We start from the raw sequence: 55,733 nt of genomic DNA, 5'->3' as shown, positions 1-55,733 counted from the left end.
GTGGGTCTTCCCTGGGCATGGCTCTCTATGGCGTTCACCCACGGCGGGCCCAGGATTCCCCCGGTGCTCGCCTGCCTCCTGACATCCGCCGCGCTGGCGCTGACCTGGTACGGCCGTCGTCGCTCGCGCCCCATCCTGACCTGGGTGGGCATCGGCTGCTACCTGCTCGCCGTTGCCCTCTGCGTGCTGCTGGCAAAGGTTCTTTGACGCGCTACCCGGAAATCCGGAGCCGGTCGTACAGCGCCCGCAGCGGCCGCGGCGCCCACCAATGCGCCTTTCCGGCGAGCCGGATGAACACCGGTACCAGCACCGCCCGGATCAGCGTGGCGTCGAGGAGATTCACCACCACCGTGCCGATGCCCAGCCTCTTCAGAAGGACGATTCCGGAGGAGGCACAGGTGGCGAACGAGGCCGCGAGAATGACCGTCGCCTTCAGGCGCTCCACGAGCGGCTGCTGCTCCAGGACCCGCAGCTGATGACGGTCCCGACGCTCCGCCGGGACGAGGGACCGATGGGCGCTCGCCTGCTCACCTGAAGGTAAGTACGCACTTATTAGTGCGTACTTGTCCGCCCCCGGGCTTCCGCAAAGACTGGCGACGCAAGCAGCAGACGTAATGCGGAATGCGGAACGTGCATGCGGAACGTGGAAAGCGGAAAGCGGGAAGCGGGACCAATGGCGGTATCGAAGAATATTGCGGCGAATGACGCAGTGAATGTCGCAGTGAATGACGCGCCGAATGGTGCAGTGAATGTCGCGGTGCTCGGGCTCGGGGCCATGGGTACGGCCCTCGCGGACGCCCTGCTGGCGGCCGGCCACCGGGTGACCGTGTGGAACCGTACGGCCGCCAGGGCGGACGGGTTGGTCGGGCGGGGTGCGCGGCGGGCCGGATCCGTGGCGGAGGCGGTCGCCGAGGGGGACGTGGTGATCGTCTGCATCCTGGATTACGCGGATGTCGGGGTGTTGCTGGAGGAACAGGCCGGCGGCGGCGAGGCGCTGCGGGGCCGGGTCGTGGTGAATGTGACCAATGGGTCGCCCGAGGAGGCCCGGGCGATGGCGAAGCGGGTGGCGGGGCTCGGCGGCGCGTATCTGGACGGCGGGATCATGGCCGTGCCCGAGATGATCGGCCGGCCCGAGGCGTTCGTGCTCTACAGCGGGTCGCGGGCGGCGTTCGCGACGTACCAGGGGGTGCTGGACGCGTTCGCCCGCAGCGTCTACCTGGGGGAGGACCCGGGGGCGGCACCGCTGAACGACCTGGCGCTGCTGAGCGGGATGTACGGCATGTTCGGCGGCTTTGCGCATGCGGCGGCGCTGGTGCGCTCGGCGGGCGGCCCGGTCGAGGAGTTCACGACGGGGCTGCTGGTGCCGTGGCTGCGGGCGATGTGCGGCGCGCTGCCCGCGATGGCGGCGGAGATCGACTCCGGGGACTACGGCGCCACCGGCTCGAACCTCGCCATGCAGGTCTCGCACGACAGCATCGGTGCGGTGAGCCACGCGCAGGGCGTCAGCGACGAACTGTTCGCCCCGGTCTTCGCGCTGATGCGGCGGCGGGTGGCGGGCGGCCACGGGGACGAGGGCTTCGCGGGCGTGGTGGAGGAGCTGTTGCGGGCGCCGTAGCGAAACACGACGGTGGCCGGTCCCTCCGCAGAGGGACCGGCCACCGTCAGAGCCGTTCGGTACCGGAGCGCGCCGGGCGGCGCCGGTCGGCGGTCAGGCCGCGCTGCCCGCCTGCCACTCCGACCACGACAGGTTCCAGCCGTTGAGGCCGTTGTCCGGCTTGACCGTCTGGTCGTGGGAGTTCTTCACGATGACGACATCGCCGACCAGCGACTCGTTGAAGAACCACTTGCCCGGGGTGTCGCCACCGCCGCCCTTCTGGTCGCGCAGACCGACGCAGCCGTGGCTGGTGCCGGAGTTGCCGAAGACGGACGAGGCGCCCCAGTAGTTGCCGTGGATGAAGGTGCCGGAGGACGACAGGCGCATGGCGTGCGGGACGTCCTTGATGTCGTACTCGCCGCCGAAGCCGACCGTCGAGCCGTCCATCCGGGTCTGCTCGAACTTCTCCGAGATCACCATCTGCCCGTTGTAGGTCGGGTGATCGGGGCTGCCGCCGGAGATCGGGATGGTCTTGTACGTCTTGCCGTCCCGCTTGACCGTCATCATCTGGGTGTTCATGTCGACGGTGGAGACCTGCGAGCGGCCGATGGTGAAGGAGACCGTCTTCGACTGGACACCGGTGATGCCCTGGCCGCCCTTCACCCCGTCCAGGTCGATCTTCATGGTGATCTTGGAGCCGGCCTGCCAGTAGTCCTCCGGCCGGAAGTCCAGGCGCTGGGCGCCGAACCAGTGGCCGACGACCTGCTGGCCGCTGCTGGAGGTCACCTTGATGTGGGACTGGACGTCCTTCTTGTTGGTGATCACCTTGTCGAAGTTGAAGGACACCGGCATGCCGACGCCGACGGTCTTGCCGTCGTCGGGGGTGTAGCTGCCGATGAAGCTGTTGGCCGAGGAGACGGTGGTGAACGTCGCGTTCTCGGTGGCCGAACGGCCCTTGGCGTCCTTGGCATTCGCGGTGATCTTGTACTTGGTGCCGCGCTCCAGCTGGACGCCGGGCTTCCAGGAGGCCTTGTCGGCCGATATGGCGCCGGCGACGGGGGCGCCCGAGTCGGCCACGGTGAGCTTCACGTCGGTCAACTTGCCGCCGGTGACCGTCACCCCGGTGTCGTTGATGCTGGCGTCGGTGGCGCCGTCCTTCGACGACACCTTGATCTTGGCGTCCGAGGCGTCCTTGGCGGCCGCGGCATCCGCGCCGGCCTGGCCGTTCTTGGCGTCATGGTCGCCCGCCTCGGCGTCGCCGCCGCAGGCCGACAGGGCCAGCGCACCCGCCGCGAACAGCGCGGTCACGGCCAGCGTGCGGCGGGCCCGGCGGGCGCGGCGCGACGCGCCCGGGGCGGGCTGCTCTGCCTGCTGGAGCGGCCGGTGCGGGGTGCGGGACCAGGCGGGCGCGGGGTTGTCCGGCGATGTCACGAGCTGCTCCATACAGGGGTGTTGTGATTCCGTGCTGGTAAACAGCACCTACGGGCGGATTTGGTTGCGGGTGCGGCGATGTTGTGACGAAGGTCACACCCGTGGGGGGAGGGGTCGGTCGGCGGGCCCCGACAACCAGGTTCGCAGCGGGGTGCCGTGTTCGTCCAGGCGGGGTGGCGCCGAAGGTTGGGTGACCGGGGTGCCCGAGAGGCGCAGGGGGCTGGTGACTTGGGGGAGGCGGCCCTCGCCGACGGGGGTGACCGGATCGAGCCCCAGCCGCGCCGCCAGGTCCAGCGCCTCGGAGAGCGTATTGACCGGCCCGCACGGCACGGACGCGGCGCTCAGCCGCTCGGTCCAGCCCTGCGGGGTGTCCGCCGCCAGCCGCTCCTCCAAAGAGGCGACGAGATCCGTGCGGTTGTGCACCCGGTCCTGGTTCCGCGCGAACCGCACGTCCTCCGCCAGTTCCGGCGCGCCCAGCGCCCGCGCCAGCGCCCGGAACTGCCGGTCGTTGCCCACCGCCACCGCGAGCAGCCCGCCCCGGCAGGCCAGCGTCTCGTACGGAGCGATGCTCGGGTGACGATTGCCCATCGGCCCCGGATCGCGCCCGGTGGCCAGATAGCCGGACGCCTGGTTGACCAGCGAGCCGAGCAGCGAGGACAGCAGATTGACCTCCACCAGCTGACCCCGGCCGGTGCGGTCGCGGTGCCGCAGCGCCGCGAGGATGCCGGTGGTGGCGTCCTTGGCGGTCAGTACGTCCACCAGCGCGACCCCCGCCTTCAGGGGCGTACCGCCCGCCTCCCCGGTGATGCCCATCAGCCCGCCGACGGCCTGCACCACGAAGTCGTAGCCCGGCAGATGGGCGCCTTCGCCGGAGCCGAAGCCGGTGATGGTGCAGTGCACCAGGCCGGGGTTGGCCGCCCGGGTCGCCGCGTGGTCCAGGCCGTACTTGGCGAGCGAGCCGGGACGGAAGTTCTCGATCAGCACGTCGGCCCGGCGCGCCAGTTCGCGGGCGGCGGCCGCGTCGTCCGGATCGCCCAGGTCCAGGGCCAGGCCGCGCTTGGAGCGGTTGGCGGCATCGAAGTACGCGGCGGTCCCGTCGGCGGCGAACGGCGGGCCCCAGGCGCGGGTGTCGTCGCCGGTGCCCGGCCGCTCCACCTTGATCACCTCGGCGCCCAGGTCGGCGAGCGTCGCGGCGGCCAGCGGCCCGGCCAGCACCCGGCTGAAGTCGGCGACCACGATGCCTTCGAGGGCGGTGGGGGAGGGCGACCGGGTCGGCGGCGGGGGCTGCTGCGGCACGTGCGTACTCCTGACGTCGCGGACACGGTGCGGCCATGGTCGGGGCGGTGCTCGCCGGGCGGAAGCCTCCGCGGTGTCCAAGGGGAAGGGACACACCCTGCCGCGCCGGAAGGTGGCGGCGGCACGCCCCGGACCGGCCACTGGAAAAGGGCTGAAATGTCATAGGAGATACGTCACCTGGGCAATTACGGCGCCGGATCCCCTGTCGAAAGCCCTCGGCCGTGGTGTCCAATGGAACGGGCCGGTCCAGTTCTGCCCGTTCCGGCCCGGTTCCGCCCAGCGCCCGCCCGTCCTGGAGGTCCGTATGCTCCCCTCCGTCTCGATTCTGCAGCACGTCATCCTCGCCGTGCTGCTCGTCGCGACCGTCGCCTGGTTCGTCGCGCTGGCCAGACTGGTGCGACGGGCCCGCACCCAGCCCGCGGCCGGGCGCGGCCGGCCGCGGCGGCTCAACGCGGTGCCGCGGCAGACGGGGCCCGCCGGGCCGCCGTCGGAGTGCGTGGAGCTGAGCGCCGCGGAGCGGGAGGCGTTCGCGGTCCTCGTACGGCAGTTGACCGGCCGCGGCTAGGGCGCTCAGTCTCCCGCCGTCGAGCCGGGCGGGAGTCCCCGGAGAGGTCCTAACGGACCGGGCCCAGCCGCAGCAGCGCCAGCGCGGCCAGCATCTGCACCGACACCGTGGCCGCCGACTTCAGCGTCGGCAGATGGTGCTGACCTCTTATCAGCAGTACCGCGAGGACATAGCCGAAGCCCCAGGTCGCATAGGTCGCGGCCTGGATGAAGGTGGCATCGGTCGGCAGCCAGGCCACGATGGCCAGCCGCGGCAGATCCGTCACCCAGAACAGGACGATGAACAGGCTCGCGGTCGGCGCGAAGCGGCCGTTGCCGCCGAGCGTGCGGGCGATGGCGTGGGTGACCGATCCCAGCGCGAGGCTGGCCACCAGGACCCCCGCCTCGGCCAGCCCGACCAGTTGCAGGGCCATGGTCCGGCTCGCCGACCACTGCTGCCGGAAGGCATCCACCGACAGTATCCCGATACCGCCGCTGAGCAGCGACAACAACACTGCCGCACCCCACGCGCTGCGGTCCCGCGCCTCGTCCAGGATCTCCACCGGCCGGTACCAGAGCCCGAAAATCAGCCGGTGCCACCAAAGGCGGCGGCGTGGCGCGGGCGGACGGGGCTCCGGCCGGACGAGCGTGGGGGGAGGCGTGGGGGGAGGTGGCGATGCGGACATACGGCCGTTTCTACCACCGGCGATTTCGCGGCGCTGCGGCGGCGCCGGACGGCGGCGCCACGATGGGGGGACCTCCCGGTCGAGCGGTAGCCGGGACCGGGGGAGGATGAGACGCTCGGCCGGTGAGCCCTCAGACATCCGAGCACGACGAGGCGCACGGCGGCGGACTCGCCGGCCGGCTCAACTGGCTGCGGGCCGCGGTCCTCGGCGCCAACGACGGCATCGTCTCCACCGCCGGGCTCGTCGTCGGCGTGGCCGGCGCCACCGACGACCGCGCCGCCCTGCTGACCGCGGGCCTGGCCGGACTGCTGGCCGGATCGATGTCGATGGCCGCCGGCGAATACGTCTCGGTCTCCACCCAGCGCGACTCCGAAAAGGCCGCCCTGGCCCTGGAGAAGCGCGAGCTGGCCACCGAACCGCAGGCCGAGCTCGTCGAACTGACGGAGCTGCTGGAGGGCAAGGGGCTCAGCGCGGAGCTGGCCGCGGAGGTCGCCGAGCAGCTCACCGAGCACGATGCGCTGCGCGCCCACGCCGAGGTCGAGCTGGGCATCGACCCCGACGAGCTGACCAACCCCTGGCACGCGGCCGGCGCCAGCTTCCTCGCCTTCACCGCCGGCGCGCTGCTGCCGCTGCTGGCGATCGTGCTGCCGCCCGCCGCGCTGCGGCTGCCCGTCACCGTGGTCGCGGTGCTGGCCGCGCTCGCGCTGTGCGGCTGGAGCAGCGCCAGGATGGGCGCTCCGGCCGGATTTCGAGGTTCGTCCGCGGACAGCAACCACCAACGGCTCCTGCCTCGGATCATCAGGCGGCTGGGCGCCGCGCCGGCGACCCGCGCGGTGTTGCGCAATGCCGGTGGCGGCGCGCTGGCGATGGCGGTGACCTACGGCGCGGGGACGCTGCTCGGGGCCGCGGGGGTGTGACCCGGCCCGGCGGGGGTGTGACTGCGGCCCGCGGGTACCGCCCCGTCAGGCCCCGTACAGGTCCCGGTACGACGGGAACAGGCCCCCGGGGCCGTCCACCGTCTCCGCCGCCAACGCCGCCTTGACCACGGCCCGCATCAGCACATCGGCCCCGGCGGCGAGGATCTCGTTCAGCGCCCCGACCTGCGCACTCACCCCGACCGCCGGGTCGTTGAGGGCCTTTTCCGGCGCGAGCGGGCGGACGGCGGTGGACAGCGCGAAGACCGTGTCACCGTCGGAGAGGAGATGAGCGGGGCGGATCGCGCGGGCCAGGCCGTCGTGGGCGTTGCCGGCGAGCTTGTGGGCCTGGGCGCGGGTGAGGACGGCGTCGGTGGCGACCACCGCGAGCGTGGTGTTGAGCGGTGGGCGGACCGAGGCGACGGCGCGGGCCTGCGCGATGTCCCGGGCCTCGGCGAGCCGGCGCTGGGCGGCGGCGTGGATGTCGGGGGAGGGGAAGGCGGCCGGGCCGCCCGCCAGCCGCCCGTAGAGCGCGCCGGTGTCCGGGTCGGCGAAGCTGCCCGATGCGTTGACGGCGGCCAGCGCGGCGACGGTGACGCCCGAGGGCAGCACCACGCTCGCGGTGCCGATGCCGCCCTTGAGGCCGCCGGCCACCGCACCCGTTCCGGCGCCCGTATTGCCCTGCGCCACCGGCGAGCGCGGGTCCGTACCCGCCGCGGCCTCGGCCGCCGCCCGCCCCAGCGCGGCATCCGGCCGGGCCCGCCAGTCGCCGCCGCGCCCCAGGTCGAACAGGGCGGCGGCCGGGACCACCGGGACGACCTGCGCGGGATCGGGGCCGACACGGAAGCCGCGGCCCCGCTCCTCCAGCCAAGCCACCACACCGGACGCCGCGTCCAGCCCGAAGACGCTGCCGCCGGTCAGCACCACCGCCTCCACCCGCTGCACGAGATTGCGCGGATCCAGCGCATCGGTCTCGTGGGTGCCGGGCCCGCCGCCCCGTACATCGACGGCCGCGACCGCGCCGCCGTCCGGGGCGAGCACCACGGTGGTGCCGGTCAGATGTCCCTCGCCGGTCCGCTCGGCGTGGCCCACCCGCAGTCCGGTGACATCGGTCAGCGCGTCGTGCGGGCCCGGCAGATGCGGTACGTCCCGTCCCTGCTGTGCGTCAGCCATGCGTCATGGGTACCACGCCGACGGGCGCCCGGGCGGGAGTGTCAGCGAGCCGCCGGGCCCATCACGACAACCGGGTGCTGGCCGGGGTCCAGGGTGCGCAGCAGTTCCCGCATCACGTCCGGCTTGAGGCTCACGCATCCCTGGGTGGGGCCGTCGTGGTCGACATGCAGCCAGACGCCGCCGCCCTTGTACGCCCCGTCCGGCCGCTGCTGGTCCAGCGGGGAAGTGCCCGCGACGCGGTTGTAATTGATGGCGATGACGTAATCGAAGGCGCCGGCCAGCGGCTCGCCCTCGACGCCGGTGCCGTTGGCGACGAAGCTGCGGTTGTGGTCGTAGGGGAGCTTGGTGCCGTCGGGCGCGGGGAGGCGGCCGCCCGCGTCGGTGAGGCTGTAGACGCCCTGCGGCGAGCGGAGGTCGCCGTAGCGGTGGTCGTCGGTCCAGCCGTGGGCGGCGTTGTGCGCGGTCCAGGCGCGGCCGGGCCGCCAGTCGTCGGAGCCCTTGGCGCGGGTGTAGAGGACGACCCGGGACTCGTAGGAGTCGCTGTCCCTGCCGGTGACGACCAGCACCTGACGGGTCTCGGACGGTATCTGCTTGCGGACGGCGTCGCTCAGGCCGGGGATCAGCCGGGGGGCGGCGGGTGCCATGTTCGGCACGGTCCTGGGGGCGGGCCGGTCCCCGGCCGTGTCCGGGCCGGCGGCCGTCTTCGCCGCGCCGTTCTTGCCGTCGGCGAGGCTGTCGTGATCGTCGCCGGAGGCGGGCCAGGCCCACAGGGCGGTGCCGACCAGGGTGGTGAGGGCCAGACCGCCAACGGCCTTGCTGCGCCGGGACAGGCTCATGCGCGCGCGGTTCTGTGCGTGGCGGGCCATCGCTGGCGTCTCCTCGGGTGCGGGCGGGCGGACGGGTGCCGACGGGCGGACGGGCCTGCGGAACACCGGTACCGGACTGCCGATACGGAGAACCCCAGGCATAAAAAGGGCAATCTGCACCCTACCGCGTTCGTGTCGGGCCCCCGTCCCCCACCCCCGGCGGAGGGCGGCGCGCACGAGGGCGACGGCAGGGGAAGTGGGGGTCGTTCGCGGCGAATTGACGGGGTTCTGCGGAGGCGAGAGGCGGGGCCGGGGGAAGCGCGGAACGAACCGGCGTCCGCGGCCGAAGATGGCCGGATCCGGCACCAACCGGGCACGGAATCGGGCGAGTTGAATGCGCCCGCCCGGCGCCCGTACGGCATTCGCCCGACCGGTGCCCGCGTACGGCCGTTCGGCACCTTTACGGGCGAAGCGGCGCCCGGGACCGTAACCGGCCCGCCGGGTCGCCGAGGCGCCCGGCTACGCCTCCAGCGCGGCACCTTGCCGCGCCGTCAAGACGACCCCCACCGCCACCGCGGCCGACGCCACCACACCGGCCGCCAGCACCGCGAACTGCCCCGCGAACGCGCAGAACAGCACCAGCACGGACGACACCGGCAGCACCAGCTGCTGCGCCGGGCCGCGCTTTTGGTGACGGGAATGGATCAGCCACACGGTCAGCATGAACAGCGCGGCGGGCACCGTGACACACGCCGACGCCGCCAACAGCGACAGATGCGCCGCGCCCACCGACTCCTCCACCGCGATCTCGATGCCCGCGCCGATCGCCGCCGCCGAGCCGTACACCAGGTAGTGCCCGTAGCCCCACAGGAATGCGTGCCTGTTGGCGCGCAGATGCAGATGGATGGGGACCGCGAAATAGATCCAGTACGCGGCGAAGACCAGCAGCAGGCCGCCGCCCGCGATCGGCAGCAGGGTGCCCAGCTCGTCGTTCTCGTCGAGCGCGGACTGTACGGCGACGGTGGCCGCCGCGATCGTCTCGCCGAGCACGATGATCGTGAACAGGCCGTAGCGCTCCGCGATGTGATGCGGATGCCAGGTCGTCTCCCGCTCCCGCTCCGCGACCGCCGGCACCGACAGCTCCAGCGGAGCCATCACCACGAACACCCAGGGCGCGGCGCCCGCCGGTACGAGCAGCAGCGCGCACCAGCCGATCTGGCACCCGGTCACGCCCCGCGCATAGCGCAGCGCCGTGCGCCGCTCGGCGCCCTGGCTGCCGTGCGCGGCCCGCAGCCACTGGGAGACCATCGCCAGCCGCATCACCACATACCCGAACCACACCACCCCGAAGTCACCGGCGGCGAAGGCGCGCGGCACCCCCGCCGCCAGGATCAGCACGCCGGTGATCTGCACCAGGGTCATCACCAGGAAGAGCGCATCGTCCGTGTCGTACGCCGACGAGAACCAGCTGAAGTTGATCCACGCCCACCAGATCGCGAAGAACACCATCAGATAGCCGAGGATGCCGTGCCCCGGATGGCCCTCGGCCAGCGCGTGCACCAGCTGGCGGCCGGCCTGCGCGACGGCCACCACGAAGCACAGGTCGAACAGGAGCTCCAGCGGGGTGGCGGCGCGGTGCGCCTCGTCGCGGCTGCGCGCCCGCATGGGGACCGTCACGGGGACCGTCGCCTCGCCCCGCGGTCAGCCGGTGATCCGCATCAGCGCGATGCGGTCACCCTCGACGGTGAAGGCGAAGTCGGAGGGGCCGGTGTAGCCGTTGCCGCCGACCTGGAGGCTGACCGTGGTGGTGCTGCCCTGCGTCCGTACGGCCGTCACCTCCAGGGTGACCTGCCGGCCGATGAACTCCTGGTCGCTCCAGCCGCGGATCTCCTCCTCGCCCCGGAACTCGCGGCCCCAGTCGTTGACCGCCCCGTCGTCGGCGAAGGCGGCGAGGAAACCGTCGATGTCACCGCCGTTGGCGGCGCGCAGGGCACGGTCGACGGGCGCAGGCAGGGGCGGGGTGGGCATGGTGGCTCCTTGGCTCCGTGCGCGGGTTCCGGCCCCGCGCCGGGGGCGCGGGATGGCATCAGTACAACCCGGCCGGGGCGTGGCACCGGCGAGGGGCGCGGGGGCGCGGCGTGTCGTGTCGCGGGAGCCGGGGCGGCCGCGCCCCGGTGAGCCGGCCGGCCGGGGCTCGCCCCGGGGCCGTCCGGTGGATCGGGGCCGGACCGGCCCTAATCCGCCACCGCCTCCACGATCGACGGGAACGCCGCCGTCGGCAGCACCCGCGTCAGCCGGAAGCCTCCGGCCGAAAGCAGCGTCGCGAACTCCTCCGCGGTGCGCTCCTGCCCGTCCAGCAGCGCCATCATCGCCACATCCATCGTCTTGCCGAAGTGCGGCGCATTGCCCGGCGCCAGGACGCAGTCGACGATCAGCAGCCGGCTGCCGCGGACCATCGCGCCACGGCAGGTGCGCAGAATGCGCCGGCAGTCCTCGTCGGGCCAGTCGTGCAGCACATGCTTGAGCACATAGACGTCCCCGCCCTCCGGCACGGACGCGAAGAAGTCGCCCTCCTCGGTGCGCCAGCGGCCCTTGAGCTCGTCACCGTCCAGCAGATGGTGGGCCAGCGGCGGCGGCTGGTCGAAGAGCACGCCGGTCAGCTGCGGATGGCGGCGCAGCGCGGCGCGCAGCAGACCGCCGCGGCCGCCGCCGACGTCCACGACCGTGCCGGTCTCCGGGAATGGATACGCGGCGACCACCGCCTCGTCCACCGGCCCGGACAGCGCCGACATCCCGCTGTCGAAGAGCTGCCGCCGGTCCGGATCCGACCCCAGATGTGCGAAGAACGGCGTCCCGAAGACCCGCTCGAAGGCCGCGCCGCCCTCCCGCACCGTCTCCGGCATCAGCGCCGAGGTCCGCAGCAGCAGCTCATCGGTGATCAGCATGACGGCGGGGTGCAGCGAGTCGGGGACGTCGGTGCGCAGCGGTCTGGCCGCCGGGGTCAGCTGATAGGCGCCCGAGGCGTCCTCGCGGAAGATGCCGCGGGCGGCCAGGTAGCGCAGCACCCGGCGCAGATGCGGGGCGTGGGTGTCGGTGGCGACGGCCAGCTGCTCGGCGGTGCGCGGGCCCTCGGCCAGGTGGTCGGCGATGCGGTAGTGGGCCGCGGTGCGCAGCGCGGCGGAGAAGAGGTGGCCCATGGCCTGGTCCATCAGGTGGGCCGCGAGGTCGTTGGGCGCGCCGTGCGGCGGGGTGGATGCGGTCGTCAATGTCAGCCTCCGGTCAACGGCTCGGGTGGGCGGGCGGGTAAACGGTCGCAGTCGGGGGCGCGGGTGTCACGGGGCGGCCGCGGCCGACCCACGAAGTCCGGCCAGCCCGGGCGCGTACGGACCCGTGCCGTCCGGTACGTCCACCAGGGGGTGCGGGCACACCCGTTCATGGTCGAATGCCCGTATGAGCGACAGTGACCACCTCCGCCTTGTCAGTGACGCCTCCGGTTCCGTCGACGTTGCCCCCGGCCCCGACGGTGACCGGCCCAGCCCGGCAGGCGTCACCCCCCGCCCCGTTATCGACTCCGTCCTGGCCCCGCTCGACGGCCGCCTCGCCGACCTGGTGGCGCTCTACGAGGACCTGCACCGCCACCCCGAACTCGGCTTCCAGGAAACCCGTACGGCCGCCGAGGCCGCCCGCCGGCTGACCTCGTACGGCTATGACGTCACCACCGGCATCGGCGGCACCGGCGTCACCGGCGTACTGCGCAACGGCCCCGGCCCGGTGGTCCTGCTGCGCGCCGACATGGACGCCTTGCCCGTCACCGAACGCTCCGGCCTCGACTACGCCTCCACCACGCCCGGCCGGATGCACGCCTGCGGCCACGACGTGCACGTCACCTGCCTGCTGGGCGCCGCCGACCTGCTCGCGGCGGCGCGCGACCACTGGTCCGGCACCCTGATCGCGCTGTTCCAGCCCGCCGAGGAGGTCGGCAACGGCGCCCAGGCCATGCTGGACGACGGCCTCTACAGCAAGGGCCTGGTGCCCGTCCCCGATGTGGTGCTGGCCCAGCATGTCGCCCCGTTCGGCGCCGGGTTGATCGCGTACTGCCCCGGTGCCTGCATGGCCGCCGCCGACACCCTGGAGATCACCTTCCACGGCATCGGCGGACACGGCTCCCGCCCGGAGACCACCGTCGACCCCATCCTGATGGCGGCCTCGTTCGTCCAGCGGGTGCAGTCCGTCGTGGCCCGCGAGGTCGCCCCCAAGGACCAGGCCGTCGTCAGCATCGGCTCCTTCCACGCCGGGGACACCGCGAACGTCATCCCCGACCAGGCCGTCGTACGGCTCAGCGTCCGCACCTTCGACGAGACGGTGCGGGCCCGGGTCCTGGCCGCCATCGACCGCATCGCCGGCGCCGAGGCGACCGCCTCCGGCGCCGACCGCGCCCCGCAGACGAAGATCCTCGACTCCTTCCCCGTCACCGTCAACGACTCCCGGACCCTGCGCAAGGTCAACGAGGAATTCACCCAACTCTTCGGCCCGCAACGGCTGTTCGCCTACGACCCGGCGTCGGGCAGCGAGGACGCCGGAGTCCTGGCGACCGCCGCCGAGGCGCCGCTGTACTACTGGTGGCTGGGCGGCTGGGACCCGGAGGAATTCCGTACGGCCCTGGCGGCGGGGCGGCTGGCGCAGGACATCCCGTCCAACCACTCGCCGTACTTCGCGCCGGTGGCGCGGCCGACGCTGACGATGGGCGTACAGGCGCTGACGGCCGCGGCGATGAACCGGCTGGAGGCGGCCGGCAACTGACCACGGACCGGCCCGGCGCCGGCGCCGCCGCCTCCGGCGCCGACCGCGCCCCGCCCGTTGACCTTGCCCTTGGGGAAAGGCCCAGCATCGGCCGTACCGGGCGAAGGACCCGGTACGAGGAGGGCGGACAGGTGGACGGGAACGGCGGCACGGCCGACGGCCTGCTGACCATCGGGGCGTTCGCCCGGGCCTGCCGGCTCTCACCCAAGGCGCTGCGCCTGTACGACGACCTCGGCCTGCTCACCCCGGACCGTGTCGACCCGTACAACGGCTACCGCCGCTACGCCCCGGCCCAGCTGGAGCGCGCGCGGCTGGTCGCCCTGCTGCGGCGGCTCGGCATGCCGCTGGCCCGCATCCGCGAGGTGTGCGAGCTGGCGCCCGGCCCGGCGGCCGAGGCGGTCGCCGCGTACTGGGCGCAGGTCGAGGCCGACACCGCCGCCCGCCGGGACCTGGCCGCCTTCCTCGTCGACCAGCTGACCAGGAAGGACCACACCGTCATGACGACATCAGGCACCCCCGTACCCCCTCCCCTTCCCCTGACGATGCGCTGCGCCGCCGGGACCGACCGGGGGCTGGTCCGCCCGGCCAACCAGGACGCGGCGTATGCCGGCCCGCGGCTGCTCGCCGTGGCCGACGGCTGCGGCGAGCAGGGCGGCCCGGCCGCGGCCGCCGCGATCGACGCGCTGAAGCCCCTGGAGGACACCGATCCGGCCATCGGGGACCCGCTGACCGCCCTGGAGGAGGCGGCCCGCCGCGCCGACCGGGCGGCCCCGGCCGCGGACGGGGCGACGGGCTGCACCCTGACCGCGCTGCTCCGCTCCGGCTCGCGGCTGGGGCTGCTGCACGTGGGGGACTCGCGCGCGTACGTCCTGCGCGACTCCGGCCTCTTCCGCATCACCCACGACCACAGCGTGGTGCAGTCCCTGATCGACGAGGGCCGGCTCACCCCGGAGGAGGCGCCGTCGCACCCCGACCGCGCGCTGCTGCTGCGTGCCCTCGGCGGAGGCACCGAATTCGCCCCCGATCTCCAGCTCCTGGAGGCCCGGCCCGGCGAGCGGTACCTGCTGTGCACCGACGGGCTCTGGGGGGTGGTGCCGGCCGACGCGATGCGGGACGTCCTCACCGCGGCACCCGGCCCCGAGGACGCCGTACGGCACCTGATCGCCCTGGCCCACGAGGCGGGCGCACCGGACAACGTGGGGTGCGCGGTGGGGGAGGTGAGGGTGGCGCGGGGGGACGGCTCCGGAGACTAAGGCCCGCCGTCCGGGCCGGATGGTCTTGCGCGGACCGGGTCGTAAGGGAAGGGGCGCAGCTGCACGCGCTGCGCCCCACCCCTCATACGCGGCGATCGCCGGCATCGGTCACCGCGTACGCATCCGCCGGGTCAGCCGAGGGTCTTGGACACCCAGTCCTTGAAGGAGTGGATCTCGGTGTAGACGTCCGGCGATTCGCCGCAGACGTGACCCACGCCGCGGCTGTCGACGCCGACGATCTGCCAGCGGCCGGCGACCTTCTTCAGCAGCGGGGAGCCGGAGTCGCCGCCGCACGGGCCGAACTTCCCGGTGGGGTTGTCGGTGCACACATCGCCCTTGTGGATGCCCCAGGAGTCGTCACCGTCCGGGCCCTTCACACACCTGGGCGTGTCGGCCGGGATGGTCTTGGTGTCGAGCTGCTGGAGGGCCTTCGGGAGCTTGTCCTGGCCCTTGTCCGTCGGGTTGGTGTAGCCCCAGCCGATCTCCCGGACCGCGACACCGGCGGGCGTCGCCGAGGACGCCATCGCGACCGGCGCCTGCGACACCTTCTTGCTCAGGTGCAGCAGCGCGAGGTCGTTGCCGATGTTGCGGTCGTCCGACGCGACATAGTCCGGGTGCACTGTGACGCTCTTGACGCCCACGACGGTGCCGCCGGTGGTCCGGTCGTTGGAGCCGATGCGTACCGTGAACTCCTTGGCCGGGACGACCTCGGTCTTCCCGTCCGCGCCCGGCTTGGAGACGCAGTGCGCCGCGGTGACCACCCAGTCGCCGCGGATCAGCCCGCCGCCGCAGGTGAAGGCCTCCGGCTTGCCCCAGCCGCCGTGGATCGCGGCCATGAACGAGTAGGCGGGCGCCGCGCCGCCGCCGATGATCTTCGGTGAGTTGTCACCGGGCCCGGGGTCGGAAGCCGCTCCGGCCGTTCCCGCCATCGCCCCGACGAGCATGGTCGCGGCGACCGCGACCGGCGCGTAACGCGCCCGCTTGACGGCGCTCTTCAACTTCGTACCGCGTGTCACGTATGAAGTGCCCTTTCGAACGTAAGTTCAACTTCGGTACCTCGTCGGCCACTTGGGTCGTTCCGTGCAGTCGGAGGATGAGTGGCTCAGCAGTCCCGGAAGTAACAGGAGTCACAACAGTCGCAGGGGGCGCATGAGCTGCGGTATCCGTTGTCGTACTCAGGTGGCGGGCGGTGAACTAGGTATCTGTGGACGGGAGTTGAGGTGTCCGACGTCAACCTGTGCGGCCGTTTCGGCGTCTGTCCGTCCTATGCCAGGCCCTTGAGCATCCCCTTGAAATACAGCTGGGGCAGTCCGTAGCGCTTGAGGAACCACATGTCCGTGCGCTCCCGGGTGGTGTCCAGGAAGGGCAAGGAGGGGGCGGGCCGCAGGTCGTAGTCGAACTCGGCGAGGAGCATCTTGTGGCGGGCGGTGACCAAGGGGCAGGAGGTGTAGCCGTCGTAGCGGGCGGCGGCGGGGCGGCCCCGCAGGCCGGAGAGCAGGTTGGCGACGACGACCGGGGCCTGCTTGCGGATGGCCGCGCCCGTCTTCGACGTGGGGAGATTGGCCACGTCGCCCAGCGCGAACACCTCGGGGAAATCAGGGTGCTGGAGGGTTTCCCGGTCCGCCTTGACGTACCCGTAGGGGGAGTCGGGGTCGGCGAGCGGGCCGTCCGAAAGCCACTCGGGGGCGCGCTGCGGCGGCACGGCGTGGAGGAGGTCGTAACGGATCGTCTCGGTGGCCCCGGTGGCGTGGTCGGTGATCACGGCCTCGCGGGCGGCGCCGTCCAGGGCCGTCATCTCCGACCGCAACCGCACCTCGATGCCGTAGCGCCGGACCGTCTCCTCCAGTGCACGGGAGAACACCGGCACCTTGAACATCGCGGACTCCGGCAGCACGAGGATCGTACGGATCGCGCCCAGGACGCCGCGCTTGCGCCAGTGGTCGGCCGCCAGATACGCGATCTTCTGCGGGGCGCCGCCGCACTTCACCGGGCCGGACGGCATGGTGAACACCGCCGTTCCCCGCCGCATCCGGCGTATCAACTCCCAGGTGTGCGGGGCGAGGTCGGGCCGGTAGTTGCTGCTGACGCCGCCGTGGCCGAGGGCCGTGGCGAGACCGGGTACGCCGTCCCAGTCGAGCTGCAGCCCCGGCGCGAGGACCAGGCGCCCGTACGTGAGGGTCCGGCCGGATGCCGTGGTGACCGTACGCGTGGCCGGATCGACGGCCGCCGCGCGCTCGCGCAGCCAGCGCACGCCGGGCGGCATCACCTCCGCCTCGGTGCGCAGCGCGGCACGCAGCGGCGCCTGGCCGCCGCCGACCAGCGTCCACAGCGGCTGGTACCAGTGCGTTTCCGAGGGCTCCAGCAGCGCGATGTCCCGTACACCGGCGCGGCGTAACCGGGCGGCGACGGTGATGCCCGCGGTGCCTCCGCCGACGATCACGATCTGGTGGTGGGGGGTGGCAGGGGGCGTCATGGGGTTCCTCCAGTAGGGGTGTGCTGTTGCGGACCGCGCCGCCACAGGCGGGGCGGGGCCGTCACAGGCGGGGTATGGCGGTGGCCGCCACGGCGACCGCGAGGACGGTGACGAGAGAGGCGAAAGCCCTGGTCAGGGCCGATGCGGGCAGGCGGGCGGCGAGACGGTTGCCAAGGTAGCTGCCCACCGCCGTACAGGCCGCGAAACCGGCCAGCAGGGGCCAGTCCAGGGCGCCGGTACCGGCCCTGGTGGCCAGCGCCGTGGCCGCGTTGATGAGAATGACGAGAAGCGACGTCCCGATGGCGACCGGCATCTCCAGGCCCAGTACGAGCGTGAGCGCCGGTACGACGACGAAGCCGCCGCCGACGCCGAAGAAGCCGGTGAGCAGGCCGACGGCGGAGGCGGTGAGGGCGATGTGGGCGGGGTGACGGCGGGCGCTCGCCGGCTGCCGGTCCTGCTGCTCCTGGCTCTCCCGCCGCTCTCGGTTCCCTCGCCGCTCCCGTAACAGCAGCGCCGCCGCCACCGCCAGCATCAGCCCCGCGAACGCCGCCATCAGCACCGTCGGATCCAGCGCCGCGCTCCACCGCGTGCCGAGAAAGCTGCCCGCCGTGCCCAGCGCGCCGAAGGCCGCCCCCGCCGCCCAGCGGATCCGCCCCGCGCGGGCATGGCAGACCAGGCCCGTCACCGCGCCGACCGCGACGACGATCAACGCGCCCGCAGTGGCCTCGTGCGGAGACTGGCCGAGCAGATAGACCAGCGCCGGAACGGCCAGGATCGAACCACCGCCGCCGAGCGCACCCAGCAGCACCCCGATCAGCAACCCGCACGGCAGCGCCGTAACGGCTAAGACGACGGACACGCTACGCGGACGGAAACGCGACCGAGGACGGAGCCGCGGCCCGCGGCGCCAGCGCGACGGCCCCGCTCGCGTCGGACCACTCCGCGACGAAAGCGAACCGGTCGCCGCGGACCACCGTCTCGCGCCACTCCACCGGCCGCTCCCCGGCCCGCCCCAGCCGCTCGATCGCGAACGCCGCCTCCCGGTCGGCCAGCCCCAGCAGCCACGCCTGCCGGATGTCCGGCAGGAACGGCTGGATCCGCTCGCGGCCACCGGTGACCTTCACCCCGCAGCGCCGCGACAGTTCGCCGTAGAGCGAGGTGTGCCCGAAGCCGGCCGACAGCAGCGGCTCGGCGATCTCGGCGGGCAGATACGCGGTGTCGTGGGCGAGCGGCTCGCCGTCCGCCAGCCGCAGCCGCTCCAGCACGATCAGCGGCGCGTCCGGGACCAGCCCCAGCTGCCCCGCGACCGTCCCGTCCACCGTCCGCTCCAGCCGCAGCACCTCGCTGCGCTGCTCCACGCCCTGGCCCTCCAGCTCGCGGAAGAGGCTGTAGAGCGAGCCGAGCGGCTGCTGTATGCGGCGGGTGTCCAGGCGGCTGGCGCGGCCGCGTTCGGCGATCACCAGGCCGTCGGCGCGCAGCGTGCGCAGCGCCTCGCGGACGGTGTGCCGGCTGACCTCGTACTCGCTGGTGAGCCGGTGCTCCGCCGGGAACTCCTGGGCGAACGCGCCGGCTTCCATCCGCCGCCGCAGGTCGGCGGAGAGCTGGGCCCACAGGGGGAGCGGCGAGCGCCGGTCCAGGGGGCGCGGGCCGGGATCGGGGGAGTCCGGCTGGCGGGTCGTCATGGATTCCTCCGCGGGCGGGCGTACGGGGATGTGTGCGGCGGGGGTGGACTTGTTGCCGCCCACCGCGCTGCTTAATGTACGTACATCCGTGCATCCGCACAACGGACCGTGCCCGAGCGGGCCTTGGGCACACCCCCCTGGAGGCCACCGTGCACTTCGCGCAGTACTACCTCGACTGCCTCTCCCAGGCGTCGTACCTCATCGGCGACCGGACCACCGGACGCGCCGTCCTCGTCGACCCCCGCCGCGACATCGACGACTACCTGCGCGACGCGGACGAGGTCGGCCTGCGCATCGAACTCGTCATTGAGACGCACATTCACGCAGACTTCCTCTCCGGCCATCTCGAACTGGCACGCGCGACCGGCGCCACCATCGCCTTCGGCGAGGCCGCCGCGACCGGGTTCCCCATCCGGCGGTTACGGGACGGCGAACGGATCTCGCTGGGGGCCTCCGACGACGAGGGCGTCACCCTCACCGTCCTCGCCACCCCCGGCCACACCCTTGAGTCCCTCTGCCTGGTCATCCATGAACACCCGGACGACGCCGTGCCGTTCGGCGTACTGACCGGCGACACCCTCTTCGTCGGCGACGTCGGCCGCCCCGACCTGCTCTCTGCCGCCGGGCACTCCCCGGAAGAAATGGCCGTACGGCTGCACCACTCCCTGCACACCAAACTCATGGTTCTCCCGGATGCGACCCGGGTCTTTCCCGCACACGGCGCCGGCTCGGCCTGCGGCCGCAACCTCTCCACCGAGACCAGCTCCACCATCGGCGACCAGCGGCGCCTCAACTACGCCCTGCAATCCATGCCGGCCAGCGAATTCGTCCGGCTGATCACCGCGAGCCAGCCCGCCACGCCCGGCTACTTCGCGCACGATGCCGCCCTCAACCGGGACGGACACCCCCTCCTGGACGCCGCCCCCCTGGCGGCCCTCACCCTGGAAGAGGCCCGCACCGCCCGCGACGAGCACGGCGCCGCCCTCCTGGACTGCCGCCCCCTCGCCGCCTACACGCACGCCCACCTCACCGGCTCCCTGCACGCCGGCCTCGACACCCGGTTCGCCGAGTACGCCGGCAGCGTGGTGGCACCCGGTACCCCCATCGTCCTGCTCGCCGACCCCGGTACGGAGGCCGAGGCCCGCCTCCGCCTCGCCCGTATCGGCTACGACCGCGTCCTGGGGTATGTCCCCGATCCGGCGGCCGCCCTGGCCCTCCGGCCCGCACTGACCACCCGCAGCCGCCGGATCGGCGCCGACCAACTCCCCACCGGCCGATCTGCCGCCGACCGGCACCAGTTGATCGACGTCCGAAATGCGGCCGAATTCGAGGCCGGTGCGCTTCCCGGAGCCCGCAACATCCCCCTGGCCAGCCTCCCCGACCAGACCGCTCACCTGGACCGCGACCGGCCGGTGGTCGTGTACTGCCGCAGCGGGAACCGGTCGGTGATCGCGGCGGCACTGCTGGAGGCGCGGGGCTTCGGGGACGTGCGGGATGTGGTGGGGGGCTATCAGGCGGTGGCGGGGGAGGGGGCGGCACAGGTGGGGTGAAAGGGCGGTCGTCGGGGTGGGCGGGGGCGTCCGGGTGGGGTGAGGGGCGCCGGTGCCGAGGGGCTCGGACGACGGGGTGCCTTTCGCCCGTACGGAAGACATGCGGGAAACGCCGGGGGCGAGAGGGGATTGGAGGCACCGGAAGCGGGGCAGAAAGGCCCGGGTGCCCGCAGGAAGGCGGCGACGGGTGCGCGAAGGCCGACGCGGGCGCGGCACGCGACCGCATGGCATCGAACATCCATACACCGGACGTTCAGCGATCGTTGATCGCTCATGTTCATGCTGAACTGCATGTTGCACCGTGTGACGACAGAGCATGCAGATGACGCCCGGGACGATCAAGAGCCGCAGGCGTCGCGGATCGCCCTCACCTGGACCGGGGAGCCGGGCCGGATGGAGGAGCTGACGCATGGCATGCTCCTCGACCAGGCCGACCGCGCCGCCGCGGCGCTCAAGCGGCTCGGGGTGCGGGCCGGTGACCGGGTGGCGGTGCATCTGCCGCTGGTGCCCGAATCGGTGATCGCCACCCTCGCCTGCGGGCGCCTGGACGCGATCCGTACCACGCTGCCCGTCTCGCTCACGGTGCCCGAACTGGTCGCGCGGACCCGGGAGTCGGACGCCCGGGTGCTGATCACCGCGGACGCGGCGTTCTGGGACGGTGCCATCCGGCCCGTGAAGGCCGTGCTCGACCATGCGCTGGCGCGGGGCGGGGCCGCGGACCGCGGGGAGGGCCGTACCGTCCTGGTGGTGAACCGGTGTGCGCGGCCGGTCTCCTGGACGCCGGGGCGCGACCGGTGGTGGCACGAGGCGCTCGACGACGCATGAGCCGCGGGCCGGCGCCCCGGCGTGACGGTGCCGTCCCGTGCGCGACCCGCTCCGGCGCACGCATCACCGCCCGCCTGCGCCGCCGACTCGAGCAACGTCACCCGGACTTCACGACCTCGCCGACACCGCCACCAACCCCAGGTGACGCATCGGCCTCCCGAACCTCCCCGCCCTCCCTGTCGCTCCCTTCGTTTCCCTCGCCGCCGTCCGGGCTCCTGTTGCGGCGCACCACGTTCAGGTACTCGGCCACCGCATCCCGGTTCCGGATCAGGCACTCGATGCGCTCCGTCATGCGGTTGCGCTCGAGCTGCAACGTGGCGAGCATCTCCGGTGTCGCATCGGCGAAATGAATGATCCGCGGCTTGTCCAGGCAAGGGAGGATCTGCTTGATGATCCTGGTGGGCAGTCCGGCATCGAGCAGCCCTCTGATCTGCATGACCCGGTCCACGAAGCGCTCGTCGTAGTCGCGATACCCGTTCGCGGACCGACCGGCGGCGATCAGGCCCTGTTCCTCGTAATACCGCAGCAGCCGACGGGACGTACCCGTCCGCTCCGAGAGCTCTCCGATACGCATGCGCGCGCCTCACCCCTCTTGGCAGCAACGAACCCTCACATCAATGTGATGGCTCAACGTTACACAGCGCGCCCCCGCAGCACAGCCGGCTCGGCCCCACCACGCCCGGTCCCCCGCGCGCCCCACCCCCGTACCCTGAAGAGGTGAGCACCACCCGCGAACCCGAACCCGACCCCGCACCGGCCCCGGTCGGTAAGACGCCTGCCGCTCGGCCCGCCGCGAGCGAGGAGCCCGAGGCGGCCCGGCCCGCCGTGCGGCCCGCTGCGCTGATCTTCGACGATCCGCTGGACCAGCAGTCCTCGGACGACACCGACCGCGGCTGGGGTGAGCGCCCCACGGGCTCCGGCAGTGCGGCCGACCTCGCCCGCTTCCTCGACGAAAAGCCGCCCCACCACCTCTGAGCGAGGCGATGGGGCGGCGGTGCCGGTCCCGGGTGCCCGCTCCTACTGCTGCGTCTTCTGCGCGATGACGGTGGCCGTCGCGGCGGACGCCGGGACCGAGCCGTTGCGCTGGGCGATGAGGGCGTCGCGGATCTCGATGAGCAGCTCGACCTCGGTCGGGTCGGCGGGGGCGTCGTCGACCGGCTTCTTCGCGTCCTGGCGGGCCTTCCACTTGTTCATCGGAAGGATCATGAGGAAGTAGACGACCGCGGCGGTGATCAGGAAGGTCAGCGCGGCGCTGAGCACCGAGCCCCACAGGATGTAGATGCCGTCGGTGAATGCGCCGGTCTTCCGGTCCGGGTGGCAGCTGGCGCTGAGGCAGCTCTTGTAGTTGTCGAGGTTCTGCGAGCCGAAGGCGCCGATGATCGGGTTGATCACGCCCTTGACCACGGCATTGACGATGTTGGTGAACGCCGCACCGACGACGACCGCGACCGCGAGCTCGATGACGTTTCCGCGCATCAGGAATTCCTTGAATCCCTGCAGGACGCCCTTGTTCTCGCTCACCTGACAGCCTCTTTCCACGCTCGGTACGGACGGTGCAGCAACAATCAGCACCGCAACTTACGGCAGGGCAGGGCGGCGGTGTCCAGTCGCGCAACACGAACCGGCGATCGACCGGAGCGTCAGTGCGGATCCGGCGGATTGGCCTTCCCCAGGCTCCCGAGAGAGGCAGGGGGCACCTCCACCCCGGAGAAGCTTTGCGTGCGAGCGGAACGGATGCCACTCGATCTTGGGGCACGACTACCGCCCTCCGGAGAGCGCCGCCGCCGGGCAGCCCGCCGCCGGAGCCGTTCGTACGGCACCATACGAAACGCCGGTGGCCAGTGCTGCGGCGGCCATCGCCAGTGCGGCCGAGAGCAGGCGCCGTCGTGTCACCCGCCGCCATCGGCATCGGCCGCCGACGGCCCGTACCGGCGCGAAGTGGGGCACTTCACACGTCGGGGGAGTCGGGAGCGGCGGGTCGGGGAGCGGGGGCAGGGGGAGCCTTGAATCGGCCGAGGGAAGGTCGAGGGAGGGACGGAGCATCGTGGTCACCGCCTGTTGCGTGAGTGCGGAATCCGGGCCGGTGATCACCGGCGATCACCACCGTGCCGGAATTTCTCGCAGCCCGCTTCGGGCTGTGGAGGAACCCGTGTCTGTGGACAACTCGGTCACCCTCAGGCGCCTCCTGCGCCTCCTGCGCCCCCGAGTTCCCCGATGCCCCTGACGATTCCCCCGCGGCGCCCCTACGGCAGCTCGATGCCCAGATCCCAGCCCTCGAGGGAGGTAGGACAGGGGCAGTCGCGGGCCGCGGCGTCGGGGAGGGCGGCCACCGCGTCGAAGAGGACCTCGCGCAGCCGGCCGACGTTCTGGCCGAAGACCTTGAGGACCTCTTCGTGGGAGACGCCGTCGCCGGTCTCGGTGCCCGCGTCCAGGTCGGTGACCAGGGTCAACGAGGTGTAGCAGAGGCCGAGTTCCCGGGCGAGTACGGCCTCGGGGTGGCCGGTCATGCCGACCACCGACCAGCCCTGCGCGGCGTGCCAGCGGGACTCGGCGCGGGTGGAGAAACGGGGGCCTTCGATGACGACGAGGGTGCCGCCGTCGACCGGTTCCCAGTTGCGGCCGCGGGCGGCCGTCACCGCGCTCCGGCGTCCGGTGGGGCAGTACGGGTCGGCGAACGAGACATGGACGATGTTCGGGATGTCGCCGCCCGGCAGCGGCTCGCCGTCGAAATAGGACTGGGAGCGGGACTTGGTGCGGTCGACGAGCTGGTCGGGGACGAGCAGCGTGCCGGGGCCGAATTCGGGGCGCAGGCCGCCGACGGCGCACGGGCCGAGAACCTGCCGTACGCCGACCGAACGCAGCGCCCACAGGTTGGCGCGGTAGTTGATGCGGTGCGGGGCGAGGTGGTGCCCCCGACCGTGCCGAGGGAGGAACGCGACCCGGCGGCCGGCCACTTCGCCCAGGAAGAGGGAGTCGCTGGGCGGCCCATAGGGGGTGTCTACTGTGATCTCGGTCACGTCGTCGAGGAAGGAGTAGAGCCCCGAGCCGCCGATAACGCCAATCTCCGCGTCAGACATGCCGGTCACACTATCGGGGCAGCCGGACCCGCCGCGGCGGGGGACCCCCGCCCCTTGAGGGCCCGGGGCAGGCCAAAAAAGCCGCGGACCCCGCCGTCGGCGACGGCGGGGTCCGGAGAAGTGCTGGTCAGGCGGCGGAGCTGCTGCTCGTGGACGACGAAGACGACGCCGTCGAGGACGAGGAGGACGCCGAGGACGACGAGGTCGTCGACTTGGAGTCCGAGCTGCCGGACGAGTCCGAGGAGGACGAGCCGCTCGTGCTGGAGGCGCTCTTCGCCGGGCTGCTGCTGGACGACGAGCCGCGGCTGTCGTTGCGGTAGAACCCGGAGCCCTTGAAGACGATGCCGACCGCGGAGAACACCTTCTTGAGGCGTCCGTCGCAGCTGGGGCACTCGGTCAGCGCGTCGTCGGTGAACTTCTGCACGGCCTCAAGGCCCTCGCCGCACGCGGTGCACTGGTACTGGTAGGTCGGCACTTGACTTCCTCCTGGCACTCTCACTCATTGAGTGCTAACGACGATCCATAGTGCAGTATTCCCGCCCGTCAGTCCACTGTGACCGGCGTACGGTGACCGACTCCACGTTCGGCCGGGCGGCCGCCCCGCGTCCGGTCAGGCGCTCGCCAGCTCCAGCTCCCGGTCCTCGGCGGCGGCGGTGGTCCGGTCGTCCGCGTCCTCCGCGACGCTGCCGGTGACCACGGTCGACGAACGCGGCAGCAGGTGCGCGCGCAGCGTCAGCAGCACCGCCAGCGCCAGCGCCGTACCGGCCAGCGGCACCAGGAACCCGGCACTCGGGCCGAAGCGGTCCGCCAGCTGGCCGGCCGAGGAGGCCGCGGCCGCCTGGCCCAGCGCCACCGCGCCGGTCAGCCATGTGAAGGCCTCCGTGCGGGCGGCGGCCGGCACCAGCGTCTCGACCAGGGTGTACCCGGAGATCAGGGCCGGGGCGATGCACAGGCCGATGATCAGGCCGACGGCGGCCAGCAGCGGCACCGCGGTCACCGCCCACAGCGGGGTGGTGGCCAGCGCCAGCAGCCCGTAGGCCACCAGGAGGCGGCGCCGCGGGCCGACCTTCCAGCTGATGGCGCCGCAGGCGATGCCCGCCATCATGTTGCCGGCCGCGAAGATCCCGTAGAGGACGCCGTTGATGCCAGGGTGTCCGATGTGCTCGGTGAAGGCGGTCAGCGAGACCTGCATGCCGCCGAAGACGGTGCCGATGCCGAGGAACGCCACGATCAGTACGCGTACGCCGGGCACCGAGAGCGCCGAGACGCGCGGCCGGTCGTTGTCCTGCGCCCGGTGGACGGGCGGCTGGGTGCGCCGCTGGGAGGCGAACAGCAGCCCGCCGGCCAGGGTGAGGGCGGCCTCGGTGATCAGGCCGGCGGCCGGGTGGATGCCGGTGCACAGCGCGGTGGCCAGCACCGGGCCGACGACGAAGGTGAACTCGTCGGTCACCGACTCGAACGCGGCGGCCGTCGGCATCAGTGGGCTGCCGCCCAGCGTCGCCGCCCAGCGGGCCCGGACCATCGGGCCGACCTGCGGTGTCGAGGCGCCGGTGGGGACGGCCACCGCGAGCAGCGCCCACAGGGGGGCGTGCGCGAGGGCGAGGACGATCAGGGCCACGACGCCGGCGACATGCACCGCGACGCCGGGGAGCAGCACCGCGCGCTGGCCGAAGCGGTCGGCGAGCTTGCCGCTCTGCGGGGCGAACAGCGCCATCGAGACGCCGGTGGCGGCGGTCACCGCGCCCGCGGTGCCGAAGGAGCCGGTGGTGGACTGGACGAGCAGGGTGATGCCGATCGTCAGCATCGCGAACGGCTGCCGGGCCAGAAAGCCGGGCAGCAGGAATGTCCATGCACCGGGGGTGCGCAGCAGTTGTCCGTATCCGGGACGGGAGTCCTTGACCGCGGGTGCCACGGCCGGGCCTTTCTGCTGCCTGGTAGCGCGCAGCCGCGAGGTCGTCACGGTACGCGCCGAGAGCTGTCCTCTCGCGCAGGACCGAGTGATACCGCGTGGTCCGCACCGGGGAAGTGGCTGCGCTTGTGGCAGAGGACCGCGGCCGCCGAGCGGTCGCGCCAGCTCTGCGTCAGGCAGAGTTGGTTCGTTTATTGCCTCTTCATACTACAGGTCGAGGCGCGTGAAGCCCTGGGATTAACCAGGGCTTCACGCGGAATTCCTTGGTATCCGTGGAGAGATACCGCACATACCGGCCGGTCGGAGTCAAGGTGGACGCCGGTCGACTCGATCCGTGCCGACGTTCCGCCCCACGCCGTGCCGACGTCCTGCCCGGCTCCGTGCCGATCGCGGCCCCCGGACGGGAACCGCCTCACCCGGCCGAGCGCCGCCCGCGCCGCCGCTCCCCGGAATCGCCCGAATCCCCGGGCCGTGGGCCGCCGTGTCCGCCCGTCCCCAGCCAGCCGGCCAGCTTGCCGCCCTGGGAGACCGCCTGGAGCCGCCGCTCGGCCGCGTCCCGTACCGGATCGGTGGCCACCACCAGCAGCTCGTCGCCGCGCCGCAGCACGGTCGAGGGCGACGGTACGAAGCTGGAGCCGTCCCGGACGATCAAGGTGACGGCGGCGCCGGCGGGCATCCGCAGCTCGCCGACCTCGACGCCGTGCATCCGCGAGACGGGCCCGATGGACGTGGACAGCAGATGGCCGCGCAGCCGCTCCAGAGGGGCCGACTCGATGCCCAGGTCGGCGGCCTCCTCGCCGTCGCCCAGCCGAAGCCGCCGGGCGAGCCACGGCAGCGTCGGGCCCTGGATGAGGGTGTAGACCACGACCAGAACGAAGACGATGTTGAAGACGCGTTCGCTGCCCGGGATGTCGGTGACCATCGGGATGGTGGCCAGGACGATGGGCACCGCGCCGCGCAGGCCGGCCCAGGACAGCAGGGTCTTCTCCTGCCAGTCCATCCGGAACGGCAGCAGGCTCACGAAGACCGACAGCGGGCGCGCCACGATCGTCAGGATCATGCCGATGAGCAGCGCCGGAACGATGTCGTCGAGGAGGTTGTGCGGGGTGACCAGCAGGCCCAGCAGGACGAACATGCCGATCTGCCCGATCCAGCCGAGCCCCTCGGCGAAGCCGCGGGTGGCCGGGGAGTGCGGCAGCTTGGCGTTGCCGAGGATCATCGCGGCCAGATAGACGGCGAGGAAGCCGGAACCGTGCGCCAGGGCGCCGGCCGCGTAGGCGGAGACCGCGATGGCCATGACGGCGATCGGGTAGAGACCGGAGGCGGGCAGCGCCACATGCCGCATGCCGTACGCGCCGAGCCAGCCGACCGCCAGCCCTACGGCGGCGCCGATGGTCAGCTCCAGGGCTATCTCGCCGATCAGGGTGTACCAGTGCTCGACCGGCCCGGCCGTGGAGAAGGCCACGACGAGGATGACGACCGGGGCGTCGTTGAAGCCCGATTCGGCTTCCAGGACACCCGTCAGGCGGGCGGGGAGCGGGACGCTGCGCAGTACGGAGAAGACCGCGGCCGCGTCCGTCGAGGAGACCACCGCGCCGATCAGCAGCGCCTGACGCCATTCGAGCCCGGCCAGATAGTGCGCTCCGGCCGCGGTGACCCCCACGCTCACCGCGACGCCGACCGTCGAGAGCATCGCCGCCCGGGGCAGCGCCGGCCGGATTTCCTTCCACTTCGTGCCCAGGCCGCCCTCCGCGAGGATCACGACGAGGGCCGCATAGCCGAGGAGTTGGGTCAGCTCGGCATTGTCGAAGACGACGCCGCCGAGGCCGTCCTGCCCTATGGCGATGCCTATCCCCAGGTAGATGAGCAGGCTGGGGAGCCCGCTGCGCGAGGAGAGCCGTACCGCGGCCACCGCGATGAGCAGTACGAGCGAGCAGACCAGCAGGAGTTGATTGAGGTGGTCGACAGTCAGGAGCTGGTCCTTTCTCGCACGCGGGCCGGATGGGGGCGGGTCCTTACGGGCCTTTGCAGGGCGTTACGGACCTACGATCCTTACCGTATCTAGTTACTGAGACTAACAATTTACCATTACTTGAAAGTCGGATGTGCTGGTAGTGACTCCGCGTAGGGCTCGCCGGAGCCGTGCGCCTATGGTTGCTCCAGCACTCCCACCCTGCCCCTCGAAGGACAGAGATGCCCGCCAACAAGTCCGGCCCTGCCCCAAAAAAGAAGAAGGGGCGGCGCGGCCGCCTCGTCGCCATCACGGTCGTGCTGCTGCTCGTGGCGGGCATCGGCTTCGGCGCGTACTGGGGCGTCAGTACCGTGCGCGCCTCGTTCCCGGAGACCACCGGGTCGCTCAAACTCCCGGGGCTGACGAAGCCGGTGGACGTCTCGCGCGACGGCAACGGCATTCCGCAGATCTACGCCGACACCGACGAGGACCTCTTCCGCGCCCAGGGCTACGTCCAGGCCCAGGACCGCTTCTGGGAGATGGACGTCCGCCGTCACATGACGGCCGGCCGCCTGTCGGAGATGTTCGGCAAGAGCCAGGTCAAGAGCGATGAATTCCTGCGCACGCTGGGCTGGCACCACGTGGCGCAGAAGGAATACGACACCAAGCTGTCGCCGAGCACCAAGAAATATCTCCAGGCCTACTCCGACGGCGTCAACGCCTACCTCAAGGGGCACCAGGGCTCGGCCCTGTCCCTGGAGTACGCGGCGCTGGGCCTCGAGAACGACTACACGCCCGGGAAGTGGACGCCGGTCGACTCGGTCGCCTGGCTCAAGGCGATGGCCTGGGACCTGCGCGGCAACATGCAGGAGGAGATCGACCGCTCCCTGATGACCAGCCGCTTCACCCCGGAGCAGATCGCCCAGCTGTACCCGAAGTACCCGTCCCAGCGGAACAAGCCGATCGTCGAGGGCGGTTCGGTCGACCCGGCCACCAAGAAGTACCGGCCCAAGGGCTCGGTCAACGCCGCCCCGGCCGGCACCGCCACCGCCGGCCTGCAGTCGCAGCTGTCCTCGCTGTCCAAGACCCTCGACAAGGTCCCCGCGCTGCTCGGCCCCAACGGCAACGGCATCGGCTCCAACTCCTGGGTCGTCTCCGGTGACCACACCACCACCGGCAAGCCGCTGCTGGCCAACGACCCGCACCTGGCGCCGCAGATGCCCTCGCTCTGGTATCAGATGGGCCTGCACTGCCGTACCACCGGCCCCCAGTGCAACTACGACGTCTCCGGCTTCACCTTCTCCGGCATGCCCGGCGTCGTCATCGGCCACAACCAGAACATCTCCTGGGGCATGACCAACCTGGGCGCCGACGTCTCCGACCTCTACCTGGAGAAGGTCAGCGCCGACGGGTACCTCTTCGACAACAAGCAGCGCCCGTTCCTCACGCGCAAGGAGACCATCAAGGTCGCCGGCGGGGAGACCCGTCACATCACGGTCCGCGCCACCAACAACGGGCCGATCGTCTCCGACCGCGACGACGAACTGACCGGCGTCGGCAAGGACGCACCCGTCGGCAACGCCGCACCGGACCGCGGCGACGGCTACGCCGTATCGCTGCGCTGGACCGCCCTGGACCCCGGCACGTCCATGGACGCCGTCTTCGAGCTCGGCCGCGCCAAGGACTGGAACGGCTTCCGCAAGGCCGCCGAGCACTTCGAGGTTCCCTCGCAGAACCTGATCTACGCCGACACCAAGGGCAACATCGGCTACCAGGCGCCCGGCCGGATCCCGGTCCGCGGCGCCGGCGACGGCACCTTCCCGGCGCCCGGCTGGGACCCGAAGTACGGCTGGAAGCGCTACATCCCGCAGCAGGCCCTGCCCTGGGAGTACAACCCCAAGCGCGGCTACATCGTCACCGCCAACCAGGCCGTCATCGACGAGGACAAGTACCCCTACCTCCTCACCAAGGACTGGGGCTACGGCGCCCGCAGCCAGCGGATCAACGACCTCATCCAGTCGAAGATCAAGGACGGCGGCAAGGTCTCCACGGACGACATGCAGGCCTTCCAGAAGGACAACAGCAGCGAGATCGCCCGGCTGCTGACCCCGTACCTCACGAAGATCGACATCAAGGACAAGTACGTCCGCGACGCCCAGCAGCTGCTGGAGGGCTGGGACTTCACCCAGGAGCCCGACTCCGCCGCGGCCGCCTACTTCAACGCCGTCTGGCGCAACACCCTCAAGCTCGCCTTCGGCAACAAGATGCCCAAGGAACTGCGGCTCGAGGGCCAGTGCCTCACCGTCCGCCCGGCCGACGAGACCGGCCCCGCCGACGACCTGAACAAGCTGGTCCGCGAATGCGGCGAGCGGGCCGCCGACTCGGCGCAGCCCGACGGCGGCGACCGCTGGTACGAGGTCGTCCGCAAGATCCTGGACGACCCCCACAACGCCTGGTGGACGACCGAGGACCGGCCCGGCCACCCCGGTGACAAGAACCGCGACCAGCTCCTCGCCGAGGCCATGAAGGACGCCCGCTACGAGCTGACCGCCAAGCTCGGCAAGAACATCGACAACTGGAGCTGGGGCCGCCTGCACCAGCTGTACCTGAACAACCAGACCCTGGGCACCGACGGCCCCGGCTTCCTGCAGGGCCTGTTCAACCGGGGCCCGTGGAACGTCGGCGGCGGCGAGGCCGCGGTCGACGCCACCGGCTGGAACGCCGCGGGCGGCTACAAGGTCACCTGGGTCCCGTCCATGCGGATGGTCGTCAACCTCGCCGACCTCGACAAGTCCCGCTGGATCAACCTCACCGGCGCCTCCGGGCACGCCTACAGCGCGCACTACTACGACCAGACCGACAAGTGGGCCAAGGGCGAACTGCTGCCCTGGGCGTTCAGTGAGTCGGCCGTCAAGAAGAAGGCGAAGGACACGCTGACGCTGACGCCGTAAGGCCGCGGACAGCATCAGCGCCGTCGGGCGGGCCGGGGAACTTCCCCGCCCGCCCGACGGCGTTCTCGGATCATGACGGCCTCAGGAAGGCCCCAGGAAGCGGTGCACCCCCGAGGGCGTCACCGCCGCATGCACCGGCCGGTCGTGCGCCTCGGCCGGCACGTCCTCCAGCACTTCCGTGTCGTACAGCAGCACCACCAGCGACGCCGTCGACCCGGCCCGCTCCAGCCGCTCCAGCACCCGGTCGTAGGACCCGCCGCCGCGCCCCAGCCGCAGCCCCCGCCCGTCCACCGCCAGACCCGGCAGCAGCACCACACCGGCCTCCGTGACGGCCTCCGGTCCGAGCCGCTCCCCGGCCGGCTCCAGCAGCCCCCAGCCGGCCCGTACGAGCCGCTCGGCGCCCTCGTACACCGCCCAGTCGAGATCGTTGTCCGGCAGCAGTACGGGCAGCAGCACCCGCACCCCCGCCGCCCGCAGCCGGTCCAGCAGCGGCAGCGTGCCGGGTTCGTTGCCGATGGAGACGTATGCGGCCACGGCCGGCGCGGCGGCCCGGCCGGACGGCGTCTCCGTCCCCGGGGCGCCCTCCCCGGACGCCACCGCCCGGAATTCCGCCAGCTCCAGCGTCCGCCGGGCCAGCTCGGCGCCCGTCGCCGCGACGACATCCGGCGGCAACGATCTCCTCACCTCCAGGAGATCTCGCCGCAACCTGCGCTTCCTATCGTGATCGGATTCGTGACCAGAGTTCATTTGTGGGCCCTTGCTCCGCTCTCATGCTCTATTCACCAGACCCTCATCATCGTTCCGATAGGGCCGGTTATGGTGGCGCGCATGACCCCATCGCACACGCGGATCAGCAAGGCTGTCATCCCGGCAGCCGGCCTCGGCACCCGGTTTCTCCCCGCCACGAAGGCCACACCCAAGGAGATGCTCCCGGTCGTCGACAAGCCCGCCATCCAGTACGTGGTGGAAGAGGCGGCCGCCGCCGGACTCTCGGACGTACTGATGGTCACCGGCCGCAACAAGCGCCCCCTTGAGGACCACTTCGACCGCAACTACGAACTCGAAGAGGCCCTGCACCGCAAGGGCGACGAATCCCGGCTGGCGAAGGTCCAGGAATCCAGTGACCTGGCGACCATGCACTACGTACGGCAGGGCGACCCCAGGGGCCTGGGCCACGCCGTCCTCTGCGCCGCGCCGCACGTCGGCGACCAGCCCTTCGCGGTCCTCCTCGGCGACGACCTCATCGACCCCCGCGACCCGCTGCTCCAGCGCATGGTCGAGATACAGGAACAGCACGGCGGCTCCGTCATCGCCCTGATGGAGGTCGACCCGTCCCAGATCCACCTCTACGGCTGCGCGGCCGCCACCCCCACCGGCGACGACGACGTGGTCGTGGTCTCCGACCTGATCGAAAAGCCCGACCCCGCCGAGGCCCCCAGCAACCTCGCGATCATCGGCCGCTATGTCCTCGACCCGGCCGTCTTCGAGGTGCTGCGCAAGACCGAACCGGGCCGCGGCGGCGAGATCCAGCTGACCGACGCCCTCCAGGCGCTGGCCGCCGACCCCGCCCTCGGGGGACCCGTACACGGCGTCATCTTCAAGGGCCGGCGGTATGACACCGGCGACCGCGGCGATTACCTGCGTGCCATTGTCAGACTGGCATGCGAACGTGAAGACCTGGGCCCGGACTTCAGAGCCTGGCTTCGCAGTTACGTCACCGAGGAGATGTAGGACGTTGAACGGCACCACCGACCAGACCCGCCACCAGGACCGCGTCTGGTCGGTGGCCGAGCACCTCGACGACGTTCTGTCGAAGATCCATCCGCTGGAACCGATCGAGCTGCAACTCCTCGACGCCCAGGGCTGCGTCCTGGTCGAGGACATCACCGTCCCCGTCGCGCTGCCGCCCTTCGACAACAGCTCCATGGACGGCTATGCCGTCCGGGTCGCCGATGTCGCGGGCGCCACCGACGAGTTCCCCGCGGCCCTCACCGTCATCGGGGATGTCGCGGCGGGCAGCGGCGAGCTCCCCGCCATCGGCCCCGGCGAGGCGGCCCGCATCATGACCGGCGCCCCGGTCCCGCCCGGCGCCGAGGCCGTCGTCCCCGTCGAATGGACCGACGGCGGCAGCGGCCAGGGCCCGGCCGCCGGCATGCGCGCCCACAGTGCCGCCCCCCAGGACGCGACGGGCGAGGTCCGCGTCCACCGCCCCGTGGCGGCGGGCGCCCATATCCGCGCCCAGGGCAGCGACGTCTCCGCGGGCGAGCCGGCCCTGCGCGCCGGCACGGTCCTGGGCCCCTCCCAGATCGGCCTGCTCGCCGCCATCGGCCGCGGCACGGTCCGGGTCCGGCCCCGCCCCCGCGTCGTGGTGATGTCCACCGGCAGCGAACTGGTCCAGCCCGGTGAGGCGTTGGGTCCCGGCCAGATCCACGACTCCAACAGCTTCCAGCTCACCGCCGCCGCCCGCGCCGCCGGAGCGATCGCCTACCGCGTGGGCGCGGTCGCCGATGACGCCGATACGCTGCGCTCCACCCTCGAGGACCAGCTCATCCGCGCCGACATCCTGGTCACCAGCGGCGGCGTCAGCGTCGGCGCCTACGACGTCGTCAAGGAAACGCTGACCGACTTCTCCGCCGAGGAGGGCATGGTCGAGTTCCGCAAGCTGGCCATGCAGCCCGGCAAACCCCAGGGCTTCGGCCTCATCGGCCCCGACCGCACGCCCCTCATGGCGCTCCCCGGCAACCCCGTCAGCTCCTACGTCTCCTTCGAGCTCTTCGTCCGCCCCGCCATCCGCACCCTGATGGGCCTGCCGGACGTCCACCGCCCCACCGCGCAGGCCGAGTGCACGGAGCCCATCGCCTCCTCGCCCAAGGGAAAGCGGCAGTTCCTGCGCGGCTCCTACGACCCGGACGCCGGTCAGGTGACCCCGGTGGGCGGCTCCGGCTCCCACCTGATCAAGGCCCTCGCCCATGCCAACGCCCTGATCATCGTCCCGGAGGACACCACCGAGGTGGCCGCGGGCGGGGAGGTGGAGGTCGTCCTGCTCGGGTAGCCGGCGACCCGTGCGGGTACGGTGTCGTCCCACAGGCGCGGCACGGCACGGTCCGGACCAGGAGAACGATGAGCAGCGGCCAGCAACATCTCACTCATATCGACGCGGCGGGCGCGGCCCGGATGGTCGACGTATCGGAGAAGTCCGTCACCGCCCGCACCGCCCGCGCCCGCGGCCGCGTCCTGGTATCGCCGCAGGTCATCGAGCTGCTGCGGGGCGAGGGCATGCCCAAGGGCGACGCCCTGGCCACCGCCCGGATCGCCGGCATCATGGGCGCCAAGCGCACCCCCGAGCTGATCCCCCTGTGCCACCCCCTCGCCGTCTCCGGCGTGAAACTGGACCTGACCGTCACCGACGAAGCGGTCGAAATCGCCGCCACGGTCAAGACCACCGACCGCACCGGTGTCGAAATGGAGGCGCTGACCGCCGTCTCCGTGGCCGCCCTCACGGTCGTCGACATGATCAAGGCGGTCGACAAGGCGGCGGTCATCTCCGACATCCGCGTCGAGGAGAAGACCGGCGGCAAGTCCGGCGACTGGACCCGGCCGTGAGCCCCGCCCGCGCCCTGGTCGTCACGGCCTCCAACCGCGCCGCTGCCGGCGTCTACCCCGACAAGGGCGGCCCGCTCCTCGCCGAGGGCCTGACCGCCATGGGCTTCGAGACCGACGGCCCCCAGGTCGTCCCCGACGGCGACCCGGTGGAGGCCGCCCTGCGCGCCGCCGTGGCAGCTTCCTACGCCGTCGTCCTGACCACCGGCGGTACGGGCCTCTCGCCCACCGACCGCACGCCCGAGGCCACCCGCCGGATCCTGGACTTCGAGATCCCCGGCATCCCCGAGGCCATCCGCGCGGCCGGCCGCGAGAAGGTCCCCACCGCCGCCCTGTCCCGCGGCCTGGCAGGCGTGGCCGGTACGACGCTGATCATCAACCTCCCCGGCTCCCCGGGCGGCGTCCGCGACGGTCTGGCCGTCCTGGCCGACCTCCTGCCGCACGCCGTCGACCAGATCCGCGGCGGCGACCACCCCAGACCCACCGGGAGCCCGAGCTGAACGCGTCCTGGCCGGTGGTCCTCGTAGAGGGAGACGTCACCCTCCGCCCGATAAAGCTGCGCGACCAGCGCCCCTGGCGCGAGGTCAACCGCCGCAACCGCGACTGGCTGCGCCCCTGGGAAGCCACCATCCCGCCGCCCCCGCCCGGCATGCCGCCGCCGCACCGCCCCACGTACCGCCAGATGGTCCGCCATCTACGCGCCGAGGCGCACGCCGGCCGGATGCTCCCGTTCGTCATCGAATACCGCGGCCAACTCGCGGGACAGCTCACCGTGGCCGGTATTACCTGGGGCTCCATGTGCTCGGGCCATATCGGCTACTGGGTCGACCAACAGGTCGCCGGGCGCGGCGTCATGCCGACCGCAGTGGCGCTCGCCGTGGACCACTGCTTCCGCGCCGTGGGACTGCACCGCATCGAGGTCTGTATTCGGCCGGAAAACATCCCCAGCCGACGCGTGGTGGAGAAACTCGGCTTCCGCGAGGAGGGCATCCGCCCGCGCTATCTGCACATCGACGGCGGCTGGCGTGACCACGCCGTATTCGCGCTGACCGCGGAAGAAGTGCCCGAAGGCCTGCTCAACCGCTGGCGGCAGCACCGGCCCAGTACACCGGGCGCACCCCACAAATGAAATAACTGTTCGAATAGCGTGTCCGGCCTGACCGGATTCCCGGCCAGGCCGTCCTTACAATCACAAAAAAAGTTCGAGATATCAGCCAGATCGTGCGACACACCGGCCCAATTGGCGGATGGCCCCGCGCAAACCCCTCTACCGTGTGAGTTGTGAGAAGCAGCGGCCTCATCTACGCAGTCATCGTCGGGGCCTGGGCCGCCTATTTGGTGCCGATGTGGCTCCGTAGGCAGGACGAGCTCAACGAGGCACGTCCGACCGAACGCTTCAGCACTGCCATCCGGCTCCTGTCCGGACGTGCGGCCATGCAACGCCGTTACGACAAGGGGCAGGAGGAGCGTCCCGCCGACGATGCCGGCGACGAGCAGCACCCGGACGCCCCGGCCGACGAGCCGGACGCCGGGCCCTTCGTCGACCCCGAACCGGCGGTCGAGGCCGAGGCCCCGCACACCCGGGTGCAGTCGACGCCGCCCCGCCCCTCCCTCTCCGAGCGGACCAAGCGCGCCAAGGTTCTCGCCCGCCGCCGACGCACCATCACCATCCTCTTCCTCGCCTTCACCATCGGCGCCATCGCCGCCGCGGTCGGCGGCCTCCCCTTCCTCTGGGCGCCCGCCGCCCCCGCCGGCCTCCTCACCGCGTACATCATTTACCTCCGCGTCCAGGAACGGCGCCGCTTCGTCTTCACCATGGACCGGCGCAAGGCGGAGGCGGCGGCGCAACGGCTGCGGGAGGGCCGGCCCCGCCCTCAGCCGGCGGCCGACCAGCCGCCCGCCGACGCCCACCAGCCCGACGCCCACGCTGACGCCCCGCCCGAGGCGATCCCGGAACCGCCCCGCCCGGCCGCGCCCACCCCGCCCCACACCGCCGGCCGCCGCGCCCTCGTCGAGGAGACCGACCACGCCGAGTGGGTCGACCAGCAGCGCGAGCGCGAACGCCCCCGCCCCGCCTCCGGCAGCTGGGAGCCCGTCCCCGTTCCCCTCCCCACCTACGTCACCGCCCCGGTGGCCCCCCGCGCCACCAGCCACGTCGACCTCGACGCCGACGACGCCTGGAGCTCCGCCCGCTCCAGCGCCGCCCCCGACCACCCCCAGCCCGACACCCACGCCCGCCGCCCCCGCGGCCGCACCCCCCTCTTCGACCAGTACGAGGACGAGGACCGCCCCCGCGCCGCGAACGAGTGACGCCCCTCCGCTGACCAGCACCGGAAGCGATTTCCGAGCACCGCGGCCGAGATGCTAGAGTTTCACTCGTCGCAAGGGCCTGTGGCGCAGCTGGTAGCGCACCTCGTTCGCAACGAGGGGGTCAGGGGTTCGAGTCCCCTCAGGTCCACAGCACGTCAAAGCCCCCGCCGGGATGATCCGGTGGGGGCTTTTTCGCGTCGTGCGGCGGAGCGGTGCCGCAACCGTGGCGACGCCCGGCGACCGGCGTCGGCTCTCGCGGAGGGTTCGACGGCGCGACACTCCCGCCGCCTCGCCTGTGATCATCTTCACTGGGTGCGGTACCTGGGGAGGGTTTCGCGGGATCTGCGCCAAGTGCCCCGTTTAGGGCGCTCGCTTTGTTGATTCTCCTGCCGAAAGGCGTGGTCGGCGGAAAAATATCCTTCGCGATGGCCCTCGTGAGGAAATTATTGCGGCTGTCCCTCGCGGGCCCGTCTTCCCTGTTCCGCGCGCGGCGTGGGCGGTGCCGACTTTCCAAGATCCACAAATGATCGGCTGGCGATACGTTCACAGCGCCGAGGGCATGCCTCGGTCGCGGCTACCGGTAGCGCGGTCGCCTCTCTTCCGTTCGCGTCCGGCCGGATCCGCTCTCTTGGCCGGCCGGGTGTGAACAACCCACGAGTGCACGCCTGGTGCGCGTGTGCACCACAGCAGAGGATCTCCACCTTGAAAACCACGAACGAAGCCGTCGCTCCCGCGCCCGTGATGGGCCCGGACGGTCAGGGGTACTTCCACGGGAAGCTCGGCGCGGTGCTGGGTGCCGAGTTTGCGCAGAGTGCCGAATGGAAGCAGTTCACGGACAGCTGGAACAACCTCCACCAGGACGGCTACATGGCCGATGGCGGCACCTATCGTGAGCGCCGCTATTCGGAGTTCTCGTACGACACCGCCGACGGCAGCATGGCGTTACTTGCTCACGTTCCCTACTCCCAGACGATGGAGGTCAATTATCTGAACGGGGGAATAGAGCGGCACTTCGAGCCCTTCGAAGCGCATGTCGCGGAAAGCCCCGTCCTGCGGTCGGTCTTCGAGTGGTGCGCCGGTTCGCTGACGGAGATCGTCGGAGAAGCTGCCTGGAAGATTCAGACCTTCCAGAACCGCATCCTGGCCCGGGGCGAGGAAGACGGTCAGCCTACGCCCGAGGGAATGCACCGTGACGGCGTCGACTTTGTGCTGACCTTGCTGATCGAGCGGGAATCCATCGACGGTGGAGTCAGCGCGGTCTACGACGCGCAAACTCGGGAGTGCCTCAAGGAGGTTGCGCTCGCCGAACCCGGCGAGTTCCTGTTCGCGGACGACGAGCGGCTCCTGCACAGCGTGACCCCGCTCACCCCCGCCGTCACCGATGGCCACGGCCACCGGGACGTTCTGATCGCCATGTTCACCCGTACCGAGCGCTGACCAGGGAACCACGTTGATACAGGCACAGATCATCCGTTCCTTCCGGCAGCTCACGCCTGCCGATCTGGACCCGGGCCGGCCCATCGTCACTTTGTTCAGCGGCGGTTTGGACAGCACTTATCTGCTGCTCCGGTTAAAGCAGGCGGGGTTCCGCGATATTCACGCGGTGAGTGTCGACCTCGGCGAAGACGAGAGCAGCGAACACAAGCAGCGCATCGCGGATGAACTCGGCGCGCGTTTGCACATCATCGACGGACGCCAGACGTTCGTCGAGGAATTCGTCCGGCCCGCGATCGCAGCCCAGGCGGTCTACCTCGACACTCACCCGGTCAGTTCCACGCTGAGCCGCCCGCTTATCGCCCGTCTCGCCGTGGGACTTGCCGAAGAACTCGGGGCCGCGGCCATTCTGCACACGGCGAACCGTTCGCAGAATACGCTGCGGCGGCTGAACGGAGCCCTCGCTCTGCTGGGATTCCCCGGGCAGTACGGCAGTCCGTACGACCTCGACCCGGTGGACCGTGACCAGAAGATCCAGGAACTCAAGGCCGTGGGCCTGGACCAGATGAGTGCGCGCATCGTCTCCGGTGACTCGAACCTGTGGTGCCGTGAGTTCGAGTCCGGCATCCTCGACGACCCCGAGGACCATGCGGTGCCCGAGCACATGTACCAGTGGAGCGCCAGGCGGCCGGAGATGTCCGGCGAGAGCCTCGAAGTGCGTTTCCGCGAGGGCGTACCGGTGAGCGTCGACGGGGTGGAGAAGTCCCTCACCGAACTCATCGCGGAGCTCAATACCCGCGTCGGGGCCTACGGGATCGGCCGCTACAGCGGGCTGGAGCATCTCGACAACGGTGAGAAGGTCCTGGAGATCAGGGAGATGCCGGCGGCCTGGCTGCTGCTGCGCACCTACCGGCATCTGGAGACCGCCACCCTGGAGGCCGAGACGATGCGGGAGAAGATGCATCTGGAACAGCTGTGGGTGCGCGAATCGCTGGAAGGCCGCTGGTTCGGCGAGCTGCACCGGGCGCTTCAGTCCTTCATCGACAGCTGCGCTGTGCGGGTGACCGGATCCGTACGCTGGAGGCTGACGCCCGGCGGGGCCGAGACCCGCTCGATCACGGCCGATGAGCCGCGCTATCTCCGCGATCGCGAAGCGTGGGAGAAGTTCTCGATCCACGTCGAGAACGCTCCGTATCAACTCGTCTGAGAAGCACACCCGGTGCGGTTGGGGTCTGGTGGGAAACGGTGACCAGGCCCCAGCCGCATCTCCGCAGCACGCCCACGCTCCTCGAGACCAGGCAATGTGCGTTCGCTGGTTGGCGGTCAGGAGCGCCGGCGCCCTTCATGAAAGAGCGCAACCATGCTCGCAAACCCCTCACGTGTCCGGCTGATAGACATGCTGCTGCTGGCGGTGGCGGCCGTCTGGGGCTCCACCTATCTCGCAGCGAAAGAACTCGTCACGCCCGGCTCGGTCATCGCCATTCTGGCCCTCCGCTTCGCGGTGACGGCGGTGGCCTTCCTGCCCGTCTGCCTCCGCAGGCTGCGCGCCGCCAGGCGTGACGAAGTGGCCACGGGGACGCTCCTCGGAGTCATCCTGGCGGTGGTCCTCCTCTTCGAGACGTTCGGCATCGCGCACACAAGCGCGACGAACGCCGGCCTCATCATCAGTCTCACCATCGTCATGACCCCCATCCTGGACAGCGCCGTCAACAGGTCCTGGCTGCCGCCGCAGTTCTTCCTCGCCGCCACGGCGGCCGTCGTCGGCGTCGGCCTGCTCGCCTCGGGAACCGGGCTGCGCCCCCCGAGCGCGGGGGACTGGCTGGTCCTGGCCGCAGCGGCGGCCCGCGCCGTCCATGTCACGGTGATGCACCGGAGGTCGGCCCAAAAGCAGTACGACTCGCTCAACCTCACCTATGTGCAGATGGCGACGGCGGCAGTGCTGTTCTGCGCGGTCAGTCCGCTGGTGGGCGAACCCGCATGGACGGTGGCCTCCCGGCTCGGTCCCGGTCTCTGGCTCGTCCTTCTCTACCTGGCGCTGATCGGCACGGTCTTTGCCTTCTTCGTCCAGATGCTGGCGGTGCGGAAGACCTCGCCGTCCCGGGTCAGTCTGCTGCTGGGCACCGAGCCCATCTGGGCGCTCCTCGTCGGCGTCCTCCTCGGCGGTGACCGGCTGGGAGTCCTTGGCGCCGTGGGTGCGGCCCTGATCCTTGTCGGAGCCGGATGGGGGCAACGCATCGAACGCCTCCACCGGGAGGCGAAGGAGAAGAACGGATCCGTGGCCGGCGCGGAAAGGGTTCCCGAGCCTGCGGAGGGGGGCCGATCGGTGGCGGGATGAGCGGTGCAGCGGTGGCCGGACCCCGCCCCCGGCGGCGTCGGACCGGTCTCCCGGCCGCACGCGTGCCGTAGCGCGGAGCCCGGCCGGCCGGCCCTCGGGGAGGGGCCGTGCCGGTCGGTCGCTTTTCGGGGTGGTGTGGCGATCAGGGGTGGGCGGAGCCGGGAATGCGGTGGCGCACGGCGTCTTCGGTCGGCGCGGGTGCGCCTTCGGCGGTGGGGTGCCAGGCGTAGGGGGCGAGGGGGGCGTCCACCGGGGCCTGGGTGAGGCGGTTGGCGAGGGTGGACAGGGTGTAGGCGCCGATACCCAGGACGACTTCCAGGGCGTTCCGGGGGGTGTAGCCGTGGGTCAGGAAGGCCTGGAGGGCGGCGGGGTCCACGTCGCCGGCGGTGTCCAGGACGGCGAGGGTGAAGCGGCGGATCGCCTCCAGGCGGGGTTCGGGGAGGGGCTGTTGGGCCCGTAGGGCGGAGAGGAGCGGCTCGGTGTCGGGGGGTGTGGTGAGGGCGGTGAGTTTGGCGGTGTGCATGGCGACGCAGAGGTGGCAGCCGTTGCGGGTGGCGATGGTCATGATGAGGACCTCGCGGGCGAGCGGGTCGAGGGTTGTCGTCTCGAAGAGCGCGCTGAGTTCGAGGAAGCCGTTGAGCAGTTGCGGTGACGTGGCGAGGCGGGCGACTCCGGCCGGGAGGTAGCCGAGGCGCTTGGCGGTGGCTTCCACGGCGGGGCGGGAGGCGGCGGGGGCCGAGTGAGGGGTGTGGTCAGGGAAGGCGAAGGGGGTGGCCGGTGTGGTGGGCATGGTGGTGGACATGGCGAAGGTCCTTTGCGGTGGTGGCCGGGCGACGCCGCGCGGCATAGGATCGACAACGTGGTTGACGAAATGAAAGTAAACCTGGTTGTCGAGTTTTGCAATGGCTGAGGCGGGCGATCGCGGCAAGGCGCCTGGATACGAGCTGCCGCTACTGCTGTTCGCCGGATTCCGTTCGCTGATCGACGAGTTGCATGCGGAGCTGGCGCGGCAGGGGCATCCGGGCGCACGGCCCGCGTACGGGTTTGCCCTGCAGGCGATCGGGCGGGACGGGGTGACCGCCAGCGAGCTGGGGCGACGGCTCGGCGTCTCCAAGCAGGCCGCAGGCAAGACCGTCGACCGGCTGGAAGGGCTGGGCTATGTCGAGCGGTTCGATGATCCGGCGGACGGCCGGCGCAAGGTGATCGGGCTCACGCCGCGCGGCGTCGACGTGCTGGTCCGGTCGGCCGCGATCTTCGACGAGCTGCATACCCGGTGGGAGAGGGTGCTGGGGTCGGAGCGGCTCGGCGAGGTGGAGGCGGCGCTGCGCACCGTGGTTCCCGCGGACGGACTCCGGGTGGATGTTGCGGGGTGGTTCGGCGGCTGACCCGCCCGACGCGCTTCCGCCGCAGGGTGTACGTCGGGCGGTCCGTCCGTCTCTCTCCGGGGGCGGACAGCCCTTAGCCGGCCAGGCGGTCGACTGCCCTGGCGACCGCGCCGGCGCCGTCCTCGCAGGCGAGGCGGCGGGCGGCGTGAGCGGCGCGTTCGAGGAGGGCGGGGTCCGTGGTGGCCCGGGTGAGGGCGTCGGCGAGACGGGTCACGGCGTCGTCCGCGGCAAGGTCCTTGAACGGGATCGGGGCGGTGGCGGCGCCGAGGGAAGCCAGGCGGGCGGCCCAGAAGGGCTGGTCGGCGGCGACGGGGAGCGGGACGGTGGGGACGCCGGCGCGGAGTCCCGCGGCGGCGGTGCCGGCGCCGCAGTGGTGGACCACCGCGGCCACCTGGGGGTAGAGGAGGGCGTGCGGGACCTCGCCGATGGTGAGGAGGTCGGGGTCGTCGGAGCGGGCGGCGCCGTCGGGGTCGCCGGAGCGGTCGGCGGCGGTCCGGGTGGTCAGGTTCGCCCAGCCGGACTGGAGGATGCCGCGGACCTTGGCGCGGCGTAGCGCCCGTACGGTCAGGGAGCTCAGCCGTTCGCCGTCGCCGGACGCCATGCTGCCGAAGCCGATGAAGACCGGGGGCGGGCCGGCGGCGAGGAAGTCCCGTAGGGCGGAAGGGAGTTGGGCGTCGGGGGAGTGCCAGGGCCACCAGTTTCCGACGACGTCCAGGCCGGCGCGCCAGTCGGCGGGACGGGGCACCAGGACCTCGCTGAAGCCGTGCAGAACCGGGGGGCCGGCCGCTTCGGCGCGGCGGCGCACCGTACGGGGCGTGGCGGGCGGCAGGTCGAGGCGGGTGCGGAGGTCGCGGGTCGCGTCGGCGTAGAGGCGGTCGACGACGCGGAGGGAGAGGCGGCCGGCGGCGCGGTTGCCCCAGCGGCCCAGGGAGCGGCCGCCGCCGATGACGGGGGCGAAGTCGCCGGTGGGGGTGGTGGGGACGAGGGGCAGCTCCAGGCACGGGATGCGCATCGCCTCGGCGAGGTGCCGGCCGAGGGGGGCCGTGGTGGTGGAGAGGAGCAGGAGTTCGGTGTCCTCGCGGGCGGCTTCGGTGAGGCCGCCGCCCAGCTGCCGGATGAAGGCGGCGGCCTGCCGCATCAGGGCCCGGTTGCCGCCGGGGGCGGCGGACTTCTCCCGGTCGGTGGCGGCAGTGGTGGGGCGGGCGGCACGCGGGTCGGCCGGGAGCCGACGGAATTGCAGGCCGGCGGCCCGGACGAGGGGGGCGTAGGTGTCGTGGGTGGCGAGCGCGACCTCGTGGCCGGCGTCCTGGAGGCGGGCGCCCACGCCGGTGTACGGGGCGACGTCGCCGTAGGAGCCGGCGGCGGCGATCAGGATCTTCATGGGGTTCGACCCTCGGTTGCTGGTGGGGAGTTGGCGGTGGGCGGGGAGCGTGCGCGGGCCGTGCCCGGCGTTCAGGCTTCCCGCTGGGGGGCCGACTGGCGTACCGCGTTGGCGTGGATGGCCGTGCGCAGATACGAGGCCAGGCCGGGGCGCTGTTCGGTCGGCGGGACGAGCAGGGCGAAGGCGCGGGGATCGGCGGCGAAGTCCTCCGCGATCCGGCCGTGCATAGCGGTGGGGCACGGGGTGAACCAGCGGGTGATGTGCCGGCGGTGTTCCTCGGCGAGGTCCATGGCCCGTTCGCCGTCCGCCGGTTCCTCGGCGTCGAAGGCGGCGGTGAGGCGCTGCCGCCAGGCGGCGCTTTCCGCCATGATCTGCGCCCAGTCCTCCTTGGAGTGCGCGGCGGCCCGCGCCATGGAGTGCTGGTGCCCCTCGCTGTGCCGCCGCTTCAGATGGGCCTCGGTGGCGTAACTGAGGTCGAAGGAGACCTCGCCGAAGACCTCGAACCGCTCCTCGGGCGTCAGCTGCACCCCCGTCTGCTGGACCTCCATGGCCTGCTCGGCGACCTCGACCAGGCGTTGCAGTGTGGCGATCTGGTCGTTGAGGAGGCGGTGTCTGGCGCGGAGGTGGTCGAGGGCGTTGGCCTGCGGGTTCTCCAGGATGGTGGCGATCTCGTCGAGCGGAAAGCCGAGTTCCCGGTAGAAGAGGAGCTGCTGGAGCCGGGCCAGGTCGGCGTCGCTGTAGAGGCGGTAACCGGCGGGGCTGCGGTCGCTGGGGGAGAGCAGGCCCGACGTGTCGTAGTGGTGCAGGGTGCGCACCGTGACCCCCGCGAAGCGGGAGACCTGCCCGACCGAGTAGCCCATCTCAGTGCCCTTCGTCCCATGTCTCTCACGTTCCCCGGTGGTGGTCCCCGGCGGCCCGTGCCGTCGATCAGGTTGCGGCCTGACGTCGGGTGAGGGTCAACCGGGGAGGGAGGCGAGGGAACGGGGCGAGGGGACGGGGCGGGAGGAGGGGGCGCGACGCGTGCGGCCCGGGTGGCTCAGTCGTCCGGGTAGCGCTCCTGCAACACGGAGTTCAGCAGCGCCCGCACGTCCTCCCGCTCCAGCCCCTCCGCCCGCGCCCGGTCCATCCATGCGCCCAGTTCCGCGCGGAGCCGGGCGTCCGCCGCGGACTCGGGGCGGGCGAGGGTGCGGCTGACGAAGGTGCCGAGGCCGGGGCGGGGTTCGACCAGGCCCTCGCGTTCCAGCTCGCGGTACGCCTTGAGCGTCGTATTCGGATTCACCTTGGTCGTGGCGGCCACCTGTGCGGCCGTCGGCAGGCGGTCGCCCTCCACCAGGATGCCCAGGCGTAGCGCCTGCTGGACCTGCTGGACGATCTGGAGGTAGGTGGCGACGCCGCTGCGGCGGTCGATCCGGAACTCCACGACGTTCACCACTTCTCTGTCTCCACCGGGGCCTGCCTGCCCGTCCGGGGGCCGGTCCCGCACCGCTTGATGATCGGGCGGCCCGTGCCGGGTGTCAAAGCGCAGCCGGCGTGTGGCGGGGCCGGTCCGGCGGCCCCGCCACCCGGGCCCCCGTTCAGAGCGGCCGCCTACGGACCCGCCAGACGACCAGCGCGAGCACGATCGCGGTCAGGGCCAGCAGGATCCCGGCTCCACGCCACTGCATTCCCGCCAGCTGGCTGAAGTCGAAGTACTGCGAGACGCGGTTGACGATGCCCAGTTTGGCCCGGCAGGCCTCGTAATCGCGGCCGGTGCAGGTGCCGTAGCCGTAGAGCTTGCCGTCCGCGGTGGCCACCCATTGGTCGATCTCCACGGCGCCGCGTGGCAGGCGGTGGGAGGAGCCCTCGGGATAGGTCATGCTGCGGAACGCGCCGAGCTGTTGGCGTACCTTCTCCGTCCAGATCGTGGTGATGACGAAGGAGAGGACCGCGGTGGCCGCCATCGCGGGTACCACCCGCTTGATCAGCAGGCCGAGGCCGATGCCGCAGGCGGTCAGGAACAGAGTCATGGCCACCAGGCCGGGGCCCGTGGTCTCGAAGGCGCCGCCCATGAGCCAGTCGCCGCCCATGACGAGCTCGTGGGCCGGGAACCACAGCCGGCGGAAGGTCACCGCCAGCAGGGCGGTGCACACGGCCATCACGGCCAGCGGCAGACCGAGTGTGGTGGTGATCCAGCGGCCACGGCCGGACGACTGCGTGGTGACCAGTTTGATGGTGCCGCGCTCCTGCTCACCCGCGATCAGCGGCGCGCCGACGAAGACGGCGACGGCGCCGGGCAGGAACTCCAGGAAGGAGATGTCGCGGGAGAACATCGAGTTGAAGGCGTCGGCGAACGACGTGCTCAGCTTGCCGTCGTCGTCGGGGGTCGAGCCCTTGGCGTGCAGGAAGTCCATGACCCCGAAGCGCTGGTACAGGAACGTCGCACAGCCGGCGAGGGTGATCAGCAGTGCGGTGATCAGCAGCCCGCGGTGGCGCCGGTAGATCACCCAGGGCAGCCCGCGCAGCAGACGGCGCGGGGTGCCGGATGCCGTCGTGCCGTTCGCGGGCGAGGCCGGGGAGGCCGTGGTCGTCGTGCTCATGCCGTAACCTCCTGCGGGCCGTCGGTACGTGCCTCGTTCGCGATCAGGGTGGGTGCGTCGGGCGAGCGGAGATGGGCCAGCAGGACCTCCTCCATGCTCGGCGGTACGGCTTCCCAGCCGTCCGAGAGCGGGCCGTTCGGCCGGACCAGAGCGGTGAACTGCCGCCCGGTGACCCGGGATTCGACCACCGTGTGCCGCCGCCGGAGCTCCTCGGGGACGCCGTCCCCGTCGGCCAGCCCGGTCACCAGCAGGTGGGCCGACACCAGCGCGTCGGTCGGCAGCGCCATCCGCAGCCGGCCCTCCGCCAGCACGACGAGGTAGTCGCACATGTCCTCCATCTCGGAGAGCATGTGGGACGACATCAGCACGGTCGTCCCGTGCTCGGCCGCCTCCGCCATCAGCAGGCCGGAGAGCTCGTGCCGGGCGAGCGGGTCGAGGTCGGACATCGGCTCGTCGAGCAGCAGCAGATCGGGGCGTTTGCCGAAGGCGAGCGCGAAGGCGACCCGGGTGCGCTGGCCGCCCGAGAGGGTCCCGGTCCGGGCGGTGAGGGGCACGTTCCCGGACCGTACGATCCGCTCGGCCAGCGCCTGGTCCCAGCGCGGATTCAACTCGCGGCCCAGGCGCAGGGTCTCGGCCACCGTGAAGCGCGGGTAGAGGGGCTTGTCCTGGGCGAGGAAGGCGACGCGTTCCAGTACGGCGGGATCGGAGACCGGCGTGCCGAACAGCTTCAGGCTCCCGGCCGTCGGCTGCACCAGCCGGGTCGCGACCCCCAGGAAGGTGCTCTTGCCCGCCCCGTTCGGGCCGACCAGGGCGCAGATGCGACCGGCCGGAAGGCGGAAGGAGCAGTCCCGCAGGGCCCAGCCGCGCCGGTATTTCTTGCCCAGGCCGGTGGCCTCGATCGCCCATGGCTTCGGCTCGCGCACCCAGATCCCCCCTTTAGCTAGTTGATTAGTGGAATGAGTATGGAGAGCCGCCCGGACGCGTGTCAACAAAGTGCGGGCGCACCCCCTGCCGCCCCCGCCCCCGGGCCACGCCCCGCGGCGACCTCGCCCCGCGGCGCCTCGGCCTACAGCACCTTCGCCCTACCGCCCCATTGCCCTACGAAGACCGCACCATCGCCCTACGAAGCCTTCGCCCTACAGCGCCTTCGTCATGCACCGGCTCTTCTCGTACATCCGGTAGTACCCGAACTTCTTCTCCGCCGGGAGATAGCCGCTCGACGCATACAGCGCGAGCGCCTCCGGCTGCTCGATGCCGGACTCCAGGACCATGCGGATCCGGCCCGCGGCGCGCGCGTCCGCCTCGAGCTCGGCGAGTATGCGCCGGGCCAGCCCCCGGCCGCGGGCCTCCGGGACCACGAACATCCGCTTGATCTCGGCGTCGCCCACGGCGTACCCCTCCGCCAGGTCCTCCTGGAGCCGCCAGCCCCCGGTGGCCAGCGGGCGCCCGTCCTCGTACGCGAGGAGGTAGATGCCGTTGGGCGGGGCGAACATCCCGGGGTCCAGCGAGGTCAGATCGGCATCGCCGTAGCGGCGGACGTATTCCTGCTGGACCTCCTCCTCGAGCGCGAGCGCATCGGGGTGGTCGTAGCGGGTCGGACGTATCTCCATTTCGCGCAGCGTACTGGCGTCCGAATGGTGGGAGCCAGAAGCCCAGGCAGGCGCCCCGGCGGCCCGTCGCGTAGGCTGCGCGCCGCCAGGGCGATGAGGGAGTTTGTGTTGCTGACTGTGACGACGGTGAATGTGAACGGGCTGCGCGCCGCGGCCAAGAAGGGCTTCGTGCCGTGGCTGGCGGAGACGGAGGCCGAGGTGCTGTGCCTCCAGGAGGTACGCGCCGAGCCCGGCCAGCTGCCGGCGGAGGTCCGTGACCCCGAGGGCTGGCACGTCGTCCACGCACCGGCCGCCGCCAAGGGGCGGGCCGGCGTCTCGCTCTACACGCGGCGGGAGCCGGAGCGGGTGCAGGTGGGCTTCGGCTCGGCGGAATTCGACGACAGCGGTCGCTATGTGGAGGCGGATCTGCCCGGCGTGACCGTCGCCAGCCTCTACCTCCCCTCCGGCGAGGTCGGCACCGAGCGCCAGGACGAGAAGGAACGCTTCCTGGCGGAGTTCCTCCCCTACCTCGTGGACCTGCGCAAGCGCTCCGCGGCGGACGGCCGTGAGGTCGTGGTCTGCGGCGACTGGAACATCGCCCACCAGGAGGCGGACCTCAAGAACTGGAAGGCCAACCAGAAGAAGTCCGGCTTCCTCCCGGAGGAGCGCGCCTGGCTCACCGACGTCCTGGACGAGACCCGCGGTGGCTACGTGGACGTCGTCCGCGCGCTGCACCCCGGCGTCGAGGGGCCGTATTCCTGGTGGTCGTATCGGGGCCGCGCGTTCGACAACGACTCGGGCTGGCGGATCGACTACCAGATGGCCACGCCCGGCCTGGCGCGGCGGGCGGTGAAGGCGTATGTGGAGCGGGCGGCCAGTTATGACCAGCGGTGGAGCGATCATGCGCCCGTGACGGCGGTCTTCGACCTGTAGCGAGCGGCAGCGCAAAGCCCCGCCCGGCTGTTTGCTCGCCGTCGCCGGACGGGGCCGCATGGGCGCTTCGGCTTCCCTGGGTCCGACGCGGTTGCCCTCACTGCTACGGGACAGCCCTTAGGGCGGCACCCCAGCGAAGGGGCGGACCGGGGCGAGAGCCTGAGCACGTCAACTCGGACGGGACACGACCTGTCCTACTCAAGGCTTGTCGGTCGGAGGAGTCGAAGGGGCGGGGGTCGGCGCGTTCGGCGCGACGGCCCCGCCCCGGCCTACTGGGACGGGCGTGCGTCTTCCGGATGCCCGTATTTCTTGTGCTTCTCCATGCTGTCGAGAATCTCCCACAAGGCGAGGTTCTTCTGTTCCTGGAGGATCTCGCTCAGTTGCTCTTTCAGTAGAGCGCATCCGGGGCAGTCGTGGGGGTCGGCGAGACCGGGGCGAGGCACGGCGAGCGGATCCTGATACGAGACATGCTCACGGCGCGCCATGCCGCCGCCTGCGCTCATGACCGGGCCGCCTTCGTGCCGTGTGGGTGCCGCCGGATCTCTACATTGCAGTCGCTCACCTTCGAGCCATCTCCGGTGAGCCGTGCGGTGTCCCGCTCCCTGTCCAGCGCGCCGCACACATCGCAGCTGTCTACGGGCAGCGGCTCCAGGCCCAGCCTTAACGGCAGCTCTACCGGCGCCGTCGGGTATTTCGTCGGCTCTGTCATGGTCGTGATCCTTGAGCCCCCTGGAGGACGTATCCACCCCCGAATCAAGGACAGTTGGACCTTGGGCGGCTACGGTCCAAGAAGGCCCAAACGTCCCCGGGAGGCGTCTTGAACTCTGCTCTACGCTCGGCTATGGCGGACGCTGGTCTCACCCCACGTCAGCTGGCCGTGCGCGTCGGCGTGACCGGCAAGACTGTCGAGCGGTGGCTAGCCGACTCCGAACTGACACCCCATGCACGAAATCGAGAGGACGCCTGTCGGGCGTTGGGAGTGGACGAAGAAATGATCTGGCCCCAGGCAGTGAAGGACCGCATCAAGACGGGCAACGACCGTGAGCTGGTGCGCTCTTACCCGTATCGGTCAGCATGCCCGTCCACGGTATGGAGCGACCTGATCAGCCGGGCCGACGCCGATCTGTTCTTCGCCGGATACACGAACTACTTTCTGTGGACCCAGGTGCCCGCCTTCCCCGAGATTCTGCGCCGGAAGGCGGAGGCAGGGTGTCGGGTGCGGTTCCTGCTGGGCGACCCGCAAGGCGAGGTGACCCGGCAGCGGGAGGCCATCGAGGACGTGGCTCTGACGGTCTCCACACGCATCCGGATCACGCTGGAGCACCTGGACCGCCTTGGGCCGCTGGATGGCCTCGAGGCTCGCTTCAGCGCCCCGGACGACGCGATCAATCATGTGAGTCTGTCTGTATTCCGCTTCGGCCATGAGGCGCTAGTGACACCGCATCTTGCCCGGTTGGTGGGGCACGACTCGCCACTACTCCACCTACGCAAGCAGGGCGACGGGGGCATGTTCGACCGCTTCGCGGAACACAGCGAGGAACTGTGGAGCCGTGGCACTCCTGAACAGGCTTGAACGGCGCCCCGCGGCTCACACCCAACGCCTTGGCTACCGCCGTGATGCTCTCCCCCTTGGCCCGGCGAGCCTTGGTGCTGACGGCGGTGACGGCGAGGCAATCGAGAGGGGTGAACTCCCCTTCCTCCGCTGGGAGTTCGAACCGTTCCGCCCAAGGATGCTGTAATTGCCTTGTGCAGCAGAACCCTTACGGAGAAGATCCCGTGCGGCTCATGGTCGAGCTCGCCGCCGCGCCGCCGCGCACTCCCCAAGAGTTCGCCGAGCGTTGCCTGGCCGCGGGTATGGTCATCGACCGTCCCGTGGGGGAGGGGGACTTGGCGGAGATCCTGGAGTTCATACCGCGGTGGGAGGCGGTGGTCGACGCCGACGGTCTTGCGCAACGGGCCGCTCTGGTCAATGCGTTGCTGGCGTCCTGTGCGGGGCACCCGCGCGTGACCGACCACGCCGATGGGGGCTGGCACATCCACTACCGCGACGACGGCCTCGGTCTGGGCGGCGTCGTGCGGGCGGTGGTCAGCGTAGGGACGGCACTGCATCTGACGGGGCGGGGGATGGACCGCCTCGGCCGCTGCGCGCTGGCCGAATGCGGACGCGCTTACGGCGACTTCACGCGGGGTGGGCGGCAGCGCTACTGCTCCCACCCGTGCGCCAACCGCGATGCGGTGCGGCGGCACCGGGCGCGTCGGGCGGCCCGGCGCCCGGGCCCGTCCCACGGATCTCCGTCGAGCAAGGAGCGGCGTCCCGGCGAGCCGGACTAGCCGACCACCTCGCACGGACGCTTGGCCTCTGCTCGGCCCCCGAGCGTTCTCAATTCCGCGGCGGCCCGGCCCCCAGGTCTCCGGCCCCCGGCTCCCCGCCCCCCGGCTCCCCGGCCCCCGGCCGCTCGCCGCCGTCCCCGCCGCAGGCCCGCAGCCGCTCCTCGATCTCGGCTCGTATGCGGCGGTCCATGGCCATGGCGAGTTCGGCTTCGACGACGCCCTTGGAGAGCGGGCGGAGTCTGTCGATGGTTTCGGCTATGCGGTCGACCTCTTGGGGGGTGGGGGGCCGGCCGGTGGGATCGTGCGGCAGGACGTCGGCGAGGACATGGGTGCGGATCAGGTCGCAGAAGAGGTCGGCGAGGGCGTCGGCGTGGACCCGGACCCGGCGGGCGGATTCCAGGACGGCGGCCAGCGGGATGCCCTCCTCGACGAGTTCGGTGGAGGCGTCCAGGAGGCGGCGGCTGACGTGGACGAACTCGTCTCCGTCGACGGCGAGATAGCCCATGTCGAGGGATGTGGTCAGGTTCTCGGGGGTGACGTCGTCGCTGAAGTGGTCGGCCAGTTCCTCGGGGGTCAGGCGGACCGGGGTTTCCTCGGACCACGGGGTGACGATCGCGGAGTCCAGGCCGAGGAGCTCGCCGACGTCGCGGCCGCTTTCGAAGGCGGCGAGGAGTTCGCCGATGCCGCCGAGGGTGTGGCCGCGCTCCAGGAGTGCGCCGATGGTGTGCAGGCGGGCGAGATGGTGCTCGTTGTACCAGGCGATCCGGCCCTCGCGGCGCGGCGCGGGGATGAGCTTGCGCTCGCGGTAGAAGCGCAGCGTGCGGACCGTGATGCCGGCTTCCTCGGCCAGGTCGGCCATCCGGAATTCGCGGGCGGGGGAGGACGCGGCGGAGGCGCCTCGTCCGGCTCCGTCGGTGGCCGGGAGCGCCGGCCCGTTCCCGTGCCCTTTCGCCGTCTCGTTCTCGTTCGCTGCCACGCGTTCACCCTATGCCGGGCCGGGCCCGCCGGGGCGGAGTGCGACCGGCGGTAACTTCCTGGCGCCCGACCCCTACCGCTCGGTACGGAGCTGCCCTACGCTCCAACCAGCCAATCGTGCCAGTAATTGCTGGCATGGTTGAGCGGAGGCTGGTGAAGGTTGGCGTCGAACTCGGGAGGCGGCGGGATGGCCGAGCACGAGCAGGAGCGGGAGCACGTGCGGGTGGCGGTGATCGGATCGGGATTCGGTGGTCTGGGGGCGGCCGTACGGCTGCGCCGTCAGGGGATCACCGACTTCGTGATCCTGGAGCGGGCCGATGCGGTGGGCGGCACCTGGCGGGACAACAGCTATCCGGGATGCGCGTGCGATGTGCCCTCGCACCTGTACTCCTTCTCCTTCGCGCCGAATCCGGAGTGGCCGCGGAACTTCTCCGGGCAGGCGCACATCCGCGCGTACCTGGAGCGGGTGACGGACACCTTCGGCCTGCGTGCGCACATCCGGTTCAACTCCGAGGTGCGCAGCCTGCGGTGGAGCAACGAGGAACTGCGGTGGGAGATCGACACGGCCCAGGGGGCGCTGACCGCGGACGTGGTCGTCTCGGCCACCGGGCCGCTGTCCGATCCCAAGCTGCCGGACGTACCGGGGCTGGACTCCTTCCCCGGCAAGGTCTTCCACTCCGCGCGCTGGGACCACGACTACGACCTGCGGGGCAAACGGATCGCGATGATCGGCACCGGGGCGTCGGCGATCCAGATCGTGCCGGCCATCCAGCCCGAGGCCGGCCGGCTCACCGTTTTCCAGCGCACGCCCCCCTGGGTCATGCCGCGCGCCGACCGCAGGATCACCGGCGTGGAGCGCTGGCTGCACACCAAGGTCCCCGCGACCCGGGCGCTGCGCCGCCAGCTGCTGTGGGGCATCCGCGAGCTCCAGGTCAGCGCGTTCACCAAGCGGCCCAATGAGCTCGGCCTGATCGAGGCGCTCGCCAAGTCCCATATGCACAAGGTCATCAAGGACCCGGCGATGCGCGCCCGGCTCACCCCCGACTACCGCATCGGCTGCAAGCGCATCCTGCTGTCCAACAGCTGGTACCCGGCGCTCGCCCGGCCCAATGTCGACGTGGTGTCGTCCGGGCTGAAGGAGATCCGCGGCAACACGCTCGTCGCCGCGGACGGGACGGAGACCGAGGCCGACGCGATCATCTTCGGTACGGGCTTCCACGTCACCGACATGCCGATCGCCCAGCGGGTGACCGGCGCGTACGGCACCACCCTCGCCGAGGAGTGGAAGGACGGCATGGAGGCGCTGCGCGGCACCAGCGCGGCCGGATTCCCCAACTTCCTCACCATCATCGGGCCCAACACCGGCCTCGGGAACAGCTCGATGATCCTGATGATCGAGGCCCAGCTGAACTACATGGCCGACTTCATGCGGCAGCTCGACATCCTCGGCGGGCGGATCGCGCTCAGCGCCCGGCCGTCCGCGGTCCAGGCGTGGACGCAAACGATCCAGCGGCGCATGCAGCGCACGGTGTGGAACACCGGCGGCTGCGACAGCTGGTATCTGGACGCGAGCGGGCGCAATACGACCGCATGGCCGGGGACGACGTCGGAGTTCCGGCGGGTGACCCGGCAGGTGGACCTCGCGGAGTACGAGCTGCTGCGGGCCCCGGCCGAACCGGTCGAGGAACCGGAACCCATCGCACCGCTCACCGAGGAGGCCGCCGCATGAGCCGGCCCGCACACCTGACCACCGGACCGTACGCGCCGCCCGTCCCGCGCAGGACGACGACCGTCACCTCCGCCGACGGCTCCCGCCTCTACGCCGAGATCCACGGGCCCGAGGGCGCCCCCGCCGTCGTCCTCGCCCACGGCTGGACCTGCTCGACCGCCTTCTGGGCCCCGATCGTCCGCGACCTCGCCACCGAGCACAAGGTGGTCGTCTACGACCAGCGCGGGCACGGGCGCAGCCCGGCGGTGAACCCGGCGGGGTACAGCACCGAAGCCCTCGCCGACGACCTCGTCGCCGTACTGGAGGCGACGCTGGAGCCGGGCGAACGCGCCGTGATCGGCGGGCACTCCATGGGCGGCATGACGATCATGGCCGCCGCGGACCGCCCGCAGCTGCGCGAACGGGCCGCCGCGGCCCTGCTGTGCAGCACCGGAAGCTCCGAACTGGCCGCGGAATCACGGGTGTTCCCGCTGCGCACCCCGCAGGGCCGGCGCCGCGCGCACCGGCTGCTGCTGCACTCGCGCGTCCCGCTCGGCCCCGTATCGCCCCCCGCCAAATGGGCCCTTCGGTACGCCACGATGGGCGCCGGCGCCACCGCCGAGCAGATCGAGGCCTGCGCACGGATCGTGCACGCCTGCCCGCCGGGCGTGCGGGCTCAGTGGGGCAGGGTGCTGGCCGGTCTCGAACTGACCGGCGGGGTGGCCCGGCTGGAGATGCCCACCGCCGTCGTCTCGGGCACCGCCGACCGCCTCACGCCTTTTGTGTCCGCCCGCCGGCTGGCCGCCGTGCTCCCCGACTGCCGTGGCGTGACCGAGCTGCCCGGCCTGGGACACATGGCGCCCATCGAGGATCCGGCAGCGGTCGGCGGCCGCCTGCGGGAACTCGTGCACGATCACCTGACCACCACCGACGCGGAGGCCGGGCGGCCCACGGCGGCCCCCGCCCCCCAAGGCAAGCGGCAGAAGAAGGAGAACACGGCGTGAACGCAAGCAGGAGCGGGAGCCTGGACGGGCAGGTCGTGGTGGTGACCGGGGCGGCGCGCGGGGTCGGCGCGCTGCTGGCGCGCAAGCTGTCGGCGCGCGGTGCGACGCTTGCGCTGGTCGGCCTGGAGCCGGACGAGCTGACGAAGGTCGCGGCCGCGCTGCACGGCCCGGCGCACCACTGGCTCGCCGATGTCACCGACCACGAGGCGATGGCCCGGGTCGCGGGCGAGGTCAAGGAACACTTCGGCAAGGTCGACGCGGTCGTCGCCAACGCCGGGGTGGCGACCGGCGGGCCGTTCGTCGACTCCGACCCGGTGGCGTGGAAACGGGTCATCGAGGTCAACCTGATAGGCGGCGCGGTCACCGGCCGCGCCTTCCTGCCCGTGCTGATGGAGTCCCGCGGCTACTTTCTTCAGATTGCCTCGCTCGCCGCAATGACCCCGGCGCCGATGATGACCGCGTACTGCGCCTCCAAATCGGGCGTCGAGGCGTTCGCGCACAGCCTGCGCGCCGAGGTCGGCCACAAGGGCGTACGGGTCGGCGTCGGCTATCTGAGCTGGACCGACACCGACATGGTGCGCGGCGCCGACCAGGACGACATCATGCGCGAGCTGCGCTCCCGGCTGCCCTGGCCGTCGAACAAGACCTATCCGCTGGGCCCCGCCGTCGACCGGATCGTGGCGGGCATCGAGCGCCGCTCCGCGCATGTCTACGGGCAGTGGTGGCTGCGCGGGATGCAGTCGCTGCGCGGCTGTCTGCCGTCGGTCATCGGGTCGGTGGGCCAGCGGGAGATGCGCCGCTTCGGGGACCGGCTGGACGGGATGCGGACCGGGCTGGTCGGCGCGGGCGGGGCGGCGGACGAGAAGGCGCGGGCGGATCGGTAGGGGCATCGGTGGATGCAGCGGCAGATGCAGCGGTTCACGCGGCCGTCCCACGCCCACACCTGCTCAAAATGCGGAGAATGCCCGACTATGTGAATCTGGTCGACACCTATTCCCCGCACCTCACGCAGGAGTGACCAGCATGGGTCTCAAGGACCAGTTCCGGGCCAAGGCCGAGCAGCTCGAGCAGGCGCAGAAGGCAATGGGTGACGCCGAGGAAGAGGCGTCCGAGCGGGGGCAGCGGGCCCGGGACGCCGCCCACCGGGGCCGGGAGCGGGCCCAGGCCGCGGCGGATGACGCCCAGGACGGCTTCCGGAGCTGACGCCGCACCCGCGCACACGAGTGGGGCGCACCCGCAGCACCGGGTGCGCCCCACG

56 protein-coding genes, 1 tRNA gene and 1 pseudogene (1 of these 58 cut by a window edge) are annotated in these 55,733 nt (G+C 71.7%); 29 read left to right on the top strand and 29 right to left on the bottom strand.

Features of this window, described 5'->3' with window-relative positions; translation table 11 throughout:
* On the top strand, nt 1-207 hold the 3' portion of the coding sequence (locus ACIGWZ_RS20775) for a hypothetical protein (RefSeq protein ID WP_400066681.1). It extends 117 nt beyond the left edge of the window; only the last 207 of its 324 coding nucleotides appear in the window; the start codon falls outside the window, past its left edge; its stop codon occupies nt 205-207.
* A 4-nt stretch (nt 208-211) separates the two neighbouring features.
* Here the strand turns inward: ACIGWZ_RS20775 and ACIGWZ_RS20770 are convergent, their stop codons facing one another.
* Nucleotides 212-445 (bottom strand): hypothetical protein, encoded by a 234-nt coding sequence (locus ACIGWZ_RS20770; protein WP_400066679.1) that lies wholly within the window; start codon nt 443-445, stop codon nt 212-214.
* A 300-nt stretch (nt 446-745) separates the two neighbouring features.
* On the opposite strand from ACIGWZ_RS20770, the gene ACIGWZ_RS20765 reads away from it, so the two are divergent.
* Nucleotides 746-1,615, top strand: coding sequence for an NAD(P)-dependent oxidoreductase (locus ACIGWZ_RS20765; protein ID WP_400066677.1), 870 nt, complete (start codon nt 746-748; stop codon nt 1,613-1,615).
* Between the two features lie 93 nt (nt 1,616-1,708).
* On the opposite strand, the gene ACIGWZ_RS20760 is transcribed toward ACIGWZ_RS20765, so the two are convergent.
* Nucleotides 1,709-3,037, bottom strand: a complete 1,329-nt coding sequence (locus tag ACIGWZ_RS20760; RefSeq protein ID WP_400066675.1) for an Ig-like domain-containing protein — start codon at nt 3,035-3,037, stop codon at nt 1,709-1,711.
* 81 nt (nt 3,038-3,118) lie between these two features.
* On the bottom strand, nt 3,119-4,321 hold the full coding sequence (locus tag ACIGWZ_RS20755; RefSeq protein WP_400066674.1) for a CaiB/BaiF CoA transferase family protein: 1,203 nt from the start codon (nt 4,319-4,321) through the stop codon (nt 3,119-3,121).
* A gap of 304 nt (nt 4,322-4,625) precedes the next feature.
* Between ACIGWZ_RS20755 and ACIGWZ_RS20750 the strand changes: the two genes are divergently transcribed.
* Complete coding sequence (locus ACIGWZ_RS20750; RefSeq protein WP_400066672.1) at nt 4,626-4,886, top strand: hypothetical protein; 261 nt, start codon at nt 4,626-4,628, stop codon at nt 4,884-4,886.
* A gap of 49 nt (nt 4,887-4,935) precedes the next feature.
* Here ACIGWZ_RS20750 and ACIGWZ_RS20745 read toward each other — a convergent pair whose 3' ends face one another.
* Nucleotides 4,936-5,550 (bottom strand): YIP1 family protein, encoded by a 615-nt coding sequence (locus ACIGWZ_RS20745; RefSeq protein WP_400066671.1) that lies wholly within the window; start codon nt 5,548-5,550, stop codon nt 4,936-4,938.
* A 122-nt stretch (nt 5,551-5,672) separates the two neighbouring features.
* On the opposite strand from ACIGWZ_RS20745, the gene ACIGWZ_RS20740 reads away from it, so the two are divergent.
* A complete protein-coding gene (locus tag ACIGWZ_RS20740; protein ID WP_400066669.1) occupies nt 5,673-6,467 on the top strand; it encodes a VIT family protein in 795 nt (264 codons plus the stop codon).
* A 45-nt stretch (nt 6,468-6,512) separates the two neighbouring features.
* Here the strand turns inward: ACIGWZ_RS20740 and ACIGWZ_RS20735 are convergent, their stop codons facing one another.
* From ACIGWZ_RS20735 to ACIGWZ_RS20715, 5 genes are all read right to left on the bottom strand, one after another.
* Entirely contained in the window at nt 6,513-7,637 is a 1,125-nt protein-coding gene (locus ACIGWZ_RS20735; protein WP_400066667.1) for a P1 family peptidase, read from the bottom strand.
* Between the two features lie 41 nt (nt 7,638-7,678).
* On the bottom strand, nt 7,679-8,503 hold the full coding sequence (locus ACIGWZ_RS20730) for a L,D-transpeptidase family protein (RefSeq protein ID WP_400066665.1): 825 nt from the start codon (nt 8,501-8,503) through the stop codon (nt 7,679-7,681).
* Between the two features lie 459 nt (nt 8,504-8,962).
* Nucleotides 8,963-10,120, bottom strand: a complete 1,158-nt coding sequence (locus ACIGWZ_RS20725) for a low temperature requirement protein A (RefSeq protein WP_400066663.1) — start codon at nt 10,118-10,120, stop codon at nt 8,963-8,965.
* Between the two features lie 24 nt (nt 10,121-10,144).
* Nucleotides 10,145-10,471, bottom strand: coding sequence for a nuclear transport factor 2 family protein (locus tag ACIGWZ_RS20720; protein WP_400066661.1), 327 nt, complete (start codon nt 10,469-10,471; stop codon nt 10,145-10,147).
* Nucleotides 10,472-10,677: 206 nt separating this feature from the next.
* Nucleotides 10,678-11,652, bottom strand: a complete 975-nt coding sequence (locus tag ACIGWZ_RS20715) for a methyltransferase (protein WP_400067252.1) — start codon at nt 11,650-11,652, stop codon at nt 10,678-10,680.
* 241 nt (nt 11,653-11,893) lie between these two features.
* Here ACIGWZ_RS20715 and ACIGWZ_RS20710 point away from each other — a divergent pair, with 241 nt between their 5' ends.
* Nucleotides 11,894-13,243 carry an amidohydrolase gene (locus ACIGWZ_RS20710; RefSeq protein ID WP_400066659.1) on the top strand — a complete coding sequence of 450 codons (1,350 nt, stop codon included), beginning with the start codon at nt 11,894-11,896 and terminating at the stop codon, nt 13,241-13,243.
* Between the two features lie 131 nt (nt 13,244-13,374).
* Nucleotides 13,375-14,496: a MerR family transcriptional regulator gene (locus ACIGWZ_RS20705; RefSeq protein WP_400066657.1), complete on the top strand. Its 1,122-nt coding sequence runs from the start codon at nt 13,375-13,377 to the stop codon at nt 14,494-14,496.
* A 131-nt stretch (nt 14,497-14,627) separates the two neighbouring features.
* Here the strand turns inward: ACIGWZ_RS20705 and ACIGWZ_RS20700 are convergent, their stop codons facing one another.
* From ACIGWZ_RS20700 to ACIGWZ_RS20685, 4 genes are all read right to left on the bottom strand, one after another.
* Complete coding sequence (locus ACIGWZ_RS20700) at nt 14,628-15,512, bottom strand: S1 family peptidase (RefSeq protein WP_400066655.1); 885 nt, start codon at nt 15,510-15,512, stop codon at nt 14,628-14,630.
* A 248-nt stretch (nt 15,513-15,760) separates the two neighbouring features.
* A complete protein-coding gene (locus tag ACIGWZ_RS20695; RefSeq protein ID WP_400066653.1) occupies nt 15,761-16,969 on the bottom strand; it encodes an FAD-dependent oxidoreductase in 1,209 nt (402 codons plus the stop codon).
* 61 nt (nt 16,970-17,030) lie between these two features.
* Complete coding sequence (locus ACIGWZ_RS20690) at nt 17,031-17,828, bottom strand: sulfite exporter TauE/SafE family protein (protein ID WP_400066651.1); 798 nt, start codon at nt 17,826-17,828, stop codon at nt 17,031-17,033.
* A gap of 1 nt (nt 17,829) precedes the next feature.
* Nucleotides 17,830-18,651, bottom strand: coding sequence for a GntR family transcriptional regulator (locus ACIGWZ_RS20685; RefSeq protein WP_400067250.1), 822 nt, complete (start codon nt 18,649-18,651; stop codon nt 17,830-17,832).
* A 149-nt stretch (nt 18,652-18,800) separates the two neighbouring features.
* Between ACIGWZ_RS20685 and ACIGWZ_RS20680 the strand changes: the two genes are divergently transcribed.
* Nucleotides 18,801-20,201, top strand: a complete 1,401-nt coding sequence (locus ACIGWZ_RS20680; RefSeq protein ID WP_400066649.1) for a rhodanese-like domain-containing protein — start codon at nt 18,801-18,803, stop codon at nt 20,199-20,201.
* Nucleotides 20,202-20,504: 303 nt separating this feature from the next.
* Nucleotides 20,505-21,026 (top strand): AMP-binding protein, encoded by a 522-nt coding sequence (locus tag ACIGWZ_RS20675; protein WP_400066647.1) that lies wholly within the window; start codon nt 20,505-20,507, stop codon nt 21,024-21,026.
* A gap of 97 nt (nt 21,027-21,123) precedes the next feature.
* Here the strand turns inward: ACIGWZ_RS20675 and ACIGWZ_RS20670 are convergent, their stop codons facing one another.
* On the bottom strand, nt 21,124-21,600 hold the full coding sequence (locus ACIGWZ_RS20670) for a MerR family transcriptional regulator (protein ID WP_400066645.1): 477 nt from the start codon (nt 21,598-21,600) through the stop codon (nt 21,124-21,126).
* Nucleotides 21,601-21,743: 143 nt separating this feature from the next.
* Here ACIGWZ_RS20670 and ACIGWZ_RS20665 point away from each other — a divergent pair, with 143 nt between their 5' ends.
* Entirely contained in the window at nt 21,744-22,001 is a 258-nt protein-coding gene (locus tag ACIGWZ_RS20665) for a hypothetical protein (RefSeq protein ID WP_400066643.1), read from the top strand.
* Between the two features lie 42 nt (nt 22,002-22,043).
* On the opposite strand, the gene mscL is transcribed toward ACIGWZ_RS20665, so the two are convergent.
* The 5 genes from mscL to ACIGWZ_RS20640 all read right to left on the bottom strand — a co-directional run bounded on the left by mscL (nt 22,044) and on the right by ACIGWZ_RS20640 (nt 27,984).
* Nucleotides 22,044-22,547: a large conductance mechanosensitive channel protein MscL gene (gene mscL, locus ACIGWZ_RS20660; protein ID WP_400066641.1), complete on the bottom strand. Its 504-nt coding sequence runs from the start codon at nt 22,545-22,547 to the stop codon at nt 22,044-22,046.
* Nucleotides 22,548-23,269: 722 nt separating this feature from the next.
* On the bottom strand, nt 23,270-24,103 hold the full coding sequence (locus ACIGWZ_RS20655; RefSeq protein ID WP_400066639.1) for an S-methyl-5'-thioadenosine phosphorylase: 834 nt from the start codon (nt 24,101-24,103) through the stop codon (nt 23,270-23,272).
* A 127-nt stretch (nt 24,104-24,230) separates the two neighbouring features.
* Nucleotides 24,231-24,578, bottom strand: a complete 348-nt coding sequence (locus ACIGWZ_RS20650; protein WP_400066637.1) for an FmdB family zinc ribbon protein — start codon at nt 24,576-24,578, stop codon at nt 24,231-24,233.
* 135 nt (nt 24,579-24,713) lie between these two features.
* Nucleotides 24,714-26,015, bottom strand: a complete 1,302-nt coding sequence (locus ACIGWZ_RS20645; protein WP_400066636.1) for an MFS transporter — start codon at nt 26,013-26,015, stop codon at nt 24,714-24,716.
* 409 nt (nt 26,016-26,424) lie between these two features.
* Nucleotides 26,425-27,984 (bottom strand): potassium/proton antiporter, encoded by a 1,560-nt coding sequence (locus ACIGWZ_RS20640; protein WP_400067248.1) that lies wholly within the window; start codon nt 27,982-27,984, stop codon nt 26,425-26,427.
* A 221-nt stretch (nt 27,985-28,205) separates the two neighbouring features.
* Here ACIGWZ_RS20640 and ACIGWZ_RS20635 point away from each other — a divergent pair, with 221 nt between their 5' ends.
* Nucleotides 28,206-30,914, top strand: a complete 2,709-nt coding sequence (locus ACIGWZ_RS20635) for a penicillin acylase family protein (protein WP_400066635.1) — start codon at nt 28,206-28,208, stop codon at nt 30,912-30,914.
* An 81-nt stretch (nt 30,915-30,995) separates the two neighbouring features.
* On the opposite strand, the gene ACIGWZ_RS20630 is transcribed toward ACIGWZ_RS20635, so the two are convergent.
* Nucleotides 30,996-31,661, bottom strand: a complete 666-nt coding sequence (locus tag ACIGWZ_RS20630) for a 5-formyltetrahydrofolate cyclo-ligase (protein ID WP_400066633.1) — start codon at nt 31,659-31,661, stop codon at nt 30,996-30,998.
* 81 nt (nt 31,662-31,742) lie between these two features.
* Between ACIGWZ_RS20630 and galU the strand changes: the two genes are divergently transcribed.
* From galU to ACIGWZ_RS20580, 10 genes are all read left to right on the top strand, one after another.
* Complete coding sequence (gene galU, locus ACIGWZ_RS20625; RefSeq protein WP_400066631.1) at nt 31,743-32,645, top strand: UTP--glucose-1-phosphate uridylyltransferase GalU; 903 nt, start codon at nt 31,743-31,745, stop codon at nt 32,643-32,645.
* Between the two features lie 4 nt (nt 32,646-32,649).
* Nucleotides 32,650-33,966: a gephyrin-like molybdotransferase Glp gene (gene glp / locus ACIGWZ_RS20620; RefSeq protein WP_400066629.1), complete on the top strand. Its 1,317-nt coding sequence runs from the start codon at nt 32,650-32,652 to the stop codon at nt 33,964-33,966.
* A gap of 68 nt (nt 33,967-34,034) precedes the next feature.
* A complete protein-coding gene (gene moaC, locus ACIGWZ_RS20615; protein ID WP_400066626.1) occupies nt 34,035-34,517 on the top strand; it encodes a cyclic pyranopterin monophosphate synthase MoaC in 483 nt (160 codons plus the stop codon).
* Complete coding sequence (locus ACIGWZ_RS20610) at nt 34,514-35,014, top strand: molybdenum cofactor biosynthesis protein B (RefSeq protein WP_400066624.1); 501 nt, start codon at nt 34,514-34,516, stop codon at nt 35,012-35,014. Before moaC ends, ACIGWZ_RS20610 begins: the two co-directional genes overlap by 4 nt.
* 14 nt (nt 35,015-35,028) lie before the next feature.
* Entirely contained in the window at nt 35,029-35,643 is a 615-nt protein-coding gene (locus ACIGWZ_RS20605; RefSeq protein WP_400066622.1) for a GNAT family N-acetyltransferase, read from the top strand.
* A gap of 152 nt (nt 35,644-35,795) precedes the next feature.
* Nucleotides 35,796-36,824 carry a hypothetical protein gene (locus ACIGWZ_RS20600; protein WP_400066620.1) on the top strand — a complete coding sequence of 343 codons (1,029 nt, stop codon included), beginning with the start codon at nt 35,796-35,798 and terminating at the stop codon, nt 36,822-36,824.
* Nucleotides 36,825-36,899: 75 nt separating this feature from the next.
* Nucleotides 36,900-36,972, top strand: a tRNA-Ala gene (locus ACIGWZ_RS20595).
* 554 nt (nt 36,973-37,526) lie between these two features.
* A complete protein-coding gene (locus ACIGWZ_RS20590) occupies nt 37,527-38,261 on the top strand; it encodes a 2OG-Fe dioxygenase family protein (RefSeq protein ID WP_400066618.1) in 735 nt (244 codons plus the stop codon).
* Between the two features lie 13 nt (nt 38,262-38,274).
* Entirely contained in the window at nt 38,275-39,465 is a 1,191-nt protein-coding gene (locus ACIGWZ_RS20585; RefSeq protein ID WP_400066616.1) for an argininosuccinate synthase-related protein, read from the top strand.
* Nucleotides 39,466-39,618: 153 nt separating this feature from the next.
* The gene (locus ACIGWZ_RS20580) at nt 39,619-40,593 is read left to right on the top strand and encodes a DMT family transporter (RefSeq protein WP_400066614.1); all 975 of its coding nucleotides are present in this window, start codon (nt 39,619-39,621) and stop codon (nt 40,591-40,593) included.
* A 142-nt stretch (nt 40,594-40,735) separates the two neighbouring features.
* On the opposite strand, the gene ACIGWZ_RS20575 is transcribed toward ACIGWZ_RS20580, so the two are convergent.
* Complete coding sequence (locus ACIGWZ_RS20575; protein ID WP_400066612.1) at nt 40,736-41,395, bottom strand: carboxymuconolactone decarboxylase family protein; 660 nt, start codon at nt 41,393-41,395, stop codon at nt 40,736-40,738.
* A 100-nt stretch (nt 41,396-41,495) separates the two neighbouring features.
* On the opposite strand from ACIGWZ_RS20575, the gene ACIGWZ_RS20570 reads away from it, so the two are divergent.
* Entirely contained in the window at nt 41,496-41,978 is a 483-nt protein-coding gene (locus ACIGWZ_RS20570) for a MarR family winged helix-turn-helix transcriptional regulator (protein WP_400066610.1), read from the top strand.
* Between the two features lie 73 nt (nt 41,979-42,051).
* On the opposite strand, the gene ACIGWZ_RS20565 is transcribed toward ACIGWZ_RS20570, so the two are convergent.
* The 6 genes from ACIGWZ_RS20565 to ACIGWZ_RS20540 all read right to left on the bottom strand — a co-directional run bounded on the left by ACIGWZ_RS20565 (nt 42,052) and on the right by ACIGWZ_RS20540 (nt 47,545).
* Nucleotides 42,052-43,359 (bottom strand): glycosyltransferase, encoded by a 1,308-nt coding sequence (locus ACIGWZ_RS20565; protein WP_400066608.1) that lies wholly within the window; start codon nt 43,357-43,359, stop codon nt 42,052-42,054.
* Nucleotides 43,360-43,430: 71 nt separating this feature from the next.
* The gene (locus ACIGWZ_RS20560) at nt 43,431-44,219 is read right to left on the bottom strand and encodes a MerR family transcriptional regulator (RefSeq protein WP_400066606.1); all 789 of its coding nucleotides are present in this window, start codon (nt 44,217-44,219) and stop codon (nt 43,431-43,433) included.
* Nucleotides 44,220-44,395: 176 nt separating this feature from the next.
* On the bottom strand, nt 44,396-44,791 hold the full coding sequence (locus ACIGWZ_RS20555) for a GntR family transcriptional regulator (RefSeq protein ID WP_400066604.1): 396 nt from the start codon (nt 44,789-44,791) through the stop codon (nt 44,396-44,398).
* Nucleotides 44,792-44,933: 142 nt separating this feature from the next.
* On the bottom strand, nt 44,934-45,935 hold the full coding sequence (locus tag ACIGWZ_RS20550; RefSeq protein ID WP_400066602.1) for an ABC transporter permease subunit: 1,002 nt from the start codon (nt 45,933-45,935) through the stop codon (nt 44,934-44,936).
* Entirely contained in the window at nt 45,932-46,858 is a 927-nt protein-coding gene (locus ACIGWZ_RS20545; RefSeq protein WP_400066600.1) for an ABC transporter ATP-binding protein, read from the bottom strand. Before ACIGWZ_RS20545 ends, ACIGWZ_RS20550 begins: the two co-directional genes overlap by 4 nt.
* A gap of 213 nt (nt 46,859-47,071) precedes the next feature.
* Nucleotides 47,072-47,545 carry a GNAT family N-acetyltransferase gene (locus tag ACIGWZ_RS20540; RefSeq protein ID WP_400066598.1) on the bottom strand — a complete coding sequence of 158 codons (474 nt, stop codon included), beginning with the start codon at nt 47,543-47,545 and terminating at the stop codon, nt 47,072-47,074.
* 108 nt (nt 47,546-47,653) lie between these two features.
* Here ACIGWZ_RS20540 and ACIGWZ_RS20535 point away from each other — a divergent pair, with 108 nt between their 5' ends.
* Nucleotides 47,654-48,457 carry an exodeoxyribonuclease III gene (locus ACIGWZ_RS20535; RefSeq protein ID WP_400066597.1) on the top strand — a complete coding sequence of 268 codons (804 nt, stop codon included), beginning with the start codon at nt 47,654-47,656 and terminating at the stop codon, nt 48,455-48,457.
* 269 nt (nt 48,458-48,726) lie between these two features.
* Here the strand turns inward: ACIGWZ_RS20535 and ACIGWZ_RS20530 are convergent, their stop codons facing one another.
* A complete protein-coding gene (locus ACIGWZ_RS20530; protein WP_400066595.1) occupies nt 48,727-48,960 on the bottom strand; it encodes a hypothetical protein in 234 nt (77 codons plus the stop codon).
* Between the two features lie 338 nt (nt 48,961-49,298).
* Here ACIGWZ_RS20530 and ACIGWZ_RS20525 point away from each other — a divergent pair.
* From ACIGWZ_RS20525 to ACIGWZ_RS20515, 3 genes and pseudogenes are all read left to right on the top strand, one after another.
* Nucleotides 49,299-49,391 (top strand): annotated as a pseudogene (locus ACIGWZ_RS20525) (XRE family transcriptional regulator); the annotation flags it as partial.
* A gap of 57 nt (nt 49,392-49,448) precedes the next feature.
* Entirely contained in the window at nt 49,449-50,030 is a 582-nt protein-coding gene (locus ACIGWZ_RS20520) for an XRE family transcriptional regulator (RefSeq protein WP_400067246.1), read from the top strand.
* Between the two features lie 173 nt (nt 50,031-50,203).
* Entirely contained in the window at nt 50,204-50,788 is a 585-nt protein-coding gene (locus tag ACIGWZ_RS20515) for a CGNR zinc finger domain-containing protein (RefSeq protein WP_400066593.1), read from the top strand.
* 49 nt (nt 50,789-50,837) lie between these two features.
* Here the strand turns inward: ACIGWZ_RS20515 and ACIGWZ_RS20510 are convergent, their stop codons facing one another.
* On the bottom strand, nt 50,838-51,647 hold the full coding sequence (locus ACIGWZ_RS20510; RefSeq protein ID WP_400067244.1) for a MerR family transcriptional regulator: 810 nt from the start codon (nt 51,645-51,647) through the stop codon (nt 50,838-50,840).
* A gap of 303 nt (nt 51,648-51,950) precedes the next feature.
* Here ACIGWZ_RS20510 and ACIGWZ_RS20505 point away from each other — a divergent pair, with 303 nt between their 5' ends.
* The 4 genes from ACIGWZ_RS20505 (at nt 51,951) to ACIGWZ_RS20490 (ending at nt 55,678) form a co-directional block, all read left to right on the top strand.
* Entirely contained in the window at nt 51,951-53,492 is a 1,542-nt protein-coding gene (locus ACIGWZ_RS20505) for a flavin-containing monooxygenase (protein ID WP_400066591.1), read from the top strand.
* Nucleotides 53,489-54,475 carry an alpha/beta fold hydrolase gene (locus tag ACIGWZ_RS20500; protein ID WP_400066589.1) on the top strand — a complete coding sequence of 329 codons (987 nt, stop codon included), beginning with the start codon at nt 53,489-53,491 and terminating at the stop codon, nt 54,473-54,475. Before ACIGWZ_RS20505 ends, ACIGWZ_RS20500 begins: the two co-directional genes overlap by 4 nt.
* Nucleotides 54,472-55,359 (top strand): SDR family oxidoreductase, encoded by an 888-nt coding sequence (locus ACIGWZ_RS20495; RefSeq protein WP_400066587.1) that lies wholly within the window; start codon nt 54,472-54,474, stop codon nt 55,357-55,359. Before ACIGWZ_RS20500 ends, ACIGWZ_RS20495 begins: the two co-directional genes overlap by 4 nt.
* 139 nt (nt 55,360-55,498) lie before the next feature.
* On the top strand, nt 55,499-55,678 hold the full coding sequence (locus tag ACIGWZ_RS20490) for a hypothetical protein (RefSeq protein ID WP_400066585.1): 180 nt from the start codon (nt 55,499-55,501) through the stop codon (nt 55,676-55,678).
* Nucleotides 55,679-55,733 lie beyond the last annotated feature (55 nt).

Origin of the sequence: Streptomyces sp. NPDC053427, from assembly GCF_044544985.1 — a bacterium.
GTDB lineage: Bacteria > Actinomycetota > Actinomycetes > Streptomycetales > Streptomycetaceae > Streptomyces.
The sequence above is the reverse complement of the archived record's forward strand: the minus strand, read 5'-3'. Positions and strand labels throughout refer to the sequence as shown.

Excerpts from the sequence above, each read along its gene's own strand:
- ACIGWZ_RS20530 (WP_400066595.1), bottom strand. The coding sequence starts at position 48,960 with ATGAGCGCAGGCGGCGGCATGGCGCGCCGTGAGCATGTCTCGTATCAG.
- ACIGWZ_RS20565 (WP_400066608.1), bottom strand. The coding sequence starts at position 43,359 with ATGAAGATCCTGATCGCCGCCGCCGGCTCCTACGGCGACGTCGCCCCG.
- ACIGWZ_RS20730 (WP_400066665.1), bottom strand. The coding sequence starts at position 8,503 with ATGGCCCGCCACGCACAGAACCGCGCGCGCATGAGCCTGTCCCGGCGC.
- ACIGWZ_RS20685 (WP_400067250.1), bottom strand. The coding sequence starts at position 18,651 with ATGACGACCCGCCAGCCGGACTCCCCCGATCCCGGCCCGCGCCCCCTG.
- moaC (WP_400066626.1), top strand. The coding sequence starts at position 34,035 with ATGAGCAGCGGCCAGCAACATCTCACTCATATCGACGCGGCGGGCGCG.
- ACIGWZ_RS20745 (WP_400066671.1), bottom strand. The coding sequence starts at position 5,550 with ATGTCCGCATCGCCACCTCCCCCCACGCCTCCCCCCACGCTCGTCCGG.
- ACIGWZ_RS20560 (WP_400066606.1), bottom strand. The coding sequence starts at position 44,219 with ATGGGCTACTCGGTCGGGCAGGTCTCCCGCTTCGCGGGGGTCACGGTG.
- ACIGWZ_RS20500 (WP_400066589.1), top strand. The coding sequence starts at position 53,489 with ATGAGCCGGCCCGCACACCTGACCACCGGACCGTACGCGCCGCCCGTC.
- ACIGWZ_RS20695 (WP_400066653.1), bottom strand. The coding sequence starts at position 16,969 with ATGACGCCCCCTGCCACCCCCCACCACCAGATCGTGATCGTCGGCGGA.
- ACIGWZ_RS20710 (WP_400066659.1), top strand. The coding sequence starts at position 11,894 with ATGAGCGACAGTGACCACCTCCGCCTTGTCAGTGACGCCTCCGGTTCC.
- ACIGWZ_RS20540 (WP_400066598.1), bottom strand. The coding sequence starts at position 47,545 with ATGGAGATACGTCCGACCCGCTACGACCACCCCGATGCGCTCGCGCTC.
- ACIGWZ_RS20490 (WP_400066585.1), top strand. The coding sequence starts at position 55,499 with ATGGGTCTCAAGGACCAGTTCCGGGCCAAGGCCGAGCAGCTCGAGCAG.
- ACIGWZ_RS20670 (WP_400066645.1), bottom strand. The coding sequence starts at position 21,600 with ATGCGTATCGGAGAGCTCTCGGAGCGGACGGGTACGTCCCGTCGGCTG.
- ACIGWZ_RS20735 (WP_400066667.1), bottom strand. The coding sequence starts at position 7,637 with ATGGCTGACGCACAGCAGGGACGGGACGTACCGCATCTGCCGGGCCCG.
- ACIGWZ_RS20570 (WP_400066610.1), top strand. The coding sequence starts at position 41,496 with ATGGCTGAGGCGGGCGATCGCGGCAAGGCGCCTGGATACGAGCTGCCG.
- ACIGWZ_RS20750 (WP_400066672.1), top strand. The coding sequence starts at position 4,626 with ATGCTCCCCTCCGTCTCGATTCTGCAGCACGTCATCCTCGCCGTGCTG.
- ACIGWZ_RS20760 (WP_400066675.1), bottom strand. The coding sequence starts at position 3,037 with ATGGAGCAGCTCGTGACATCGCCGGACAACCCCGCGCCCGCCTGGTCC.
- galU (WP_400066631.1), top strand. The coding sequence starts at position 31,743 with ATGACCCCATCGCACACGCGGATCAGCAAGGCTGTCATCCCGGCAGCC.
- ACIGWZ_RS20580 (WP_400066614.1), top strand. The coding sequence starts at position 39,619 with ATGCTCGCAAACCCCTCACGTGTCCGGCTGATAGACATGCTGCTGCTG.
- ACIGWZ_RS20520 (WP_400067246.1), top strand. The coding sequence starts at position 49,449 with ATGATCTGGCCCCAGGCAGTGAAGGACCGCATCAAGACGGGCAACGAC.
- ACIGWZ_RS20655 (WP_400066639.1), bottom strand. The coding sequence starts at position 24,103 with ATGTCTGACGCGGAGATTGGCGTTATCGGCGGCTCGGGGCTCTACTCC.
- ACIGWZ_RS20635 (WP_400066635.1), top strand. The coding sequence starts at position 28,206 with ATGCCCGCCAACAAGTCCGGCCCTGCCCCAAAAAAGAAGAAGGGGCGG.
- ACIGWZ_RS20720 (WP_400066661.1), bottom strand. The coding sequence starts at position 10,471 with ATGCCCACCCCGCCCCTGCCTGCGCCCGTCGACCGTGCCCTGCGCGCC.
- ACIGWZ_RS20630 (WP_400066633.1), bottom strand. The coding sequence starts at position 31,661 with ATGAACTCTGGTCACGAATCCGATCACGATAGGAAGCGCAGGTTGCGG.
- ACIGWZ_RS20510 (WP_400067244.1), bottom strand. The coding sequence starts at position 51,647 with ATGGCCGACCTGGCCGAGGAAGCCGGCATCACGGTCCGCACGCTGCGC.
- ACIGWZ_RS20575 (WP_400066612.1), bottom strand. The coding sequence starts at position 41,395 with ATGTCCACCACCATGCCCACCACACCGGCCACCCCCTTCGCCTTCCCT.
- ACIGWZ_RS20550 (WP_400066602.1), bottom strand. The coding sequence starts at position 45,935 with ATGAGCACGACGACCACGGCCTCCCCGGCCTCGCCCGCGAACGGCACG.
- ACIGWZ_RS20715 (WP_400067252.1), bottom strand. The coding sequence starts at position 11,652 with ATGGACCAGGCCATGGGCCACCTCTTCTCCGCCGCGCTGCGCACCGCG.
- ACIGWZ_RS20505 (WP_400066591.1), top strand. The coding sequence starts at position 51,951 with ATGGCCGAGCACGAGCAGGAGCGGGAGCACGTGCGGGTGGCGGTGATC.